General features: G+C 60.8%; 55 protein-coding genes and 1 pseudogene (1 of these 56 running past the window's edge). 26 read left to right on the top strand and 30 right to left on the bottom strand.

Annotated features, from left to right (window positions below; genetic code table 11):
• Positions 1-1,179 carry the 3' portion of an IS1634 family transposase gene (locus tag AC1DS6_RS30720; protein ID WP_477103832.1) on the top strand. The gene continues 510 nt to the left of window position 1, outside the view, so the window shows 1,179 of its 1,689 coding nt (coding positions 511-1,689); the start codon falls outside the window, past its left edge; its stop codon occupies positions 1,177-1,179.
• An 82-nt stretch (positions 1,180-1,261) separates the two neighbouring features.
• On the opposite strand, the gene AC1DS6_RS30715 is transcribed toward AC1DS6_RS30720, so the two are convergent.
• From AC1DS6_RS30715 to AC1DS6_RS30685, 7 genes and pseudogenes are all read right to left on the bottom strand, one after another.
• The gene (locus AC1DS6_RS30715) at positions 1,262-2,137 is read right to left on the bottom strand and encodes a hypothetical protein (RefSeq protein WP_477103831.1); all 876 of its coding nucleotides are present in this window, start codon (positions 2,135-2,137) and stop codon (positions 1,262-1,264) included.
• A 103-nt stretch (positions 2,138-2,240) separates the two neighbouring features.
• The gene (locus AC1DS6_RS30710; RefSeq protein WP_477103830.1) at positions 2,241-2,555 is read right to left on the bottom strand and encodes a hypothetical protein; all 315 of its coding nucleotides are present in this window, start codon (positions 2,553-2,555) and stop codon (positions 2,241-2,243) included.
• 247 nt (positions 2,556-2,802) lie between these two features.
• A pseudogene (locus AC1DS6_RS30705) lies at positions 2,803-2,973 on the bottom strand (integrase); the annotation flags it as partial.
• Between the two features lie 85 nt (positions 2,974-3,058).
• Positions 3,059-4,366, bottom strand: a complete 1,308-nt coding sequence (locus tag AC1DS6_RS30700; RefSeq protein WP_477103829.1) for an NAD(P)/FAD-dependent oxidoreductase — start codon at positions 4,364-4,366, stop codon at positions 3,059-3,061.
• Positions 4,363-4,995, bottom strand: coding sequence for an HAD family hydrolase (locus AC1DS6_RS30695; RefSeq protein WP_477103828.1), 633 nt, complete (start codon positions 4,993-4,995; stop codon positions 4,363-4,365). The genes AC1DS6_RS30700 and AC1DS6_RS30695 overlap by 4 nt, the downstream gene beginning before the upstream one ends.
• Before the next feature lie 454 nt (positions 4,996-5,449).
• The gene (locus tag AC1DS6_RS30690; RefSeq protein WP_477103827.1) at positions 5,450-6,733 is read right to left on the bottom strand and encodes an MFS transporter; all 1,284 of its coding nucleotides are present in this window, start codon (positions 6,731-6,733) and stop codon (positions 5,450-5,452) included.
• A 209-nt stretch (positions 6,734-6,942) separates the two neighbouring features.
• A complete protein-coding gene (locus tag AC1DS6_RS30685; RefSeq protein WP_477103826.1) occupies positions 6,943-7,983 on the bottom strand; it encodes an alpha/beta fold hydrolase in 1,041 nt (346 codons plus the stop codon).
• Between the two features lie 104 nt (positions 7,984-8,087).
• Here AC1DS6_RS30685 and AC1DS6_RS30680 point away from each other — a divergent pair, with 104 nt between their 5' ends.
• The 9 genes from AC1DS6_RS30680 to AC1DS6_RS30640 all read left to right on the top strand — a co-directional run bounded on the left by AC1DS6_RS30680 (position 8,088) and on the right by AC1DS6_RS30640 (position 18,971).
• A complete protein-coding gene (locus AC1DS6_RS30680; RefSeq protein WP_477103825.1) occupies positions 8,088-9,122 on the top strand; it encodes an AraC family transcriptional regulator in 1,035 nt (344 codons plus the stop codon).
• 407 nt (positions 9,123-9,529) lie between these two features.
• The gene (locus AC1DS6_RS30675; RefSeq protein WP_477103824.1) at positions 9,530-10,444 is read left to right on the top strand and encodes a TauD/TfdA dioxygenase family protein; all 915 of its coding nucleotides are present in this window, start codon (positions 9,530-9,532) and stop codon (positions 10,442-10,444) included.
• A 112-nt stretch (positions 10,445-10,556) separates the two neighbouring features.
• A complete protein-coding gene (locus AC1DS6_RS30670; protein ID WP_477103823.1) occupies positions 10,557-11,033 on the top strand; it encodes a 2,4'-dihydroxyacetophenone dioxygenase family protein in 477 nt (158 codons plus the stop codon).
• Positions 11,034-11,366: 333 nt separating this feature from the next.
• The gene (locus AC1DS6_RS30665) at positions 11,367-13,049 is read left to right on the top strand and encodes a 3-(methylthio)propionyl-CoA ligase (protein ID WP_477103822.1); all 1,683 of its coding nucleotides are present in this window, start codon (positions 11,367-11,369) and stop codon (positions 13,047-13,049) included.
• Between the two features lie 273 nt (positions 13,050-13,322).
• Positions 13,323-14,510 carry an MFS transporter gene (locus AC1DS6_RS30660; protein WP_477103821.1) on the top strand — a complete coding sequence of 396 codons (1,188 nt, stop codon included), beginning with the start codon at positions 13,323-13,325 and terminating at the stop codon, positions 14,508-14,510.
• Between the two features lie 797 nt (positions 14,511-15,307).
• Positions 15,308-15,679, top strand: coding sequence for a hypothetical protein (locus tag AC1DS6_RS30655; protein ID WP_477103820.1), 372 nt, complete (start codon positions 15,308-15,310; stop codon positions 15,677-15,679).
• Positions 15,680-15,743: 64 nt separating this feature from the next.
• The gene (locus AC1DS6_RS30650) at positions 15,744-16,466 is read left to right on the top strand and encodes a hypothetical protein (RefSeq protein WP_477103819.1); all 723 of its coding nucleotides are present in this window, start codon (positions 15,744-15,746) and stop codon (positions 16,464-16,466) included.
• 249 nt (positions 16,467-16,715) lie between these two features.
• A complete protein-coding gene (locus AC1DS6_RS30645) occupies positions 16,716-17,411 on the top strand; it encodes a hypothetical protein (protein ID WP_477103818.1) in 696 nt (231 codons plus the stop codon).
• 717 nt (positions 17,412-18,128) lie between these two features.
• Entirely contained in the window at positions 18,129-18,971 is an 843-nt protein-coding gene (locus AC1DS6_RS30640; protein WP_477103817.1) for a trypsin-like peptidase domain-containing protein, read from the top strand.
• Between the two features lie 246 nt (positions 18,972-19,217).
• Here the strand turns inward: AC1DS6_RS30640 and AC1DS6_RS30635 are convergent, their stop codons facing one another.
• The 5 genes from AC1DS6_RS30635 to AC1DS6_RS30615 all read right to left on the bottom strand — a co-directional run bounded on the left by AC1DS6_RS30635 (position 19,218) and on the right by AC1DS6_RS30615 (position 22,447).
• Entirely contained in the window at positions 19,218-19,928 is a 711-nt protein-coding gene (locus tag AC1DS6_RS30635) for a hypothetical protein (protein WP_477103816.1), read from the bottom strand.
• A gap of 108 nt (positions 19,929-20,036) precedes the next feature.
• The gene (locus AC1DS6_RS30630) at positions 20,037-21,086 is read right to left on the bottom strand and encodes a hypothetical protein (RefSeq protein ID WP_477103815.1); all 1,050 of its coding nucleotides are present in this window, start codon (positions 21,084-21,086) and stop codon (positions 20,037-20,039) included.
• Positions 21,087-21,441: 355 nt separating this feature from the next.
• Positions 21,442-21,945 carry an IS630 family transposase gene (locus AC1DS6_RS30625; RefSeq protein WP_267606345.1) on the bottom strand — a complete coding sequence of 168 codons (504 nt, stop codon included), beginning with the start codon at positions 21,943-21,945 and terminating at the stop codon, positions 21,442-21,444.
• Positions 21,946-21,955: 10 nt separating this feature from the next.
• Positions 21,956-22,228, bottom strand: coding sequence for a winged helix-turn-helix domain-containing protein (locus tag AC1DS6_RS30620; protein ID WP_477103814.1), 273 nt, complete (start codon positions 22,226-22,228; stop codon positions 21,956-21,958).
• A 54-nt stretch (positions 22,229-22,282) separates the two neighbouring features.
• Positions 22,283-22,447: a helix-turn-helix domain-containing protein gene (locus AC1DS6_RS30615; RefSeq protein WP_477103844.1), complete on the bottom strand. Its 165-nt coding sequence runs from the start codon at positions 22,445-22,447 to the stop codon at positions 22,283-22,285.
• 384 nt (positions 22,448-22,831) lie between these two features.
• On the opposite strand from AC1DS6_RS30615, the gene AC1DS6_RS30610 reads away from it, so the two are divergent.
• From AC1DS6_RS30610 to AC1DS6_RS30590, 5 genes are all read left to right on the top strand, one after another.
• Positions 22,832-23,779: an alpha/beta hydrolase gene (locus AC1DS6_RS30610; protein WP_267604133.1), complete on the top strand. Its 948-nt coding sequence runs from the start codon at positions 22,832-22,834 to the stop codon at positions 23,777-23,779.
• A 777-nt stretch (positions 23,780-24,556) separates the two neighbouring features.
• Positions 24,557-25,081, top strand: coding sequence for a hypothetical protein (locus AC1DS6_RS30605; protein WP_477103813.1), 525 nt, complete (start codon positions 24,557-24,559; stop codon positions 25,079-25,081).
• A 350-nt stretch (positions 25,082-25,431) separates the two neighbouring features.
• Positions 25,432-25,971, top strand: coding sequence for a hypothetical protein (locus AC1DS6_RS30600; protein ID WP_267600237.1), 540 nt, complete (start codon positions 25,432-25,434; stop codon positions 25,969-25,971).
• Positions 25,972-26,368: 397 nt separating this feature from the next.
• Positions 26,369-26,596 (top strand): hypothetical protein, encoded by a 228-nt coding sequence (locus AC1DS6_RS30595; protein WP_477103812.1) that lies wholly within the window; start codon positions 26,369-26,371, stop codon positions 26,594-26,596.
• Positions 26,597-26,685: 89 nt separating this feature from the next.
• A complete protein-coding gene (locus AC1DS6_RS30590; protein WP_477103811.1) occupies positions 26,686-27,627 on the top strand; it encodes a toll/interleukin-1 receptor domain-containing protein in 942 nt (313 codons plus the stop codon).
• Positions 27,628-27,890: 263 nt separating this feature from the next.
• Here the strand turns inward: AC1DS6_RS30590 and AC1DS6_RS30585 are convergent, their stop codons facing one another.
• Positions 27,891-28,793: a DNA-binding protein gene (locus AC1DS6_RS30585; protein ID WP_477103810.1), complete on the bottom strand. Its 903-nt coding sequence runs from the start codon at positions 28,791-28,793 to the stop codon at positions 27,891-27,893.
• Between the two features lie 499 nt (positions 28,794-29,292).
• Between AC1DS6_RS30585 and AC1DS6_RS30580 the strand changes: the two genes are divergently transcribed.
• The 5 genes from AC1DS6_RS30580 (at position 29,293) to AC1DS6_RS30560 (ending at position 32,903) form a co-directional block, all read left to right on the top strand.
• On the top strand, positions 29,293-30,123 hold the full coding sequence (locus tag AC1DS6_RS30580; RefSeq protein WP_477103809.1) for an endonuclease NucS domain-containing protein: 831 nt from the start codon (positions 29,293-29,295) through the stop codon (positions 30,121-30,123).
• A 13-nt stretch (positions 30,124-30,136) separates the two neighbouring features.
• Positions 30,137-30,838 carry a hypothetical protein gene (locus AC1DS6_RS30575; protein WP_477103808.1) on the top strand — a complete coding sequence of 234 codons (702 nt, stop codon included), beginning with the start codon at positions 30,137-30,139 and terminating at the stop codon, positions 30,836-30,838.
• Complete coding sequence (locus AC1DS6_RS30570) at positions 30,835-31,443, top strand: hypothetical protein (RefSeq protein ID WP_477103807.1); 609 nt, start codon at positions 30,835-30,837, stop codon at positions 31,441-31,443. The genes AC1DS6_RS30575 and AC1DS6_RS30570 overlap by 4 nt, the downstream gene beginning before the upstream one ends.
• Positions 31,444-31,616: 173 nt before the next feature.
• Positions 31,617-32,204, top strand: a complete 588-nt coding sequence (locus AC1DS6_RS30565) for a nuclease-related domain-containing protein (RefSeq protein WP_477103806.1) — start codon at positions 31,617-31,619, stop codon at positions 32,202-32,204.
• Between the two features lie 120 nt (positions 32,205-32,324).
• The gene (locus tag AC1DS6_RS30560; RefSeq protein WP_477103805.1) at positions 32,325-32,903 is read left to right on the top strand and encodes a hypothetical protein; all 579 of its coding nucleotides are present in this window, start codon (positions 32,325-32,327) and stop codon (positions 32,901-32,903) included.
• Positions 32,904-32,973: 70 nt separating this feature from the next.
• Here the strand turns inward: AC1DS6_RS30560 and AC1DS6_RS30555 are convergent, their stop codons facing one another.
• Positions 32,974-33,291, bottom strand: a complete 318-nt coding sequence (locus AC1DS6_RS30555; RefSeq protein ID WP_477103804.1) for an H-NS histone family protein — start codon at positions 33,289-33,291, stop codon at positions 32,974-32,976.
• Positions 33,292-33,859: 568 nt separating this feature from the next.
• Between AC1DS6_RS30555 and AC1DS6_RS30550 the strand changes: the two genes are divergently transcribed.
• Positions 33,860-34,954 carry a hypothetical protein gene (locus tag AC1DS6_RS30550; RefSeq protein ID WP_477103803.1) on the top strand — a complete coding sequence of 365 codons (1,095 nt, stop codon included), beginning with the start codon at positions 33,860-33,862 and terminating at the stop codon, positions 34,952-34,954.
• Positions 34,955-35,164: 210 nt separating this feature from the next.
• Here the strand turns inward: AC1DS6_RS30550 and AC1DS6_RS30545 are convergent, their stop codons facing one another.
• From AC1DS6_RS30545 to AC1DS6_RS30520, 6 genes are all read right to left on the bottom strand, one after another.
• Positions 35,165-35,641 carry a GNAT family N-acetyltransferase gene (locus tag AC1DS6_RS30545; protein ID WP_477103802.1) on the bottom strand — a complete coding sequence of 159 codons (477 nt, stop codon included), beginning with the start codon at positions 35,639-35,641 and terminating at the stop codon, positions 35,165-35,167.
• Positions 35,642-35,877: 236 nt separating this feature from the next.
• Positions 35,878-36,297 carry an eL43 family ribosomal protein gene (locus tag AC1DS6_RS30540; RefSeq protein WP_477103801.1) on the bottom strand — a complete coding sequence of 140 codons (420 nt, stop codon included), beginning with the start codon at positions 36,295-36,297 and terminating at the stop codon, positions 35,878-35,880.
• Between the two features lie 207 nt (positions 36,298-36,504).
• The gene (locus tag AC1DS6_RS30535) at positions 36,505-36,765 is read right to left on the bottom strand and encodes a hypothetical protein (protein ID WP_477103800.1); all 261 of its coding nucleotides are present in this window, start codon (positions 36,763-36,765) and stop codon (positions 36,505-36,507) included.
• Between the two features lie 66 nt (positions 36,766-36,831).
• On the bottom strand, positions 36,832-37,059 hold the full coding sequence (locus tag AC1DS6_RS30530; protein ID WP_477103799.1) for a hypothetical protein: 228 nt from the start codon (positions 37,057-37,059) through the stop codon (positions 36,832-36,834).
• 504 nt (positions 37,060-37,563) lie between these two features.
• Entirely contained in the window at positions 37,564-37,929 is a 366-nt protein-coding gene (locus AC1DS6_RS30525; RefSeq protein ID WP_477103798.1) for a hypothetical protein, read from the bottom strand.
• A gap of 155 nt (positions 37,930-38,084) precedes the next feature.
• Positions 38,085-38,312: a hypothetical protein gene (locus tag AC1DS6_RS30520; protein WP_477103797.1), complete on the bottom strand. Its 228-nt coding sequence runs from the start codon at positions 38,310-38,312 to the stop codon at positions 38,085-38,087.
• Between the two features lie 289 nt (positions 38,313-38,601).
• Here AC1DS6_RS30520 and AC1DS6_RS30515 point away from each other — a divergent pair, with 289 nt between their 5' ends.
• Together AC1DS6_RS30515 and AC1DS6_RS30510 are read left to right on the top strand one after the other, a co-directional pair.
• Positions 38,602-40,095 carry a hypothetical protein gene (locus AC1DS6_RS30515; RefSeq protein WP_477103796.1) on the top strand — a complete coding sequence of 498 codons (1,494 nt, stop codon included), beginning with the start codon at positions 38,602-38,604 and terminating at the stop codon, positions 40,093-40,095.
• Positions 40,092-41,162, top strand: a complete 1,071-nt coding sequence (locus AC1DS6_RS30510; protein WP_253933405.1) for an RHS repeat domain-containing protein — start codon at positions 40,092-40,094, stop codon at positions 41,160-41,162. Before AC1DS6_RS30515 ends, AC1DS6_RS30510 begins: the two co-directional genes overlap by 4 nt.
• Before the next feature lie 60 nt (positions 41,163-41,222).
• Here the strand turns inward: AC1DS6_RS30510 and AC1DS6_RS30505 are convergent, their stop codons facing one another.
• The 8 genes from AC1DS6_RS30505 to AC1DS6_RS30470 form a co-directional block, all read right to left on the bottom strand.
• A complete protein-coding gene (locus AC1DS6_RS30505) occupies positions 41,223-41,693 on the bottom strand; it encodes a hypothetical protein (RefSeq protein ID WP_253933075.1) in 471 nt (156 codons plus the stop codon).
• 232 nt (positions 41,694-41,925) lie between these two features.
• On the bottom strand, positions 41,926-42,597 hold the full coding sequence (locus tag AC1DS6_RS30500; protein WP_477103795.1) for an SOS response-associated peptidase: 672 nt from the start codon (positions 42,595-42,597) through the stop codon (positions 41,926-41,928).
• A 58-nt stretch (positions 42,598-42,655) separates the two neighbouring features.
• Positions 42,656-45,808: an error-prone DNA polymerase gene (locus AC1DS6_RS30495; RefSeq protein ID WP_477103794.1), complete on the bottom strand. Its 3,153-nt coding sequence runs from the start codon at positions 45,806-45,808 to the stop codon at positions 42,656-42,658.
• 10 nt (positions 45,809-45,818) lie between these two features.
• Positions 45,819-47,282 (bottom strand): Y-family DNA polymerase, encoded by a 1,464-nt coding sequence (locus AC1DS6_RS30490; RefSeq protein WP_477103793.1) that lies wholly within the window; start codon positions 47,280-47,282, stop codon positions 45,819-45,821.
• Positions 47,209-47,913, bottom strand: coding sequence for a translesion DNA synthesis-associated protein ImuA (gene imuA, locus AC1DS6_RS30485; protein ID WP_400101105.1), 705 nt, complete (start codon positions 47,911-47,913; stop codon positions 47,209-47,211). The genes AC1DS6_RS30490 and imuA overlap by 74 nt, the downstream gene beginning before the upstream one ends.
• A 120-nt stretch (positions 47,914-48,033) precedes the next feature.
• On the bottom strand, positions 48,034-48,279 hold the full coding sequence (locus AC1DS6_RS30480) for a hypothetical protein (protein WP_477103792.1): 246 nt from the start codon (positions 48,277-48,279) through the stop codon (positions 48,034-48,036).
• Between the two features lie 18 nt (positions 48,280-48,297).
• The gene (ligD, locus tag AC1DS6_RS30475) at positions 48,298-50,832 is read right to left on the bottom strand and encodes a DNA ligase D (RefSeq protein WP_477103791.1); all 2,535 of its coding nucleotides are present in this window, start codon (positions 50,830-50,832) and stop codon (positions 48,298-48,300) included.
• A gap of 32 nt (positions 50,833-50,864) precedes the next feature.
• Positions 50,865-51,089, bottom strand: a complete 225-nt coding sequence (locus tag AC1DS6_RS30470; protein ID WP_477103790.1) for a DUF2188 domain-containing protein — start codon at positions 51,087-51,089, stop codon at positions 50,865-50,867.
• Positions 51,090-51,329: 240 nt separating this feature from the next.
• On the opposite strand from AC1DS6_RS30470, the gene ku reads away from it, so the two are divergent.
• Complete coding sequence (gene ku / locus AC1DS6_RS30465) at positions 51,330-52,238, top strand: non-homologous end joining protein Ku (protein WP_400101099.1); 909 nt, start codon at positions 51,330-51,332, stop codon at positions 52,236-52,238.
• A gap of 7 nt (positions 52,239-52,245) precedes the next feature.
• Positions 52,246-53,055, top strand: a complete 810-nt coding sequence (locus tag AC1DS6_RS30460; protein WP_400101097.1) for a tetratricopeptide repeat protein — start codon at positions 52,246-52,248, stop codon at positions 53,053-53,055.
• A 288-nt stretch (positions 53,056-53,343) separates the two neighbouring features.
• On the opposite strand, the gene AC1DS6_RS30455 is transcribed toward AC1DS6_RS30460, so the two are convergent.
• Entirely contained in the window at positions 53,344-53,544 is a 201-nt protein-coding gene (locus tag AC1DS6_RS30455; RefSeq protein WP_477103789.1) for a DUF2188 domain-containing protein, read from the bottom strand.
• 306 nt (positions 53,545-53,850) lie between these two features.
• Positions 53,851-54,168 carry a hypothetical protein gene (locus AC1DS6_RS30450; RefSeq protein ID WP_477103788.1) on the bottom strand — a complete coding sequence of 106 codons (318 nt, stop codon included), beginning with the start codon at positions 54,166-54,168 and terminating at the stop codon, positions 53,851-53,853.
• Positions 54,169-54,835: 667 nt separating this feature from the next.
• On the opposite strand from AC1DS6_RS30450, the gene AC1DS6_RS30445 reads away from it, so the two are divergent.
• Entirely contained in the window at positions 54,836-55,153 is a 318-nt protein-coding gene (locus AC1DS6_RS30445) for a hypothetical protein (protein WP_477103787.1), read from the top strand.
• Positions 55,154-56,498 lie beyond the last annotated feature (1,345 nt).

Raw genomic sequence — 56,498 nt, 5'->3', positions numbered from 1 at the left:
GCGTTCGATACGACCAACTTCGATACCCACATCGACACGCAGACGCCCGGCGAACTGGCCCGGCGAGGTCACGCCAAGAGCAAGAGAAGCGACCTGCGTGTCGTCGGGCTTGGCGTCCTGGTCAGCGAGACGGGGCATGTGCCGTTGTTGTATCGGGCGTATCCCGGCAACGGCTCGGACCAGGCCGTGCTCGCGGCCTGCCTGGGTGGATTGGCGCAGTTGCACGAGGCACTCGACAGTGGTGAGGGCCGCGAGCGGCCGGCGCAGCGCACGGTGGTACGAGACGGCGGGTTCTGGAGCCCGCAACTGGAACTCGATCTCGATGCCGCCGGCTACCACAGCCTCATCTCGTTGCCACTGGGGCACAAGGCCGCAGAGGAGGCGCTGCAGATGGCGGCGCAGCGCGGCGCGATGAAGCCGCTGTCGGGAAAGCTCAGCGACGTGCGGGCGGCGCGAGTTCGGACCACGGTCGGCGAGTTGGACCGCACGCTCGTCGTGGTGGAGAGCCAGGAGTTGCTGGCGGGCCAGAAACGCGGGATCGCGGTGGCGCTGCGCAAAGCGAAGGTGGAACTGAACACGCTGGAGGGGTTGATCGAAAAGGGCCGCATCACGCGCAGCCGGCTGGAGCTGCGGGTCAAGAAGGCGCTCGCTCGGGAACACCTGTCGAGCTTCGTCGCGACCACCATCGCCGGCAGCGAAGCGGTACCGACCTTGCATTGGCACGTCGATGCCACGTTGCGCCGCGAACTGGAGAGAACGCGGCTGGGCAGGCGGGTGCTGTGTACGGATCGGCACAACTGGAGCACCGGGCGAATCGTTTCCGCCTTCCGAGGACAGTGGAACGTCGAGGAGCTGTTCCGCAGGGCGAAGAAAGGCGGCGTGGTTCCCTGGGGACCGTCACACCAGTGGGCCGATGGATCGTTGCGTCTGCATACCTTCGCGACGGTGCTTGGCCTGATGCTCGTGAGCTTGGCGCGGATGGCGCTGAGGACCGACGCATCGGCGCGCCGGATGATGGAAGGACTGGCCGAGATCAAGGTGACGCTGGTGAAGACGAAGACCGGGGCAGCGGGACGACGGCCAACGGCGATGCTGGCACCGGACCTCACGTCCGAGCAGCGCCGCGCCGTGAAGGTCTTCGAGTTGCAGAGGTGGGCACCACCATTATTTCATGTATGACATCCGAGCCCATTCAGTCATGATTCACGGGCCAAGAGCCGCCGATCCAGCCTTGCTTTGCGAAAGTAGGGCTAGCGCCTGGTCAAGGCAGCCTTGATTGCGTGTCCTCGACTGGCACAATGTCCGTTGTCTCGACGCGTTGGGTCCGGTCGCTCTGACGTACGTCTGTACGCAGAACAAAATCCTCGCTCGGACAATACCAATCAGTGATCTGGCTGATCGCTGACCTGGCCGTACCAACTTCACCCAGGAACTCCATGGACCCGAGCGACGTACGCTTCTCGTAGGTAATTGGAAAGCACGCCTTGGGACCAAATGCGGTTTCGATCAACTCGCTTCGTCCTACTCGGCGCGGGCCAATTGAGACCGTGGCCGCTGGCGCATGGAGTTCGGCAAACTCCACGCCTGAGTCGCGAGCGTAGATCTTGAGCGAAACGCTGGACCTGATTTCCGCGCCGTCGAGCAACAAGCCTTCATGGAACTGGACACCCGCATAGCTGACAATCCCACTCGCTATGGACTCTGAGGTTCCGTAGGCACGGGCATAGTACCCCGACGCGTTGATTTCCCCGCGCGTTTGAATCTGAACCGCCGGAGAGGCGCCAAGGGGGGAAACGGCTACCCAGTTTCGCTGGTCTGTAAGGATCGGCGGCTCCAGCATTGCGGCTAGCGCGGTCTTCGAATGAATTTCGATGAGCGCGGCGCATCCTGATGGATCGCTGGTCTGTGGATGCTGGACGGTGGTGATGGACATGGGCATCTCACCGTCTGCCTCCATCTGGACTCTTGCCCCGGCGCGAGACCACATCTTTCCGCGGCAGTTCTCCATGGCTTGCGCCGGGTCAACCTTGGCCGTAGATGAGACGGCCAATTTTTCGGGCGAAACACAGGCAGCCTGCGCAACAATGAAGCCAACTGCTACCAATGCCCGCATCTCGGCCTTCCGATCAGCATTCATGCGCGCACCCTTTCCTGCCTGGGGATGCAGTATCTAGCGCGGCAGCGCCCATCGCGCAGCGGAGGTCGGAGCGAGAGTCAATGCGCTGGCGCGTTAGTGGATTTCATTTGGATTTCGCTCCATCAGTGTAAGGGTCCGGCTTGCCGGTACGCGCACCATCGGTATAGGGGTCAGGTTTGCCTGACTTTGCTCCGCTGGTGTATGGATCAACCTTGGATCCTTCCTTATTCAGGTCTTCCTTAGTCGACTTCTTCGCGCCTTCGGTATACGGGTCAAACTTGCCGGATTTCGCCCCCTGCGTGTAGGGGTCCACATTTCGCGCACCATCTGTATAGGGATCCGGCTTCTTCGTTCCCTGCGCCATGGCGACGCCTGCCACCAAGGTAAGCACGGTAAAAGACAAGTAAGCGTGTTTCATAGTTGTACTCCCTTCTTGAAATTTTTCCCTGTCAGTAACCTACTGCAGGTAACTTATGATGGCACTGCGATGCGCCATGTCAAGGAATGACTGCTGCCAGACAGGATGGCTTTGTGTATCACGGCCATCACTTGGCATGAGCTGTTAGGTCAATCCCCTTGACTTCGATTTCCGCAGGGAATATGTGGTTTTTCGCTCGCTTCAGAAATTTTCACCAGACCCCTTTTTTGGACCTGCCCGGCGGCATGGCATGGAGGGCGCGATTAAGTTGCCGGATGCTGAGGGGCTCGATGGGATTGAGGCCCGGGAACAGCCAGCCTCGGTCGACCATCTTGCCCTTGGCGTGGGCGACGCGCCCCCAGACGCGCAGTCGTTCGAGCAGCGCCGGCGAGAGCGTGGTGTAGCGGTCCTTGCGGCCCGAGGCTCCCCGCATTCAGTACCGGTCAGAAGTGGAAGAAGCCGGCTTCTCGGGCCGGGCCGATTCGGCCCGGATGGCGCGACGCTCAATGCAGCCGCGTCCCGGCAGCCAGCAAGCGTTCCAGCCCCTGGGCCAGCGTCACGCCTAGCGCGCGTCCCCAGCCGTGGATGGCGAGCACGTGCCGACGGTAGAAGGCGTGGTGTAGCAGGGCGGCGAACCTGCCCTCGACATGCCAGCCACTGTCCTTGCCCGGTGCCGCCAGGTTGGCGATGGCGCTGCTTCCAGCCAAGGAGACCAGCGAGCCATAGTCGCGATAGCGGAACCCCGCCGTGTGCTTGCCGGCCAAGCGCCGTGGTAACGCCTGCGAAAGATACAGCGCTTGCTGATACGCAACCTGCGCACGCGTAGGGAGCTCGGCATCTAGCTCCTGGGGCCGGCAACTGGCGCAGTCGCCGATCGCGTAGACATGCTCGTCCTCGACGCTCTGCAGGTTGGGCAGCACGCGGATCTGCCCTTTGGCATTGACTGGCAGCCCAAAGCTGGCCAGCATGCTCGGCGCGGCTATGCCGGCCGCCCACACCACCACGTCCGCCTGCATCGGCGGCTGGCCGGCGATGGTCAGACCGCTTCCGCTCACGGAGGTCACGCGGGCGCTGCAATCGACGCGGATGTTCAGCCGCGCGAGCTGCTCGCCGACGCGATCCGCGATCCGGGTTCCCAGACCGGGGAGAACTGCGGAGGAGGCCTCGATCAGGCAAATGTCCACACCGGTCATCGGGTCAAGTCGATGGACGCCATAGCGATTAAGCACGTTGGAGGTGCGGCGCAACTGCGCAGCGAGCTGCACGCCGGTCGCGCCCGCTCCGACAATGGCTACGCGGACCGTTTCCGTGGGCGCGTGCGGCTGGGCATCGGTCTGCGCGGTCCTGCGGCGCAAGGCGGTGAACACACGGTCGCGCACCTGCTCCGCGCTGCTCACACTGTCCAGCGTCAGGGCGTGTTCACGCGCGCCGGGCACACCGAAATACTGCGTCACGCCGCCTACAGCCAGCACCAGCTTGTCGTAGCCGATGGACTGGATCTGTCCGTCCTCGCCATGGCCTGTGCCAATAGGTGCCACAGAGATGGTTCGGTTGATGCGATCCACCGCCTGCAGGTCGCCCTGCACGTAGCGGAACCCGTGGCGCTCGGCCTGCAGCGCGAAAGGCGTATGGTGCACCACGGGCTCGAGCCTGCCCGCGGCCACTTCATGCAGCAGAGGCTTCCACAGGTGCGTGGGGCTGCGGTCGACCAGCACGATCTCGGCGTGCCCTCGCTTGCCTAGCCGCCTGGCGAGACGGGTGGCTAGCTGCAGTCCGGCGGCGCCGCCGCCCACGATCACAATGGCTCTCATGCGAACCTCCGGGGTTGTTGTCTTGTTGCAGCGTGCGCATCGGGTTGCCGCTGGCCGGTCACGCTGCATTCCAGCGCGTGAAAGTCTGGCCAGACGGCATCAGGGGAGCCGCACAGCACGGTCGATCCGCCTGTCTGGCGCGGCGCATCGTCATAGGCTGGCCGAACAGCGGCGGTGTGCATGCCGACGGCTTGGGCGGCGCGCAGGCTGCTCTGCGTGGCCCCGACCAGCAAAGCGCGGTGCGCCGGCACATTGGCAGTGTGCAGGATCAGCCGGTAGAGCTCGATCTCGGTTTCCCGGGGTAACAGCGCATCCGCCGTGGCGATGACCGCAAAGCGATCCATCCAGTTAGGCCCGATGGCGCCATCGAGCAGGACGCGCAGCTTGCGCGAAGAGATAGGCGCGGCAAGCGCCAGCCGCACGCCATCCAGCTCCGCGCTTCGCATGAGCTGCAATGCCTGGCTGCGGATTTCCATTGACTGGCCGGCGCGCGCTTCGGTGCAGGCATCCTCATGCCAGCGGATTAGGGGGGCGCGATCTCGCGATGCTGCGCAAGCGCCGGCCTTGCGCGATTCGTCCGCGCGGATGAGTACGTCGTCCAGGGTGAGCACCAGCAATTCCAGCGACATTTTCGGTCTCCATTTGCACTGCATTTCAATACGCGGACGCGATTGCGTTGCCGGTCAGGGCACCATGAGGTAGCCGCTTCATATTGAAAACTCATTAATTTGTTGCCGTCGATGCTGGCGGCCTTCACGGTAGACCAACCCGGACGTCAAGATCAGGCTCCACGTGGGTAACAGCGAGGAGATCGTACAGATGCGGCATTTGATGTTTCCTGCTTGCCCGGTCATGAGGCGGGACGTCGCAGGAAATTGCTGCCGGAAAGTTCAGAGCGCGGGACTGGATGGACGTGTATTGAGGCTTGCAGATTTGTAGACGGCACTGAATAGCCACCGTCATTCCCGGGAAAGCGGAAATCCAGCTTCTTTGAACGTAACTGGATCACCACTTTTCATGGTGACGACTATTACCGTTGTCCTGAAACTGCCAAGCGTCAATAGGAATGTCCGCAGCCTTGTGTCATCGCTCTCCACGCAGATGACGCACGCCAATCAGCAAGACGACAGCGGACGCGACACTGGCGAGTGGCAATAGTTGCAAAGCGGACGCCAGACCCAGTCGGTCGGCCAATGCTCCCGTCACAAAGGAACCTGGCGCCAGCCCAAGAATGTTGTAGGCTAAGGCAAGCGTTGCCATGGCGGTACTGTGAATCGCCTTGGGCGTCAGATTCGCAACCATCGCGCCGGTCGGGCCAATAATGCCAGCGCTGAAGAACATCGCCGATGCGATGAGCGTAAGTTGAGCGGAACCGGCAGGCAACTGAAATGCCGCGAACAGCAATGCTCCGCAGGCCAGGTTATAGCTGATCGCCAAGAGGATTTTCCGTCGTGGCGAACCACGTCCCAGGCGATCGGACAGTGCGCCGCACAAGGGCATGCCACATGCGCCGCAAAGGACAAAGACCGCGGCGACGCCGCCCGCCCGGCTCAGTGGCATGTCATAGACGCGATTCAGGAAGCTCGGCAGCCAGGCAAGCAGGCCACCATTGATGAATAGCTGCAGCCCGCTGCCGATATAGACGCAGATCAACACCGGGGAGGAGAACAGGTCCCTCAGCACATGCCTGACGCGGACGGTGGCTAGCGATTCGGTTTGTCCACTGCCGGTTGATTGACCTTGCTCCCCTTCGATCCGCGACGACTTGGCCACGATCATATAGAGCAGGGTCAGCACGATGCCAAAGATCGCCATGCCAACGAACGCACTCCGCCAGCCGAACTGGCTTGCCAGTGAACCGCCGAGCCCGATCCCCATTACCGAGCCGACCATGCTGCCGGCCATAAATGCACCAGCTACCGTGGAGGTGTACCGGGGCGGAAACATGCTGATGAGGATGGCCACGCCAACGCTGGCGTAAGCGGCTTCGCCGACACCGACCAGAAAGCGCGCTGATAGCAACGTGTAATAGTTGGGCGACAAGCCGCAGAGCAAGGTCGCGATGCTCCAGATCGCCGCCATGGTGGTCACGCTGCGTACACGACCCCATCGGTCGGCCGCAAGCGAGAGTGGGAACGCCAGGATGCCAACAGCCAGCGAGACAATGCCGCTGAGCGCCCCGAGCTGAGTGTCGGACAGACCCCACTCCGCCTTTATTTGCGGAAAGACGGCGTTGAGCACCTGCCGCGACATATAGTCGGACAAAAGCAGTCCGAATGTCAGCGCAAAAATGACCCATGCATAGCCGCGAATGGATCGCGGCTGCGCACCGTCAGAGCATGCAGTTTCTTGAATAGTCAGTGCCACAGTTTTGTCTCCAATCTTTGCTGCTGCTAATATCATCAGTGCGCAGCTTTCTCTTTGCTTCTGGTGTCCGCGGCGGCGAACGCCTGGCTCTACCATAGCCGCTAGATTCACCCTACGCGGGCTCTCAGGGAAAGTGAAACTTGCCCTCTGCTCAAGCCGCCATGTCGCTGGACGTCCGGTCCGAACGTCGCAGCCGAACCACGTGGACGCTAACCCCCGAACTGCCCGAGAAATTCCAGCAGCAATTCGTTGACTTGATCAACGCGTTCTTCTGCCGCGGCATGGCCCACGCCGGGGAGCATCACCTTCTTCTGCAGTCCGGGTAGGTAGGCCTCGAGGCGATCGTAGAGACCGCGGATTTCGACCGGTTCGAGGGAAGGATCGGCAGCGCCACCGATGAACAGGCTAGGCTGGCGCACCACCGCGCCGTCCAGGAACGCCGTGATTTCCCAGTTCCGGTCGCGGCAGCGGTAGTAGTTCAGGGCACCGGTAAAGCCTGTGCGCGTGTATTCATCGACGTAGTAGTCGATTGCCCGTGCGCTCAACCACGACGGGAACTCCTTCGGCTCAGTGAAGGCGTTGAGAATGGGCTCACCGGGTTCGACGAACAGGCGCCAGCGTTCGGCGCCGACGGCGCTGCCGGAAACCGAGTAGAAGATGCTGCGCAAGGTCTTGCCCGGATCGCAGGCCAACTCGCGATCCGGCTTGCCGATCTGTTGGAAGTACAGGTGGTGATACACCCTGCCTTTTGCCATTTCCCGCAAGCCGACGGTCGGTCTGACCTTGCCGCGCGGTGGCACCGGCGTATTCAGCATCACGAGGCCGCGGAACAGGTCGGGCCGCAGCATGGCCGCCGCCTGAGCCACCCATGCGCCCAGGTCGTGTCCGATGATCACCGCGGACGTTTCACCCAGGGCCGCCATCAAGCCAACCATGTCGCCGACTGCCTGACTCATGTCGTAGGCTTCAATGGCATCTGGCCGATCGGTTTGCCCAAATCCCCGTTGATCGGGGACGACGACCCGAAAGCCGGCCGCGGCCAACGCCGGGATCTGACGCCGCCACATGTACCACAGGTAGGGAAAGCCATGCAGCAGAATGACGAGGGGGCCCCGCCCCTCGTCGATGTAATGCATGCGTATGCCGTTGACGTCGGCAAAGCAGTGGTTAAATGCTTCGGGGTCGTCGGCGTCCACTTGCCTGAATGCGGCCTCCGTCCGTCCGATGTGCGTTACAGCGCTTGCGTCCATTGTCTACCTCCATCTTTTCAAGATCTCGGCCTCTAAGGTAGTCCTGATAGGCTGATCTGCGCTAACCTTGTCAGGACATAACCTTGTGAAATTGGGACAGGTACATGAATACCCTGACGCGAAGTGCCAGCCTTACCGACTATGAGCACGTGGCGCGCTCCGTGGGGCTTGATCCCTTTCGTATGCTGCGCATGGCCAAGCTGCCGGCCAAGGTCCTCGACGATCCGAATGTGATGATTAGTGCCGATTCGGTGGGATGGCTGCTGGAGGAGTCGGCCCGGCTGTCTGGCCAGGAGGCCTTCGGACTGTTGCTCGCGGAAACGAGAAGCCTGGCCAACCTGGGCATGCTGGCGCTGGCGATCCGCGAAGAGCCAACGCTGCGCGCAGCCATGCAGTCTTGCGTCCGCTATATGCGACTGCACAACGCCGGCGTGCAATTGCGGCTTGACGACGCAGGCGACGTCGTTCGGCTGCATGTGGGCGTGAATATGCAGGGTCATGGTGCCTGGCGCCAGGCTATCGAAATGTCGACCGGTATTGCATTGCGGATGTTTCGCATGCTGACCCGCAATACCTTCCGGCCGGCAAGGATCAGTTTCACCCACGAGCGGCCCGCCAGCCTTGCAGTGCACCGGCGCGTGCTGGGCACGGCGATCGAGTTTTCCCAGGAATGCAATGCCATCGTCTGCTGCGGGCGCGATCTGGATCTGCCCATCCCTGCAGCAGACCCGACGCTGAATCGCGAGGTGAAGCGATGGCTGGACGTGCAGTTGGCCAGCCTGCGCGACGAGCCGGTGCAGCGGGCGCGCCAGATCGTCAGGATGCTGCTGCCAAGCGGACTGTGTTCCGTCGATCGGGTTGCCCAGCATCTTGGCATGCATCGACGCACCCTGAACCGGCATCTCGCAGCGGAGGGTGAAAGTGTCGCAACGATCATCAATGCGGTACGCGCTGAACTCGCCAAGGAGTATCTGGCCAACAGCAAGCGCAAGCTGTATGAAGTTGCCGAACTTCTCGGCTTTGCCTCTGCCAGTGATTTTTCGCGCTGGTTCCGCGGCCAGTTTGGCAAGACACCCTCGGAGTGGACCGCCCACTACCGGCCGAGCAAGGCGGCAGCCGGACCGCTCTCACATAAGTAAGCAGGCAGCTTCGGGGCCGGCTCGCGCGCCCCTGCGTCATCCGGCCGGCCGCACTGCCTGAACCAGCCGCGCCCTACACGTTCCTGGCGTTCCCCACCCGATGCCACGATCGCCGGCATTGTCGCCCTGACTGCACGAGAGCGTTGTCGCTACCCGCTTCCAGCTAAGCGGTTCGGCCTCGTGTCCCAATTTGCCTAGAAATTGTCCTGCAATGCCTATGGCGTTGCGGCCGTATTCTCTATTATGAATCCCGTGGCAGCGACGAAACGATGCCCCTGCCCTGTTGACAGGGGCCAGCTACATCTGCCGGACGCGCATACGCACGCCGCCGCACAAGCACAGACTGGAGACAACATTCAATGACAGCAAGCGCCGTAACTCAAGACACGACTTCAAACGCCAAGCCCATGGCACCGGCCATTATCCGGCCATCGGTGCGGCGGCATTCCATCAAGGTGGAGCTTTGCACGCCTGCCATCGGCGCCGATCTCAGCAATATCAGCCTGGCGGATGCCGCGCTGGATCCTGACGCCATTGCCGAAATCCGGGCGCTATGGCTCAAGCATAAAGTCCTGTTCTTTCGGGATCAGAACATCTCGCCGATGGAGCAACAGAACTTCGCCGCACAATTCGGCGAACTGGAAGCCCATCCCTTCGCTCCGAGCCATCCGGAGGCGGACAAGCTGCTGATGCTGTACCGCAATCTCGACCCGAGCAAGCCCAAGGGCTTCGTCGAAAAGGCCAGCCGCGAAAACGCCTGGCATGCCGATCTCACCTACAAGAAGGTGCCGGCCCGCGGCGCGGTGTTGCGCTGCGAACTTGGTCCGGACACCGGCGGCGACACCATGTGGTCCAACATGGCGATGGCCTATGCAAAACTGCCCGACACCATCAAGCAACGGATCGCTGGCCTGTACGCCAAGCACAGTGCCGAGCACAGCTTTGGCGCCCAGATGCCGATCGAAGAACGTCTCGCGATGGCCGCGAAGAGCCCCGCCGTCGAGCACCCGGTGGTGCTCACCCATCCTGAGACGGGCGAAAAGGTGTTGTTCGTCAACTCGTTGCTCACGACCCATTTCTCGAATTTCCTCAACTTCGAGGACATCCGCTACGGCCAGGACTTCATGCCGGAAGCTCATCATCTGATGAACTATCTGACCTCTCAGGCCGCGATTCCGGAATACCAGGTACGTCTGAAGTGGAGAACCAACACGGTTGCCATGTGGGACAACCTGCAGGTTCAGCACTACGCAGTGGCGGACTACGGCAATGCGCCAAGAAAGATGCTGCGCGCCACCCTCGCGGGCACCCCGCTGGCCTGAGCCGAGCGGTTCCCTCTGGTGAATTCAGGGCATCCGCCCATCAGAGACGGGCAGCCCTGTCAGTTCACCAAGTTTTGACCTCAAGACCATAAGCAAACCAATGGAGACAACTATGCTCTACGAACACGTCGACACCGCAGTCATCGATGGCGAATCGCTGCCGTGGGTACCTTTTACCCCGTATGCAGAAAACGTCCTGATGAAGTATTTCAAGCTTGACCCGATCCGGGGTGAAATCATCGTACTGATGAAGGCGCCGCTCGACATGCAATTGCCCAGGCACCACCACACCGGTACGGTCATGGTCTACACAATCGAAGGCAAGTGGAAATACAAGGAGCACGACTGGGTCGCCGGGCCCGGCAGCGTCGTGTACGAGACCGCCGCCTCCACCCACACGCCTGAAGTCGTCACGGAAGGCGGAGACGGATATATGGTCGTACTGGTGCAGATGACCGGCGATCTCGCGTTCCTCGACGAGAACAACAACATCGTCGCCCTCGAAAACTGGAAGACCGCGCTGCAGCGCTATCTTGCCTATTGCGAGCAGCATGACATCAAGCCGAAGGACCTCACGGCCTTCAACTGATCTGGATTTCACGGGGACGCCCGAAATCCCCTCGGGTCCCCGTGTCATTCCGTGCGTCGCCCGCAAGGCGCAACAGACGGTCCGGCGATAGACTCCGACACCACGCCGAGTCATCGCTGTACATAGGCGCCGATAGGATGGCTGCGTGCACCGAGCACGCAGCTCATTCCGCATCGCGATCTCTCCCGCCGCCAGAGCCGTCACCTGTCGCAAAGACCCAGGAGAGGGGAAACACGCACACGGTCTCGGTTCGCGCCTTGAAGCGGAACCCGACAGAGGGGTACGGCCATCTGCTCGCTCCCCGATCGCAGACATTACGAACGGAACGATGCCATGAATGGCTTGATGATGCAAAAGCAGTTGTTGATCTCCTCACTCATTGTGCATGCCGACCGCCATCACGGCGATACGGAGATCGTGTCCCGGCGGGTGGAGGGCGATATCCATCGCTACACCTTCCGTGACTGCCACCGTCGCGCGCGCCAGATGGCCAGCGCGCTGACCAGCCTCGGTGTCAAGCCCTCCGATCGGATCGGCACGCTGGCATGGAATGGCTATCGCCACCTGGAGTTGTACTACGGCGTCTCCGGCATGGGTGCCATTCTGCATACCATCAACCCTCGCCTGCATGAAGACCAGGTCGCCTACATCGCGAATCACGCCGAAGACCAGTACATCTTTTTCGACCTGACCTTCCTGCCGCTGATCAAGGCCGTCGCCGGCCGCTGCGAGACGGTCAAGGCGTTCGTCGCCATGACCGATCGCGCCCACATGCCGAAGGACGCCGGCATTGACAATCTGCTGTGCTATGAAGATTTGGTCCAGCAGGGCTCGTCCGACTACGCTTGGCCGATCCTCGACGAGGACGCCGCCAGTACGCTCTGCTACACCTCTGGCACGACGGGCAACCCGAAAGGGGCCCTGTACAGCCATCGCTCATCGCTGCTGCACACCTATGCGGCCGCGCTGCCTGATGCGCTGAACTGTTCGGCGCGCGACGTGATCCTGCCAGTTGTGCCGATGTTCCATGTCAATGCCTGGGGACTTCCGTACATCGCGTGCATGGTCGGCGCCAAACTTGTATTCCCCGGACCGGCCTTGGACGGCAAGTCGCTATATGAACTGCTCGAAGCCGAGCAGGTTACGCTCTCCGCCGGCGTTCCGACTGTCTGGCAAGGCCTGCTTGGCCATCTTGAGGAAACAGGCCAGCAATTCTCGAGCATGAGACGCACCATCATTGGTGGTGCGGCCTGTACTCCGGCCATGTTGCGCAAGTTCCAGGAAACCTACGGCGTAGCGGTATTGCACGCCTGGGGGATGACTGAACTGAGCCCGATCGGAACCGTCGGCAGCATGAAGGCCAAGCACTTTGAGATGTCCCAGGAGAAGCGTTATGCCGTGCAATCCAAGCAAGGCCGTGCAGTGTTTGGCGTCGACATGAAGATCGTTGGCGCTGACGGCATGGAGTTGCCCTGGGACGGCGCGACTTCCGGTGACTTGTGGGTGCGTGGGCCATGGGTGGTGCGCGACTACTTCAGGAACGAGGGGGACGGTCCGCTGCAGGTGGATCACGAAGGGCAGGCATGGTTCCCGACCGGCGATGTGGCGACCATCGATGCCGATGGCTTCATGCAAATCACCGATCGCAGCAAGGACGTCATCAAGTCTGGGGGCGAGTGGATTGGCTCCATCGACCTCGAGAACATAGCCATGGCTCACCCTGCGGTATCCATGGCAGCGTGCATCGCAGCGCGCCACCCGAAGTGGGATGAGCGGCCGTTGCTCATCGTGGTCAGGAAAACAGGAAGCGAGCTTTCCCGCGAGCAGTTGCTTGGCTTCTACGAAGGGAAGATCGCGAAGTGGTGGACGCCGGACGATGTGGTTTTCATCGACAAGATCCCGCTGGGTGCCACAGGGAAGATTCTGAAGAATCAGTTGCGAGAGCGCTTCCGCGACTTCCTTATGGAGCCGGCGGAATGCAGCAGGACAATCTCACCGGCTTCGGCATCTCATTGAATCATCCGATCGGCACCAGGGGCGCTAGATGCCGTCACGGCCGGGCATGAGCTGCATCAAGTCCAGGGTCGGTATGCACTTGTTACGATGGGGGCGGCCGGGGAATCGCGCCGTTTTCGAGCGAACCTGATTAGCCGAGGACAAGCCTGGCAGCCACCATCGGCACGGGGTCTGGTGAGCAATGCGGACAATGAGCAGTCAGGATCCCAAACATATTCATTACCCCCGTCACTTATGCAACACATAGCCGACACAAAGCCACCATTGAGCCCCATGCAAGCACTGCCCTTGCTGGGGCTTCTGGGTATTCTGGTGTCGCTTTGGTCTGACATCCTGTTTCCTACCCTTACGGCGATTCAGCAGGACCTGCGCATATCGGCTACCGCCGTGCAGCAAACGGTGTCGCTCTTTTTTGTCGCCAATGCTTTCATGTGCCTGTGGCATGGCGTCATTTCAGATGCCTACGGCAGGCGAAGGCCCCTGAGCTTCGTGCTGGTGGTGCTGCTGCTGTCTTCGATGCTGTGCTTAAAGGTAACGCGCATTGAGGAACTCTGGGTGCTGCGCACTGTGCAAGGCCTGGCAGCCGGCATCGGAACGATTCTGTGCCGCGCAATCATCCGCGATATGTATTCCGGCATTGCTGCTCAAAAAATGATCGCGCGGACCAGCATTGTCCAGTGCCTGGGCCCCACCCTAGTACCCATGCTGGGGGGATGGCTGACCTTCGTATGGGGCTGGCGCGCAGTCTTTGCCTTCCTTGCCCTGGTGGCCGCGCTGATGCTGGTGGTCTACCGTCGGCTGCTGCCGGAAACCCTGCCGCATAGCCGCCGTCAGCCGATGCGCGTCGCCACGCTGTGGCGCGGCTACCGCGTTGTGATGGGCTCGGCCTGGTTCATGCGCCTGACCGTGGCCCATGCGTGCAACTGGATGGCGATGTTCCTGTACGTCGCAGCCGCTCCACAGTATGTCGTCCATCTCCTGGGACGCCCTGCGACCGAGGTCTACGTTGTATATGTGCCGATGGTGCTGGGTCTGATTGCGGGCTTGGTCTGCCTGCCAATCCTGCTTCAGCGATGGGGCACGCAGCGCACGGTGCGCCTGGCCTACTTCGGCTTTCTGGGAGTCAATCTTCTTAATGTGGCCTTGGCCCTGTTTATCGCACCCGGGCTGGTTCACCTGGTGCCATTGGGCGCTTATGCCTTTATGGTTGCCTTGTCCATGCCGCTGCTCATCGGCCATGCGCTGCAGCCATTTCCTGAGAACGCGGGCCTGGCTGCATCTTGCCAGATGCTTTTGCAATACACAGGCATGGCCTTGATTGCCGGCGTGCTGGCCCCGCTGCTTTGGAACTCTTTCTGGCTCATGGCCCTGGGCTGTGCCGTGCTTACGCTGGTTAGTGCAGTGTTGCTGCTTTGGCAAGGCCAAGCCACTCGTCGGGCGAATCGAATATCCGTGGCCTGAGTCGGCGGCCAGCTTCTTCGCTTGAAGATGCGGCCTGCCTACGCCCGCGCTGTTGACGGTGGTTACGCTTGTTGAACAGCGTGTCGAACGCCTGCCCCGCTTCGCCCCCGCCCTGTTGCAACAAATTGGAGCGAAGTGTCATCTTAAAGTCCACGTTCGTTTCTGCAAAGCTGACGTCCGCTTCTCGGCCGAACTCGGCCATTCGGCCTCACATCGTCGAATGGCCGAGTCACGGGTCGGGAGCTGTCACCCGACATGGGCGCGACCTGGCCGGGAAGCAGCTGATCAGACGTGTCTATGCAAGTAGGGGCGCTCGGTGTCTGCCGTTGTGGCGCGAAATGCCCAAGAGGTTGTGTCAAACTCTTTTGTTGCAAGATCTCTGCCCGAATCGAGTTGAGTTGTGTTTGTGTCAAACTCTATTTCGCTGGAGTGCGATCACGTGCGTCGCTAGGTGTCTGATTTTATTGGGTGCATTGTGTCAAACTCTATTGTTCGTTCACAGGAGGCCACTCCGAAGGCAAAAGGTATATGCGTCAACCCCCTGTGTGCGAGCGAGATGATCGCTCGATGCGGCAGGGTGAAGGGTATGGCACTGGGCTCATAAGGGCCGCCCACCGTGTGATCCATGGTACGAATCCGAGACGCAGTGGCATCGCGATTGGAAGGACAAATTTCCCTCGGAGTGGCAGGAGGTTGTGCATCAGGACTCTGTCACGAGCGAGACGCATGTTGCAGACGTTAAGAACCCGTTCGGCTTGGTCATCGAGTTTCAACATTCCCCGATAGCACCAGAGGAGATGCGATCGCGTGAAGCGTTCTATAAAGAGGTGATTTGGGTCGTGGATGGCCTACGTGGAGACTTGGATCTTTCTTTTTTCCGTATGGGGCTGAGCGGGCCGATCCAGCAGTCTCCCTTGGCATACCAAGTCCAGTGGCTAGGACGCGGCCAGTTGTTAAGAAATTGGGCGGAAGCAAAAGCAAAGGTTTACCTTGATTTCGGTGAGAACGTACTGTGGAGATTGGTCCTATACGACGCGGAGCGAAAGATAGGCGTTGTAGGACCTGTACTGCGTGACGCCTTTATTCGCGATTGCCTAACGGGAAAAGCCATTCATGTAACGGAGAACGGTCCGCAGTTGCCGGCACCACTGATTCAAGTCAAGGGATAGGAAAAGCAGGCCGACGCCCGCGCACAGGTAAACAATTACCGCCACGAACGATAGGGGACTCGAAATGGCACATTCGGAACCGGCAACGCTGGAGGAAGCTCGCAATATCGCTGCTAGGTTGAAAGCAGCGCTTCCTGAGGCCGTGGATGCTGTCAGTCAGGGCATTGATCACAAGACCGTGTTCTACATGCTTGTTGCGCGGGAGTCTTTGCTGCATCGCGTATCCGGGCTTGCGGACGACGCACTATCTTTGATCGATGCCGGCCGACACCTCAGTGCTGCAATTCTCACGAGATCAATGCTCGAGTCGGCCGCGGTACTGGGGTTCTTGTTGCGTAGTTTGGAAGCGTTCGAACGATCGGGCGACGTGCCAGCCTTGTATAAACGGGTTGCGATGGTCGTGGTTGGGGCAGGCACCGGGACCGAAGGAAGCCCCGCTTCCGTCCACGTCTTGGACGCAATTAGAGAGGCAGATAAGCGGTTACCCGTTCCCGGTTTGTACCGCTTATACGAAAACTTGAGCGAATTCGCGCACCCGAACTGGAGCGGCTTGCTCGGCACCTTCGGTACCCATGAAGGCCCTTTGCATGCAATTTCAAGCACGGTCACGGTCGAGGAGGACGGCGTTTCGTATGAGGCGACGTACACCGTTAGTTCCAAAGTCGTTACGGTCAATTCATTCTATGGCTCCAGTTCGACTCAAGTCGGGGGATCTCCGGCCCACTCGGTCGCCCGCATGCTGTTCCGCGAAATCTTGAGGGGCGCAAAAGCACGAGGCGAGCTGTAAGGGAACGGAAAAGGCAATGTCGGACTCCCGCGCGTGCGCCGGCTGGCTGGCCACGGTTGGCCACCGTCATCCTGGCGTGCGCCGGGCTACCTGCCTGGCAGATGAGTGACTTTGAGAACGGGAAAGTGGGTGATGGAGCGGAATACATCCAGACATAAGCGAGCCGATTTCACGCCCGGAGTAAAGGACTCGCTCGCGAGCGCGGCTAATCACCACTGTGTACGGCCAGGCTGCAATCGGCTCACACACGTGTTCGACATCACCACGAGAAAATACGTTCATTTTGGCGCCGCAGCGCATGATGCGGCAGCTTCGGAGGGTGGTCCGCGCCCAGACCATACGATGACCCGGGCGCAACTTCGGGCCTACGATAATGGTGCGTGGCTTTGCATGGGCTGCGCAACGCTCGTGGACGTGCTGTCGGCGCGGTTCCCACCCGGCACGCTGAAGAAGTGGCAGTACGACGCCCATCAGCACTTGGTGAACGTGGCACTCCATCCGATGCCCGCTGCCAATATTCCGTGGCCCACGTCCGTGTCCAACACAAGAAGCTTCTGTGCGCGCCTCCGCAAGGTCGCGCCACAGATGGACTATAGGCGCGTAGTCGCCTTCCCGGACAGTGTGATGTCACTGCTCGAACAACTGGTGCGCGACTGTAACGGGCTGCAAGCGGGCGATCACCCGCTGAGCTCACTGTATGCGCATACAGTGAATGTTCAATTGCGGGTGACGGATGCGCTGCGAGAGATCGTAAAGTACATCCGGGCGGGCGGCGATGGCTGGCACCGTGCATGGCCGGATGGGTGGAATGCAGCCCCTGCGCCTTCGGTGACCTCCGGCGACGACCAAGTGTCGGCGTGGTGGAGCGACGTGCTGGAGGCGCGCTACGACCTGACCGAGTTCTACATGGGGCGGTATGATCACCGCCGACTGGACCTCTGGTAATACGCACGCGCACGACACGCGCGGCCTTGAAAGCCCATCAGCCAACAAGGGCGTGCCTCACGGCACTTGTGACCACGTGAGCAGAGACGGCGCGCATGAATGATTGGCTATAGGAAAAGCCATGAAGCCGACGGATGCGCGGCCCAGTGAGCGACGGCTAGCGGACAACAGCAGATGCATACTGGAAACGCCTCTCCGTGTCGGGCACTATCACAATGGTCGCATCGGCGACGGTCTCGTTTGCTAGTGCAACGAGCACACTAAACAGTCGGCGCACCGTGGTGATAATGTGGATCGGTTCAGTAGTTGACCGAGATGGGGTCGCGAACAGTCATCGGATCGAACGGCGGCAACCGGCCATGAAGGGACCTTCGGCTGATTCGTCAATGAGACATTCAGATGGCAGCTCCACCCAACAAGCGGTCAATCGATCGCTGGGAGTCGGTGTCGCCTCATCGCCTTAGCGGACGCGCTGAATTATCCTGGCGCTATCAGCGTAAGAGCGGATGACGCATGCGCAAGGTTACGCAAGCAGTTCTGGTATATTCTCGCGCAACCTAGGCTAATCAATAGCCTATGCAGGGTTCGGAGCCCCCTCTCTCCGCCAGAGAGCTTTATCTGACGGGCCTTTTGAGGTCCTTTTGCATTTGTTCCCAACTCCGAGCCATCAATAAAAAGTGCTGAGGGCGACCTTGGCCGTTGATTGGAGAAGCCTACATGTTGAGTCCGGCCACCAGGATTGCTCTCTCGACACTTCGACTGCTCTGCGGCGACCAAGGTGCATATTCAAGTGTTGGAACCGGATCGCTATTTGTGTTCCGTCAGGCACCCGACGCACCGGTGATCCCTGTCATTTTGACCAACAAGCATGTGGTTGGTGACTTCACTCGTCTTCAGACTACGATCTCGACGACGTCCAACCGAGAGACTTTGAGAGAGGATTGTTCGGGAGAGGACATCCAGCACCACGTCTACGAAATCATCGATCTACAACAACGAGTAATCCGCCATCCCGATCCGGCGATCGATCTTTGCGCGATATTGTGTGCGCCATTGATTGAACATGCCATTCAGCGTGGACACTTGCGCCACATGTTTCTCGACGAATCATGGCTGCCCGACGCCGAGACGCGAGAGATCATGCGGCCGGTTGAGAGGGTATTGATGGCAGGCTACCCACTCGGCTTATGGAACGAACGGCACAACTTGCCTATCGTCCGGGACGGACTTTCAGCGTCACATCCACTGGTGGATTGGAATGGGCTTCGGCAGTTTGTGATCGACGTTGCGTGCTTTCCGGGTTCAAGCGGATCGCCGGTATTCTTGTACGAAGATGGATGGTACCGGACAAAGCAAGGTAACGCTCCGGGTACGCGTGCAGAGCTGATCGGCTTCCTCTGGGGCGGCCCAACCGCTCCGGCAGAGGGACGTCTGGAGCCGCGTCCGATACCGACCTCAATGCAGGTCCCAGTGATCAATACGATGATGAACTTGGGATATGTTGTGCAAGCTGATGCGGTGCTCGACCTAAAAGCGTTGATGCCTTTTCCGTCAGCCTGAATTAACGGTTATCGCCAGATAGAGTGGCCACAACACGGCGCGCCCTCTGCAAGCAAAGCTATGGCGTCGGCCGGATTTCCCGTATAGATTCGAGCGCGACCTGAGCAGAAAAGATGGCCCGTGCACGGTGCATTTCGTTGTTGTACCAAAGTAGGCTGTCCATTTGCCGCTAAGCCCTTGTTTCTAAAGCACTGCTCAAAAGTGAGCAGAGCACCTTGCACGCAGTCCTCCCGTGCTTCAGACGCCCTACGCGCGCTCCAGAGCGTCCGCAAACTCGCCCCAGAACTCAATCGTCGCGCGGCCGTACGCCTGAATGTCCGCCATCGTTAGATATAGGTCTTCGCCCGACATAGGCCGATAGACGCTTGGGGTATAACGAAACGGCATCGCGGTGAGCTTCCCATTCGCATGATGCGGTTCGAAGAACTCAGGGCGTTGTGCCTTCAGGTTATCGGCGGAGTCGCCATCGGCATGCTTCACGGTGTTCGCTACTAACCGCAATTGGTCGATGCGCGACCACGTTGGCAATTGGGTAATGTCGAAGCCGTTGGCCGCGAGCCGCTTGCGCAGCACTGACAGCTTCAGGAAGTCATTGTTGTGCTCTTCCTTGGGGTGCAAAACTTCCTTGCGGTGGAACGCCAGCAGCTGCTGCTCCCACGTGTGATAGATCATTGGCGCAAACGAATTGACTAGCGACTGCCGGACGGCTTCCATCCCGGAATAATGCGCGTAGCCAGCTTCAAACGCAGATTCGGCCAGCATGGACTCGTCGACTACGTCAGGATCAAGCGGCATCGATACCAGCTCGTTGTACGTCTTCTCCTGAAGCGCGGTTGCTTCAGCTTCGATCCCATCAAACGTCGGAAGCAGACGTTGCTCGAGCACCTGCAGCGTGCGCTCGAGGTGCGACTTGAACATGCTCTGAAAATAGCGGCGCCAGAATGATGCGTTATGCATATTGACCAACTCCCTTTGTGCCTGCGCGTTTCGGATTTCGTATACGTACGTTGTGGTCCGCTCGCCGGGTTATGTCAACTCGCTACGTCGTCATGTTCCCGGGGGGAGTCATTGGAATTCGGCAGATCCAGGAGGGTCGGCTTGCTGAGCACCTGATTCGGGAAGCGTGAAGCGGCTGGCGTCGATGACCCGCGTGTACGAGATTGGGCACAGCGGGTCTGGCTTCTCGTTGAGTTGCAGAACCATCGGCGGGAAGGTCGGCAGGTTGGCATTGACGCACGCGACGAACATCGTCTCCGCGAAGTGCAAAAGGTGATTGACCATGCGCGGCATTTCGTCAGTGATCGAGCTTGGTCGTTCGCCTTCGAGATACCACACCGGAACATGGACTTCGTTCGTCGGTAGCATCTCGAAATTCTTGGTCACCAACGGCAGCCCTTTCGTCGTGCCGATGTGTTCCTGCCCGTTACGGAAATTCACGATGCGCGTGATGGCCGGAACCATTTTCCGGAACCATTGCACCATGTGATGCTCTTCGCCGAGCAGTGGTGCGATCTCTTTGTCGAGCAGGTAGTCCAAGTTGCTATGTATGCTGCCGAGCTTCCAGAAGTGCTGGGGGATCTGACAGATATCCGTGATGACGCGACGTGCGGGAATCAAGAACGCAGTGACCTTCGCGTCGAGATCTGCGACGATCGGGAAGTTCGCATACGTTCGGGCGTTTGCTGCCTGTTCCGTCTGGCCGAAACTCTCACACTGAGCGTGCACCGATTTGATAAGTTCGTCGGCCGCCTGTTCGCAGTGCAGGAGTGAAGTCTTGATCCGGTGCATGAGCTTGAGCGCCGCTTCTCTGCGTTCATCGTCCCGCAGTATCGTCCGGTGATGAAGCATGTCATGCGCCATGAGGACCGTGCGGGCAACGATGGGCGACGAGGATCCGACGTCCGCTATCTTCACGTTGACGAACATAGCGTTCGGGTTCGTCCGACTGGGGTCGATGGATTCAGGTGTCTGCATCCTGAATGTTTCCTCGGGCGAATAGATCTCCATATGGTCCCCAAGCGGCACGAGGCGTTGAATCGCGCCGTCTTTCGTCGCAGGTACGTTGAAGCTGCCCCCGCCGTCCCGTGGGTACATCGGCACTTTATTTTTCGTCATCGTGATCCCCATTTGTTCGCGCACCCGTCAGTGTACAAGGACCACGCCCCGCCCCCTTTCGGTCTCGCGCCGGGGGTGACCCCGCGCGCGTGAGGGTGTGTGCATCAGCGCGAAAACGTAGACGACACGCTGCCCCGCCCGTATCTCGCGAAAATGATTGATAACGAAACCGCTTTCGAGCGCATGTTGTCGTGTGGTTGCCGCCGTAAACCGAAACGGAATCAAAAAACGCCGAAAATCTCCGGCTTTCGCTGCTATACGCCACCAGCGTAAACGGCCGCTTGCACCGAATAGACGTCGGGCTGCATGCGAGTGACCGTTTTACCTTCGGAAACGGCCTTTTAAACACAACGTCTTAAATAATGCAGCATAGTCGTCGTAGTACCTCGTTTGGTCTCTTCCATTGCTGGAAGCAGGCGTCGACTGCCGAGAGAACTTCTACGAGGGTGGCGAAGTACCGGTTATGTAACCCCAGGCGCCGTGTCAGTTTCCATACGCGTTCGATAGGCGCCAGTTGCGGGCTGTATGGTGGCAGGAACAACAACGTCATGTGCCGCCTGTATTTGTGCAGTAACGGTTTGAGCAGAACGGCATGGTGGTACTTGGCGTTGTCCAGGACCACGACGATGCGCTTGCCGCGACGTCGATGGCGGAGTAGTTGGCGAAGAAAGGATGCAAACGTTTCTGCGTTGAAGACAGGGCATACCTGCCAGACGAAGCGACCCGTGCTCAGACTGACGGCGCCAAAACATGCCACCGACTTTCGCGTCGGCGCATGCATCAACACCGGATCGCGGATTTCCGGGGCCACCCACATGCGACAGCGCGATCCGTGTTGCTGGAAATGGCATTCGTCCAGGCTCCATAACTCAATGTCGTCGCGCTTTGCCAGTCGCCGCAGTTTTTTTTACCGCCGCAACGCGAATAGGATCAGACTGGGCGACCTGCGGGCGCGGCTTGCGCAGCCGGAAACCCATCTGGCGAAACAGCCTCTGGCACTGCCGCACGCCCAGCTTGATGCCATAGCGCTGACGCAAGTGCTCCGATAGAACGGGCCCATCCCACAGGCCCGCTTCAAATCCGAAGTCGCGTGGTGTCTTGCGCAGATCCGCCTCGATGCGACGCCATTGCGAGTCATTCAACGCACGCGGGCGACCGGGCCGTTCACCTTCCCGCAATCCGTCGAAACCGCCCCGCTAGAAACGTCGGACCCATCGCTGAACTGTCGTGGCCGCTTGACCGAACATCTGGCCCACTTCAGTGCACGAGTAACCGCTGCTGACCAGCAGCACTCCGTGCAGGCGGTGGTCATACCGCGACTCCTCGCTTCGCTCGATCTCCTGTCGAATCGCCAACTGCATGATATGTGCGTCTGCAATCTCGAGTCTGCGCATGACTGCCTCTCCATTAGAGTAACCACGCAATCATACATGCTGCAATACTTATGTCGTCATGTTTAGAAGGAGGCATGTTCAGCGGCCGAGTTGGGTCGGGAAGATCCGTCCGAGGTGCATACGGCGGAGGTCCGACGGAGGTCCGTTCCCGGCCAGAAGCGGTCCATCGGTCGTGGGCGTAGGACAGCGGACGTTAGGTGCTGCTCTCGTCTTGCAGTTGACTACCCGGTAATCTATAAATTGATGTTGATGCGTGGCGCAGCACAACGTGGCGGTCATGCATCAGACTTGGGACCTGTGCGGAGACAAGACCCCGATTGGTCACCGTGCGAGCTGCGTCGGGAGATTGTGATGAGCCGTCGAGAAATTTTCGGGCGCGCCCTGGCGATTCTGGCCTTGGGCGTCGCCAGTCACCTATCCCTGGCGCAGGTGCCGCCCGATCTTGACGAAAAGCTCAAGGCGCTGGAACGAGTCGTTGACCCGTCGAGCACCGCCGCCCTATATGTGCCGCTGTTGAAGGCACAGTCTTATTCGGGAGTGCGTGTCTCGCGGGATCTGAACTACGGGCCGGCAGACAGCCAGAGGCTGGACCTGTTCGTACCCGCGACTGCGCTCCAGTCGCCGCGTGCCGTGCTGATCTTCGTGCATGGCGGCGGCTTCGTGCGCGGTGACAAACATGCGTCCGACAGCCCCTTCTACGACAACGTGATGCTATGGGCCGCGAGCCGCGGACTGATCGGCGTCAATCTCAATCACCGGATGGCACCGCAGAACTCTTGGCCAGCGGGCACCGAAGATCTGGGTCTGGCAGTGCGCTGGGTTCAGGAGAACATCGCCGCGCAGGGCGGCGACCCGAAGCGGGTCTTTCTCGTGGGTCACTCGTCCGGCGCGGTGCTCGTGGCCTCCTATGTCGCCCACCCACAGTTCTATGGACCGGTTGGCGTAGGACTGGCTGGCGCGGCGTTTCTCTCGGCGACCATCTTCGACCCCGCTACCGCCGAGATTAGCCCGGCGCTCAAGGCATATTTCGGCGACGACGTCAGCCGGTACGCGGAACGCTCGTCAGTGCCCGGACTTCAGCAGACACCGTTGCCACTCATGGTGGCAACCGCGGAACTCGATCCCGTCGCCGTGGAGCTCCAGGCGCTGCAGCTCCAGGACGCGCTCTGCAAAGCCAACCGCTGTCCAGCATTCACACGCTTCCCGGGACAGAACCACTTCTCTGAGGTTTTTTCGATCAACAGCCCCGACGATACAGTGGGCACGGGAATACTTGCGTTCATTCGCGGCGTTCGATAGCGCATGCCCCGGATGGCGATGCAGCCCACTCAGTTGGCGAAGGAAGACCCTGATTGAATCCTGTCACGATTGGCTATTCGTGACCGGTGCGCAACGGGCAATGTCCAGGATGCGTTTGCCACGCCGCGTCGAACGTCAGCTTTCCGAGAGTCCATATGACCGCAATGGGTCGGGAGCGGCCCCCCGACATTGGCGCGACCTAGCTGTTAGGCGACATGTAAAACTGGTCCGGAGGCTGCTGAACAGACGTGTCTAGGCAAGTATGGGCACTCGATCTCTGCCGTCGCAGCGCTACATGCCCAACAGGTTGTGTCAAACTCTTTTGTCGCACGATTTCTGCCTGAACTCTTTTTCGCTAGAGTGCGATCACGTGCGTCGCTAAGTGTCTGATTTTATTGGGCGCATTGTGTCAAACTCTATTGATCCCGCATACCGGCTTACTTGGTTCGCCAGATCACGCAGTTCACTGCTCGCCACAGGTACTGCAGATAAAGGCCTGGCGCTGTTGGTCAAAGAGATGCCCGACAGATCCGCGCGCCGAAGCTCGGTCTCGCCGCAATGCGAGCAGCACTTCGGACCAGGATCCAGCGTTGCCTCGTTGCATTCCGGGTTGGCTGTGAACGAACAACAAGCTCGGCATCCTCTTCCAAGATGGAAGGGTCGTGACTTCCAGGCAATATGGGGTGATGGCCCTGATGCGATTCAGCCAACCCATTCTGTAATCCCTCGCATTTGAAACTTCTTGTGACGCTAATGCCACGCAGAAATCATATTAAGATGGCCGATCAGAATATCGAATCTTGTATCCAGAGCATCCTGAAGCTTCCGCGTGAAAGCGAGGCAAGTTTCATTGGCCTTATCGAGGCCGATCCCAGACCAGCCTTTGTTTCGCTGCGCTTGTTTTATGTCGCCTCGTATCTGACATGTATGAGTGCTGTATTCCGGGCTCCTCAGCATGAGTTTGCCGAAGCCGTCGCTGGCCTTCTAGACGGATTTCAAGAATCAGCTCGCCAACACGGCGAACTGGACAACGACGGCTATGCGCATGGTTTGCACCGTTGGGTGTGTGAGATCGCCCGAGACATCCACGAGGATCTGGTCAATCTACCCAACCCAGGCGTTGTCGATGTATCTGGAGGAACGGCACTAGCTGCAATCATGAGAGAGCTTCGAAATGCCTATCTTGCTGATGCAGGAGAAGGAGCACAAATTCCGCCACTCGAATCAATGATGATGATTGCGCGTCTCAAGCCGATTCCCTCGACCGTCCACGCTAGCATTAGCAGCCAGGCTACGGCATGATGGTCTGCCTAATGAGAATAGGGATTCTTCCAGAGGGGGAGGTGGGGACAAAATTCCTGCATCGCCACGTCAGGGGATCGTCCAGTCTCACTCATCGCCACTAACCGGCGCTGGCGCACAACGCTGATTAATCGGAAAAGCATTGGAGCCTGCTCAGAGAATCGGTGAACCTCTCGGCCGCCGTTGCGCGATCTGTGGACGGCCGCTGGACAACGCCGACGATCCACTAAGCGTTGACTGTGGTGGAGATTGCCTGGGGTGCATGGCCGATTGCGGGCCTGCATTCCGATGCAGCCGATACGCTGGAAGCATCGCTGGCCGACCTGAAGAACCACGAATAGGAAAAAGGAATGAGCACCTATGTTGAACGCGCACTCTTCATCGTTGCGCCCAGAAACTTCGGCAAGAGCACGACTTTGCGATCGATGTTTCGCGACCATCGGCTTGGCACCGCAGGCAAGATTCCAAAGGCTCCGAAGTTGCCGGACGAGTACAGATTGGGCAACGAGCGTCGGCTATACCTTCGACTGACTTCGCCTCACGAGGCGAACGAAAGCCTTAAGGAGTTCCTGACCAAGACTAAGGGAAAAATGGCTGGCGGACGCTGGTGTTTCGCCGGACCATTGCACCCTGACGCGTTCAGGAGGATGCCGGACACTGTGACCACCATCAAGGGATTCATTCGGGAGTTCGAACCTGAACGCGTTCGCGTGGCCGTTCTGCATCCGAATCACCAACAGGGCGACCTGAGCGACTTCCTACCGGGCCAGTCTCGCGAACTCCTGAGCGAGTTGCACTCAATTGACGAACGAGTCGAAGTCATGAGCATTGATGTTCGAGTGCTCGATAGGAATGGGCTCCTTCTGGCCGATTTTTTTGACTTCACATGATGTCCTGCCGCTGTCTCGGTCTGAAGATCGACCAGGCCGCGCCCTAACGGATCGGAAAAGGACCTCGACGCGGTCGCCAGCCCCGCTGGTGCGTATCGGGCTGGTGGTGGCGGACACCTTCACGATGGTGGGAAGCAAGCCGCGTCCGACCTACTACGTATCGCCCCTGCAGCGGCGGCTGATGCAGCTCGCAACGATAGAAGGGGCGCTGGGCGCTTAGGCTCATTCGTGATTGCCTGAAGCTCGGCAGTGAGGCGTTCCTCACGCTGCAGACGCAGACCGATGAGGCCCGCCCGACGATTTGACGCCGGACGCGTCGTGAGCGCCGAGGCCATTGCTTCCACCGTCTGGGTCGCCCGCCATGCGCTCACGCGCGCGATGCGCGACGCCGACCGGGATGATCTCGCCGACCATGTCGCCTTGGCCGTCGAAAGCCTCGACGTGGCTCGCGCTACTGCGGTGCGAGCCGCCGGCGTCGCCCGAGGCGTTCGACCATGCTGGACAGGTCGCGATCGCGCAGATCACGGCGCTGCAGTTTCATGCGCTGGACAGGGAGACCAGCGATGCGGTGCGGGACGTGCTGTGGATCCTGCAGCACGTCCATGCCGCCGGCGTGGCGCAGTAGGCGATACTGCGAAGCGCAGCAGGCGGGCGGTCCCGCGCGGCATAATGGCTCCTCATCGCGCCAGCGCACCGCACTCTGAGGAAGACACCGTGAGCATCGCCCAGTCCCACTACAACCTGCTGGTCAGCGCCCACGACGAGGCTTGGGAAGGCCTTTCGTGGAGCGTGGACAAGGACCGGCTCTTCGAATACACCAGCGACATCGTCCGCAATCGCTTCCTGCCGCTCAGCGATGACACGTTTCATGTCCTGCAGTCGCTGCCCACGGTCTTCGCATACGAGCGCATGTGCCGCAAGGCGGCACGCGTGGGTCGCATCACCGGGATCTCGCACCGTAACGATGGCTATGGCGTGGCCTTCGAGTTTGATCCGGACATCGCGCCCATCGCGCCCGAGCAGCTCGAAGCCCTGCAGCACCCGCTCGATATCGAACGCAGCTTCGAGCTGAACCGCACGCACTGGGCGGTCAAGAACGTCGCGCTGGCGAGCGTGCTCCAGCAAGCGGGATTGCTCTTGCCCTCGGCGACGCTCTTTGCACCCAAGGCACCGATCGTGTTTCTATCGTATTCCCACGACTCGGTCGCGCACAAGGCGTGGGTCGCCCAGCTCGGCATGGACTTGCGGGCCTACGGGATCGAGGTGTTGCTGGACCAGTGGGACACGCGGCCGGGGGATGATCTCGCGCTCTTCATGCGGCGCGGCGTCATGCAAAGCGATTACGTCGTGATGGTCTGCACCGAGCCCTATGTGAGCAAGATTCTCGGCAACATGGGCGGCGCAAGCTTCGAGCACATGCTGGTGATGGGGCAGCTCATGCAGGAATTGGGCACCAGCAAGTTCATTCCCATAATCCGCCAGACCGCCATGCCGCGCCAACTGATTCCGGCGTTGGCCACGCGCGCCTATGTCGACCTGTCCACCGATCTCCAGTACCGCGAACGCGTCGAGGAGCTGGCGCGCGGCATCCACAACCAGCGCCCGGCGCTGCCGCCGCTGGGCCGCCCGCCGGTGCCACCACCGCCTGTCCGGTAGGAGTACCCCCAAACCATAGGAAAAGCACATGACCTCACTGACGACCGCCGATGCTCTGCGACTCGCGATCAACGTGCTACGCGACGCAGCAGAGTCCCGCACCGTCGAGTGCCGAGCTGAACGAAGCGACTGCGGGGCTGCATGCCGATGCAGCCGATACGCTGGAAGCATCGCTTGTCGACCTGAAAGACCACGAATAGGAAAAGGCAGCGCTACCCGAGTCGTCGCGCACTATCCTTGGATAGGCGCTAAGCGTCGCTTCTCTACTTGCCAGCAGTCGGTACCTTGCGCGCTCGTGTACTGGTCCCTCCCGTCTTTTCGGCTTCCCCGCTCGGCTCGCCCAGGCCCTCGCCCCTCGCGTCATCCTGGACGCGCCGCTGCTTCAGCTCGGCCTGCGCAGCACTGGCCAAGCCCACCGATTCGACCAGGCGTTCGCGCGTGAGCTGATGTGCGGCGATCGCATCAGCGAGGTCCTTGCGGGTCTGCTGTTCTCGTTCTTCCGCACGTGCAAGGCGAGCTTCCGCTTGCTGCTGGGCGGCCTGTTCGCCGGCGCGCTGCGCTTCGGCAACGGCGGCCAACTTCTCTGCCTCAACTCTGGCTGCTCGGGCCTGCTCCAACTGCTCGCGTAGATCGGCAGCTTCACGCTCCAGGCGCGGCACCGCTTCCAACCGTAGCTCGGCTTGGGCGAGGATTCGCCGCACACTTGCCATCTCCTCACGGCCGCGCTCTGCTTCCTGCTGTAGGCGTGAGATTTCTTCCGCTTGCTCGCTAGCCTTCCCGACCAAGGTGTCACGCTCAGAAGCCAACTGAGCTAGCTGCTCCTGCAGCTTCGTCAGCTCCGCCTCCATCGCCTCGCCGCGCGCCGCGTACTCTGCCAGATCCCTCTGCGCAGCGGCCAATTCGGCGTTGGCCTCGGCACTGGCTTCCTCTGCCACTTTGGAGAGCTCGGCGCCCAGCGCGGCCAACAGGCGAGGATTCGGCTCGGGCAGCGCGCGTGCGGCCGGCTTTTGCCGGCCCTGCCAGGCGGTCCAATGCCGATGAATGGCATTGGGGCTGCCGCCCCCCAGGCGTTCGCGGACCGCACGGAGGGTCGGCTTCTGTTGCTCGGCCACCAGTTCCTCTGCGGCCGCTTTGACTTCTTCGTAGCTGATGCCAGGACGCGCCATGAGACATGCTCTCCGTTCGATATGATATGAGTTAATAATATCATATCAAAATGATATGATATCAGCTGTGCGTGAGTGAGATAGCGGCGCAAATGCCCTATTCCAGCGCGTGACTGCCGGGTGGTCCACAGCCAACGCCAGAGATCGGCGGCTACCCCATCGCCCGTTGGAATCGCCCGGGCGCGACCGCGCCGGGTCGCTTGATCTTCACCCAGTCGGGCGAGCGAACGCCGACTTGGTATGTACTGTCTGCGCGCTTCCCAACAATCCCTTTGAGACTGAGTGCAAAGGCTTGCTCGAAAAGCCAATGGCCGTCGAGCTCCTTCCGAGGCGGCCCGGGTGACGGCGGACAGGATGAGCACTCCCACTACGGCGCCCCTCGCCCTGGGCGGAGGAGCAACTACTTTCTGCTGGTGCACGTACGAAGCATCGTGGTATCAAGTCGACTAGCCGGGGCAGAGCCGTCTGGCGACCATACCAACTCGAACGCAAGGGATTCGTGAACACCGCTTCGACGAACCGCCCGCCGATCTGGCAACTCATCCGCGACACGATCGCCCCGCTCGGGCGCGAGGTGACGTACGCCGAGGTCAAGCAACTCCTGTGGGTCCAGTACCCGGACCTCAAATCCGAGACCATCAACTGCCAGCTCATCATTTGCTCGGTGAATGCGCCCTCCCGAGTGCACTACCCGGAGAACAAGAAGCCGCGCCTGGCCAACGGCCAATACGACTTCCTTTACAACATCGGGCGCGGCAAGGTCGTGTGGTACAACCCGGCGAAGCACGGAGCGTGGGAAATCGCCAAAGCGGCCGACGGTGCGCTCAGCGTGCACCGCTGCGACGACACGCTGGACAGCATTGCTGACGAGGAGCCGGAGGCCATGGACGCTGGTCCGGACCCCTACGGATCCGGCCTGTTCGCGATGGAAGCGCATCTGCGCGACTACCTGGCGAAGAATCCGCCGACCCTGCCGGGGCAGGCCGCTCCGCTTCGCCTGTTCGTGGACGACGAGGGCCGCGACGGCGTGGAGTACCAGACCGCGCTTGGCCCGTTGGACCTGCTGTTCGTCGACTCCGCGGGCGACCTTGTGGTGTTCGAGCTGAAACTCGACGGTGGGCCGGACAAGGCGCTGGGGCAGATCCTTCGCTACATGGGCTGGGTCGAGAAACACCGCGCCCAGGGAAAGAAGGTGTGGGGCGTGATTGTCGCCTCGTCGATTTCCGAAAAGCTGCTGTACGCGGCGACGCAGGTGTCGCACGTCCGGTTGCTGGAATATCAGCTCGCCGTGTCGCTGCACCCGGTCGCGTTGCAACTCCAGTCCGCATGATCGGGCGGCCCGCATGACCCTGAACTATCTGCTTTCGTACCTCTCCCTCGTCGACCTGAGCGATGCCCAAGTGTCGCGCTTGTCCCTGCTCGCGACCATCGTCGCCGCCGTCATCACGGCGATCATCGCCGTGCTCGCGCTGGCTCGCCCGCTGCTCTACCAGAAGAGCGCGGCCCTGCTCGAGCACGCCAAACTGTCGCTGGAACGGGCCTACGCCGCGTTGACGGTGGACGGCACCCAGCTTCGGCCCGTGCCGGCCGACCGCCTGAACTGGCTGACCGCGGCCCGCCACATCGAAACGTACAAGGCCCTCAAACGTCGGATCCGCGCCGGCGTGCATCGCGTCATTGCGGACGACCACGAGGAGCACTGGCGACACCAGTTCTACCTCGCGCTCAATATGCACAACGTCCACGACGCAGGCTACTATCGTGAGGTCCAGGCACCGCGGGAGCAGCGTCGAAGCGGGCTTTCCCCCGAGTCTGTGCTCATTGTTTATGGGTTCGCCAGTTGGCCCGAGGGGCGCCCCGATCCGACCGAGGAGGCCGACCTGGCCGAGATCTTCCGTACCACCGACCCTCGGCCGGGCAACATTGGCTTGACCACGTTCCTCAACGACTTCCCCCAGTTCCGCGACGTGCCGAGGCACCGCCCCGCACCGTCCACGCGCTGGTCCCGTCTGCGGGAACGAATTCGCCGCTGGAGGCGCCTGTGACAACGGTGGATACGCACCGCTGGGCGCACGGCTATCAGGATGTGCTCACGTTCAAGCACGGGATGCAGGTTCGTGCGTTCCTGCGCGACGTCGTGGAGCCGTCGCTCGCCGCGCTCGACACGGACATCGCAGCGTGGGCGGCCAGCAACGAAGGCGGCGCCCCGTTCGCCCACGCGGACGCGCAGGCCCTCCTGCAATCGACGGTCGAAGCGTTCTGTCTGGCCATCCAGTCGTTGTGGGAGCGCCAACTCCGCAGCTATTTGCGGGGCTGCGTTACATTCCCACCAGGCGATCTAGTTCTTCTCAACAGGATCGCCAAGGACGCATGGCCGCAGGTGCAGCGGCATTTCGAAAGCTTGCGGGGCATCCCCATGACCGCCTTCGACAGCTTTGCTGTCCTTGACCTGCTGCAGCTCATCGGTAACGCGTGCCGGCACGGCGACGGGCCGTCGTCGAAGACGCTCTTCCGGGAGCATCCCCTTCCCAATCCCGGGCCAAACCTTGCCGGCGGATCCGCCGCCACCCTCGTTCAGCAGCGTGGCCATCCCGCGCGAGTTGCTTCACCGCTTTGCGGACGCTGTGGCCTGGTTTTGGGAGGACATTGAGGTTATCTACTTGAACAGCATCCAGCCGACGAACGACGGCGTGCAACTGCGCCTGGCGGAGTTGTGTCGGGCGCGCGCGGCGCGGTCGCTCGACACCACCCCCGCTATGTCATTACGGAAAACGCGCGTGGTATGTCCGCGATGATGCTCTTACCTAGGGAGAAGGGTTGGCAATGAAGGAAGATATTCTTGAGCAGATGGTGGACGAGTACCTGCAGCACAAGGGCTATTTCACGCGGCATAACCTCAAGTTCCGCCCTGACAAGGGCCATGGCGACTACAAGTCAAGCGACGACTCAGTACACAGCGATATAGATGTGATTGGGATCCATCCGCTGAAAGACGGCCCAGACAAGGTGTGGGTGGTCAGTTGCAAAAGTTGGCAGGGCGGGTTTCGTCCAGAATGGTGGTGCGAAGCGATCAAACAGAACAAGAAGGTCTCGGGACGTGAAGCCTGGAGAGGCTTTCGAGAGCTTGTGAAACCGAAATGGGCGGAAGCCTTTAGAGCTGAAGTGCTTGCCGTGACCGGTGCAACGGCTTTCACCTATGTCACTGCCGTAACGCGACTGCATGGAGATCGAAGCAGCTGGGAATTGAATGCGACATTCCTTGAGAACCTCGCTGGAAATCCGATCCAGATCCTCACGTTCACGGAGATGCTGAAGGACTTGTATAGAACCATCAATACAACGCCGGCGACTTCTGAGGTCGGGCGCGTCCTGCAGTTGATCAAGGCATCAGGTTGGACGATCGGCGACTAGTGGCGTTCCGATCCGATCTTCCGCTGGCTTGCATCCGGGAGAGTCGACGTTGCACTGGGTTGCCGTCGATGACTCAGACGAGAATAATATGCGTGTTCGCCATCGACTTCAAAATTGACTATGCGTAGATCATTCCCTCTGTTAGCCGAAATCGGCTTCACGTGTCTTCTTGCGGGTTGCCTGATTCCGGAAAAATTCGTTGCCTCTGTCACAATGAAGGCAGATGGGGCGTACACGTACAAGTACGATGGTACGGCGACATTTTTGCCGGCGGCAATGCAGATCAAGGGGCAGGGCCCACTGTCCGAGAAGGATGAGCAGGGCCTCAAGCAAGAAGCGAACAAGATGGCCAAGGTCCCTGGCATCCAAAAGGCCAGCTATTTTGGCGCTGGTCGCTACGACCTGGCCATCGAGCGAGATCTGCGTGTGGGGGAATCCGCGCCTGTTCTGAAGGTTATCTCGGTCACGAGGGACAAGGAAGGCGTCTACACGATTGCGCCGGCGGTCCTACAGGAGAAGGATAAGGCTGGTCTTAGAGATCTCGGCATCAGGGTGGATGGCAAGTTCGAGGTTCGCTTGCCATCCAATGCCCAAGTTATCTCCCACAATGCCTCAGGCACGCCAGGACTGTTCAGCAAAGCCTACGTCTGGAATGTTGGCTCGATCGATGCCAATCCAAACATCAGATTCCGGCTCTAAGGGCAGCGCAGCCGTCGAGATGTAGAGGGGTGCGCCGTCGGCGGCAGTGTTTGCTTTCAGGCCTCAGGCCTCAGGCCTCAGGGATCAGAAACCTATCCCGATTCTTGCCGAGCCATACCGGGGCGCGGCCGCGGCCTGACCAGGTGGCACCTGTTTTGGGGTCCAGGTACTTCGGGGGCACTTCAGCTTTCGTGGCAGCAGCGGCTTTCTCGCTCAATGCCGGCCTACCGCGACGGCGCTTCGGTGCCAGATCGTCGGCAGTAAGTTCGTGCTCGGCCATAAGAGCACGGATCTTTTCGATCACGCCGGCGACTTCGGTCGCGCGGACTTCTACAATCTGAGCCTCGATTTTCTCTTTCTCGGCCAATAGTTGCTTGTATGTCGCCATGTTAGCTCTCCGCTGGAAAGGAATAAGCCTACAGTATTTCTTCCATTCGCGCGACGGGGCGGAGGCTATTATTAAATCTGCCTCAATGCAGTGATCTTGCACTTTGATGCAACCACCGCTTTCTCTTGCTGTAGTTCTCGCCAGCGCTTCTCGCACTCGCTCTGGTTGCTAAAGAAAAAATAGTCAACTCTCGCGAGTGAGTCAGGTTCAGTAGGCGCGACGATAAAATACCAGTCGCCGGAAGTGGCACCGTGAACGTCCGCCCGCTGGCCTGGTTGGCCATCGGTTGCGATGTAATGAACGGCGATCACCAACAAGATTGCAGTGAATGCAACTGCCCAACGGACTCGGTTCGCAAGGAGGGAAGCTTTTATCATCTGCAACTCGCGCAAATCATGGCCGGACGAATCGGGCCTCAGGATAACAGCGTCTCAATGCTGCTTGATCCCCCCCGACGGGCGACACCACATCGAACTGATACACTCGATTGGAAAGCTCGGGGATGGCAAGATTGCCTGCTGGCAGGACACCCGAGTAACTCCGAAGGTACCCTATGCAAGGTGATGCGTTGACCATCTCCCGACCACCGCTTTCACACGATGTAATCGAAACGGTTGTCGCCGCTGCGACGGACTCGCGTGGCCACAAGCAACTGATCGAAAAGCTTCGTCGCTCAACAGGTCTGGACCCTGTCTGGCTTGGCAATGTGCGAGACGGATTCTCGCTCGCGACGCCTCATTGTCTTGTCATCGCGCCAGATGGTACTTCCCTCGGCAAGTACCGTGATTGGTTGGAGGGAGAACTTGAGGAAGCCGGCGGCGATCCGGTGGCGGTCTGGCGTAAGCACAAGGACGGTGAGCTACGGTTTGCGGATGCGGAGATTCAGCGCATCTGCTTTGTTGCGCCTTACGGTACGGGGTCAGCGGAGTTCTACCAGATCATCGTTACCCGATATCAACATTGGATCGAGCGGGCACTATTTGGAGCGGATATATACGCCCAACCCAGGTCACTCGATAGCCTGTTGGAACAAACCAGCTGCAAGGGCGCGTCGCTGGATTCGCGTATTCCGTTCGGCGCCCCGTCCTACCATCTGGAGAGAATTGACGATCTCGCGGAGGTGTTGTGCCTTGAGAGCGAGTTGGACGACGCAGAAAAGGCTAAACAAGAACGCGTCATCATCCTGACACGTAATACTCGGACCGGTGAAGAACACTCAGCTCGGTACTTCGATAAGTACCCACAGTTGCGCGACCGCAAGCCGCGGCTGGCACGTTTTTTCGCTGACTGGGATCGATCGAGCGCGGGCCGGAACGGTGCCTCGCTCACTGACCACTGGGTTTTCGAGGTCAGCGACTATACGAACCCGCAGGACCAGTCTCGCCACCTTACAGTGATTCCGGCTTGGACCACGACGCGCAGGCTGCCAGAGGTCAAGGAGAAGCGCCGCGGATCCGTGTTAGCACTATGGGACGAGCTCCTCCGATTCGACGTGCGTGTTGGCCACGCATTTGCCTGGTTCTTCTTCGTGTTGCACGGCAATCGGCTTGGGTCTTGGGCGGGGGAGCAAATCCTGGCCGCGGCCGAGGCCGGCACCATCGTGTTGCCCGAGCACGACTACCGGGTCCTGAAGGATTGGAGCCGCGCGCCATACAGCTTCTGACAGCGGCGTCCCGATCTAGGCGCCTCGGCGCCTGCAGGAAGCCAGCAAGCGCTGGGATCCTTAAAAACACCATGCCATAATAGCAGTTATCCGCATGGAGCCGGGTGGCAAAAAAGGCCGCCCGGAGGCGGCCGTTGGGTTGCAGAATTTTGTTCTCGGCTCGTGGAATGCCGCCCAGCTGCTGCCGCGCCTGGCAGGCAGCCATCGGCTTTAGGGGTAGGTGATCTTCATCAAGTAGCGCAGCGCTGGCAGGCCCGACACTTCATCCGTGATTGCCTCAGTTGCTGCGGTCAAAGTCTCGCCAGCTACCTTCTGCGACGCTAGGTTGTCGGTGCCAACGATTGCTTCGATATAGAACGGCTTGGCTCCATTGCGCCCAAGACCGTGCTTCAGCTCTGCAATGGCGGCGCTCACGGTAGCCTTGGCGTTTCCCTGGGACCGATACACCTCTGGGACGGCGTAGCCGATCTGGAAGCACGGCGCTCCGTTGATGGGCTCAGTCAGTACGAACACTGCCAAGGCGCTTACCGTTTGCCCTTTGAGTCGTACATACGTGAGTCTGAGGGTTCCGTTCGGTTGATCCTGGTGGACGAACAAATCCTGGTCGAGGGCACCGCGCTGCACGTCAATGACGCCAAGAGAAAAATGCTCCTGGAATGATTTCAGGGAGTCGGTGGGATCTGTCATCGGCATAGTAGGCTCCAAGAATTGGCGTGACTGAAAGTCTACAGGGTGTCGATAGTCTGGCGATGGCGCCCGGACATCAGATAGTCGATACTTGTGGCGTGGCCATAGAGGTGCCCCTCATGCCGCCGCCGGCAAATCTCCACCCCTGTGAGGTTACCCCGCTTCCCGAGCATACGGCTAGTTGGCGAAGATCTCGTGGGAACAAAACATGCAAACCAACGGCGGTTGGTCATGATTCACACGCGGCCCAATCCTTCCTTGTTGGCAGCCTCCGAAGATTCCAACAAGCGTTTCTGCTCGGCCATGAGTGCGTCAAACCGCGGATTGCCCTCCTGGGCACTGCCGGCTATGGCCATATCGCTCGTTAGCTTGGCTATCTCTTCCAAACGCTGATTCCGAATGACATTAAGCCGCAAAACCTCTTGATGCATCTGTTCGGCTTGATGTTTGTGAGCCAGCTTCACGAGCCGCTCAATCTCCCCCGGGGAGCGGGCCTCCAACTCGAGATCACCTACCTTAAACCGCACTTTGCGACCATAGCGTGCGCCGATCCAGGCGGTCAGGGCTGTCACAACCGTGGCGGCATACGGTGCTAGGTCCTTGATGGCGAATTCGGCCAGCGGATAGCCCATGGCTGCGGCGGAATCGAATGCCATTCCCCTCTGGGAATAGGAAACTCCAGCAGACCTTAACGCCCCACTAAAAGTGTGCAACTCCGATTGAAACTCCGGCGAGTTCACCTCGGGGTCATCGGCCGCACGCCTCAATATGATCTCCACTCGCATCCCGCTGCTACTCATTACCTTTCTCCCAGTTGCCTTGGATGGGCATTTCTTGATCCCCTGCTCGGGGGGGCGTTTTCCTCATTCGGCGTTGCTTTGGTCACCCCGAGCGCTGCGCTGCAGGTCTGCGATGACGGCCCGGGTCTGCATGTCCGTGTCGATCGCCCGCTCGAATGGCATATCGCTGGGCAGCTCGATGCGCCAGCCGTCGGCATGCGGCTCCGCCAGCGACATTAGATGCCGGAAGCGGCGTGCGTCTTCACGGAAGCCGTCCAGCAAGGTCGCCAGCGTTTCCGCGCGTGCCTTCCAGTCTGTCTTGTCCCAGCTACGGTCCTCGTCCATCGTCGCCCTCTTGGCCGCTGTCTACCCCCGCCGAGGCGTTTCCCGTGGCGTCGATCGCCGGCGACATCACTTGCTCTTGTACAGCTGCACCCAGGCGATGATCTCGCCCAACTGGGCATTGTCCAGATGCTTGCAATTGGCGTAGACGGCGGCCGCCACGCGATTGCGATATTGCTCCGTGGTAGAGCCGACATCCTCATTGCCGTCCATGCCTGGTTGGCCGCCATCGGTCAGAACTCGGCGACCGTAGCGATCAACGAAGTGCGAAGGGCTGACAACAAGCTGCAGGTGCATGACGTTTCTCTTCGGTTGCCGGCCCGAGGTGGGCGTTATCCTCTGCTCCCCAGCTGGAGGCGTTTTCTCTTGGTGCCCTGGCGGGGGCGTTTTCTTGTTTTGGGAGCCGCAGCACGCCGACCAGTAATCGCCGTTATCGGCATGATGGCGAGACAAGAAAAGATCGCCCGGAGACGGCCCCTCTTATTCCAAGGATAGCTCCCTTCCCCCTTGGTGTCCTTTCCAGTCTATCGAGACGAACCGCGTCTTGTATCCGGACTTGAGCAGCTCTGTAGCAACGACATCGAAGGAGCAGCGCCCGTGCCGGGTCTGCACGCCACGCTGCGACCACCATTCCGCATGCTCGACGTCATCAGTCAGATTCTCGCCTCGCTTGACCTGGGGGCGTTGCTCATCGACGGAGGATCGGTCCCAATAGCCCCGGCGCAAATAGCGCCACCCTAGCTGGGTCTCAATCTGTAAGTAGAACCTCATGGACCATCCTTCCCTTGCCGGGGCGCTTTCTCAGCTTTGCGGCTCGGTTTCCGGGTCCGTGAAGCCCACGAGCCACTGAGTCCCATGGTCGAACAAAAAGGCCACCACGGTCCGATGCTTCTGGATGCCATTGGCGACCTTGCTCGCCGTGTGGTGTTGGGGATAGACCTTCGCAAGGCCGGGGGTAGCCGCGTACTGATACAGCAGGACGCCTGGCTGTGGCTCGGTGGCACGAGCTAGGAATTCGTCGCTGTCTGGGAGGTGCACAACATAGCCTATGAACTTGCACGTTTCCGGAAAGCCCATGTTGTCTCGGACGGATTCCGGTGTGGGAATCGATGCGGACGCACCGGCCACTCGTTGGTCACGACTACCACGTCGTTTGGCTTCACCCATCTGTTTTTGCTCCCTAATGCCCCCGACGGGGCGTTTCCATTCAATTCCAACTATCGACATGGAGGGCCGTGCCGAAAAAGCTGCTGGTGGGTGGCCACGTCATCAATTGGAGAGCCGTTCGGCCTATCGTCCAGCGGGGACACCACAGAAGTCGCCTAGTCCGGGCGGACCTGCTGGCAGTGCGCCCAAGCTCGTACGCTGGCGATCCCATGTGTTGAAGCCTCCGGCCGCATTGGCTCAACCATGGAATAAACCGTCACAACCTCGGCGCCGTCTCTTTGCCAATAGACCCCCTCGGTCACCAGGCCATTGGACATCCAGAAAAGATACTGCGCCCCCAGTTCGGGTGGCTTTCCTTCTTTAAAATGCAGTTGGTAGTCCATCTACTTGGTGCGGATACATGGGTGACAGGAACTTTTCCAGTCTTCCTCCGCGTTGTCAAGCTGGCTGGCCTTGTGTGGGTTCCCCAAAATAGTTGACAAGACAAGACGCTCTCTACAAATCAAAGTCCTATCCAACTTTTCTGAGAATTCGATGGCCACCGGTCTCAGAAAAGATGGAGAATCTCCTCCGCGCGGTGGTTCGGCCGCTACCCTGCATCTGCGGTATTGACTTCCCGAGCGAAGTTATGGAGCCTATCGGCAGAACAAAGAACGGGGATAGGGGGAAATAATGACCAGGAAACGCTGCTTCGCACTGGGGTGCGCCCTGTTACTGGCTGCGTTCATTAAGCCTGTGTTCGCGCAACAGCTTTCCGAGTCGGAGCAAGTGCTCGCGGGATTGAAACGCATTTCGAAAAGCGCGGACTACCCTGCCGAACTCACGATTCCCGATCCCTGGATCGCTGCCTGCCTTGAACTGACAACGCCCGATGCGATCCAGCAAAGCAGCGAAGCGGCATTGGCGGCCTATCAAGCGCTGTTGTCGAAGCGCGCCACCATGGACGCCGAGGGTTTCAAGCGTGAGGAAACGCGGCTGCGCAGAGCCGTCGACAGTGTAAGCACTGGTGGGCAGGGGCATGCCCGGACTTGGAAAGTCGGCGCGATGCAGGGCGGCAAACAGCAGTCGGTTCTCATTGAACGCAACGGGGTGAAGTGCGCGGGAGCTGTGTTGGGATCTGTCCACACGCATCCCGAAAAGATATCTATCGAGTCGCTGTCGGACAGGGACTTCACCAACCACATCGCGGAACACCGCTCCGTCAGCATCGTGCTCTACAGCGATCGGATGTGTGCGCTGGTCACCGCCCATGAGCCCGCTGATTCGCGACGGGCGACGGTCTTACCGAGATTCACGGCTACGTGGGTCGCCTATTCCCCCTGGCGCATCGAAGGTTTACACGATGCCGTGATTCGTCACGGGGCACATATGGCCGAAATGTTCGGTAGCGCCTACTACTGCGGCGCGCTGGGCAGCCGCCTGAACCGCATGACGCCGGCTGAGGTCGATCCTGAAAATCCAGTGCTGGTGCTCGCCGCGAAAGCATGGGTCGTCAGCATGAAGAACCGCGCCCCCGGGAAGTGGTCAGCGATCGACTTCCCCTACACCCCTGAAATCGATCCCGGGTTCAAGGCCTATCTCGAGAGAAATTTTGGATCGACGAAGGCCAGATGGGCGTTGGAAGGAACACGCCAGAACCTTTTCGAACAGATCATCCTGGAAATGTACCCCGACGGTGGCTACGCGACAGGGGGAACCTATATTGCAATTCCGGACCAACGGGATGAGTCCAACCTGCCCTATTCGATCTATTTCAAATGCAATCCGTTGGGTGCCGCCCCCCATGCGGGGAAGCTGAATTGCGGTGCCACCTATGGCCTGCGCGGCGAAAAGCTCCGCATGGCCGAGGTGGACTACTCGGAGGCCAATGGCATTGGCACCGCACTCGATCTTGATGGCCGTACACCCGGCAAATACTGGTCGATCGAGGTGAACACCAAGACGGCCGTCACTACCCAGGGCGAGGTCATTGTGCATGACGGCACCAATGCGTTCTTCGAAATCACCGGCAAAGGCTCGATGCAAACGCCGGAAGTGCTCTACGAAGGGCAAATGGTGCATGGAAAGCCCGACGGCAGCGGGAAAGTGCGTCTCGTCGGAGACGATCGCTGGTACTCCGCCACCGCCAAGGATGGCGTTATCACAAAAGGAAACCCGTTGAAATGAAACGCCTGATCCATGCGCTCGTCGCGCTGTCGCTGTGCTCGCCGCTGTGGGCGCGCGCGGAAGTCGACCTGACAAAGCTGACCTACTGGCACGAATGGGTCATGACGCGCACCGACTGGGGCGATCTCGTGCAAACGTATCAGGGAAACAGCTCTTACGATGGCATGTTCGGACTCGGCTGGTGCGCGGCCATGCACGTGTCCGATCCAAAGCTCCGTCTCAGCGGGTTCCACGTCGACCTGGAGCAGTGGCTGTCGCTGCGCGGCCAGGCGATCGTCAACAACCGATGCGGCACGGCCAGCCAGAAAGGCCGTGAAATCATGTTTCTGCCCACATATGCCACGAAGAAGATGCTCAGGGATATGTCCGTGGCGGACTACGTCAAGCAGATGAAGGACGACGAGACGCTTGAATTCATCCAGGTGGGCGTCAAAGCGGAAAGCGCGTCGCTGAAGCTCAGCCGCACCGGAATGCGCATCTTTCCTGTTGGTCGGCCGGAGATGGGTTTCAGTACGGATGGTGTATTGCAGGTTATCGCCGCCACGACCATCGTCCGGGATGCGCGCGGCCGTATCTCTGGGCTCCGGGAAGGCAATACCGATACCATCCGCTTCGCCTACGGCGAAGACAACCACGTCAAGTCGTTCCGTACCGACCAAGACTATCAGGGAACCTTCAAGTACGACGCGAACGGCCGTCAGGTCGAACACGAGAATGCCTGGAAGAAGACCTACCTGTTTGACTTCGACCCGGCCGGACGGCTCCAAAGCGTCCACTGGCCCGACGGCACTCAGGTAACCATGTTCTATCTCGGCAACACCAGCAAGATCGCCAGCTTCCTCGAACGTGACGGCAGCATGGAGACGTACCGGATCATTGAGGGCGACACGTCAACCGAGCGTCGAGTCCTGGCCGCGCGCATGAAGGACGGCGTCAAGATCCATGAATTCGACGCGCAGTACTGGTTCACGGAGAACGGCGACTTGAAACAGGCCCGCGTTCGTCAGCGGACCAAGGACTCGGAGTGGACGGCGCTTGATGAGACCTATTCCCTCCAGACCAATTGACCATCCCACCTCCACCGCCACCTCCACCGCCACCGCCACCGCCAGCGACGCCTACGCCGATCAGTACACTATGCGGCGCGCCGAGCGAGATAGCCGCGCTCGACCAGTACTTGCGGTTAACTCGTTTGCAAAGCCTTCCCGAATCGTCGTCGACTTGACGGCGACGACTGTCTTGTAGCGCCCCGAGGTCGGCTGTCGAGCATAACGGCATCGGCCGCGTGTTCGCCCGATTGATTCGTCGGTGTCGTAGTCGCAGTCGTCACAGTGATAGTCGGCCACGGCATCCGGCGCACAGGCCAACTTTGCACCGCAGCCGGCGCAAGGTTGCCAGACGATCCACTCACCAAAGCGCGCTTTACAGTCGCAGTCTTCCAGCGGGCGCGCGCTCGCGAGCGCAACGATGTCGGTGTCCTTCCATCCGCATTCCGCTTGCATGAAATCCCGCACGGCCTGGGCATCCGGGAAGAACGTGCCATTGAATGCTCCTTGCCCCTGGGGGCGTCTCCGGAAGACCCCTCGACCAGCACGCATGGGGTCTCTCGCCCTGTTTTGATGTCGAACGCTTAATCTCCGGCTGCGAAAGGGAGTATTAGCCGATATGCCGCGGCAGCAAGCCCGCGGCGGACCATCGCCGCTGTACAAAGGTGCGCGCGAAAGTAACTGCGTAGCTGCGTGTGGGATAACAGCGGCGTTCGCCAACCGTCTCCAAGCGGGCATTGGTTGTGCTTACCCGAAGGGCGTACTCGCAGCGTCTGACCCAGGGTCACAGGCCCCTTGTTGCCGTCGGGGCCATTCGGAGTGATCTCGGCGCTGGTTCTGCCTGCATTTGATCGGCAGGGAACTCGCGCAGAAAGCTGCGCGCGACTTCTGGATCCCGGCAGGTCAGCCAGTCGTCCCATTCCGCCCGCGGTACGATCACGATCATCCGTTTTTCCTTGCCCGGGGCGTGGAAGCGGTTCATCAACGGATGCGTGTCCGAGTTGATGGTCAGCATGGTGAAGCTGAACACCTCGCCGCCGGCCTCGCCCGGCCAAGCGCGCCACAAGCCGGCGATGGCGAACTCGGGCTCGTCCTTGAGCCAGATCCGCCAGCGCACGGACTTCGTTTGCCCTGCCTCATAGAACGGCTCGTGGAAACTCGCGGCCGGCACTAGGCAGAGCTGACCCTTCTTCCAAGGGCCGGAGAACGACCGCTTTTCGCCGACCGTCTCCGATCGCGCGTTGGTGGTGTCAAACTTGGCCACGCCCAGTGGGATGCGGGTCTTGGGCACCATGCCGAATGTGCCCATCAGCGCCTGGCGCGTGCCGTCGCCGCCTACGATGATCGGCGCGGCATAGTCTGGCCAGGTCTCCGGCGGGTAGTCGAGGGGTGGTGGCTCGACACCATAGACGTCGCGCAGCAGCTGGGATTGCACCGGAAGGTAGTTGTTACACATTGCCAGCTCTCCAGGAATCCTCGAAATCGTATCAGGAAGCGCGCCTTATCTAGCCCCGTCAGCAAAAATCACGGCCGCTGGTCGGCAGCCGCCCCAATAGCGGCGTGAGGTCTACCATCCGCTGCGCGACAAGGTGCCGAACCTCGCCTTCGCATTGCCATTGCCCGAGGACACCGATCAGGCGTGCCCCAAGGACTTCCTTGCGGTACCGCTCCAATACCGATGGCCACACGATGACGTTCACCGTACCGGTCTCGTCCTCGATGGTCATGAACAGGACCCCGTTCGCGGTCCCTGGCCGCTGCCGCACCGTGACGATGCCGGCGCCACGCGCGAGCTGGCGGTTCTGGTAGCCGAAGAGGGTCGATGCGGGCTCGAAGCGATGCGCGGCAAGTTGTGCGCGGAGCAAGGCGAGTGGGTGCCGGTTCAGTGTCAGCCCCATGGACCGGTAGTCCCCCACGATCTCCTCGCCCTCGCTTGGCGGCGCAAGGGTTGGCAGTTCCTCCGTCAGGTCCGCAGGACGCAACAAGTCCTTGTCGGGCACGGCAACGGAGGCCTGCCACAGGGCCTGGCGCCGGTCTCCGGTGAGGGCGCGCAGGGTGTTCCCCGCGGCGAGCACCTGGATGTCGTGCCGGTCCAATGACGCGCGGCGGGCCAGATCCGTGGTGCTGGTGAATGCGCGCACCGAGCGCGCGTCTTCGATGCGCAGAGCGGCTTCTTGCCGCATGCCACGCAGCAGGGACAGGCCAAGGCGGACCGCCGGCGGCCTGCGCTCGCGCGGCTCCAGCGTCGAATCCCAGCCACTGACGGTGATGTCTGCTGGCAGGACCTCGACGCCATGCCGCTTGGCATCCTGCACGAGCTGGGAGGGGCTGTAGAAGCCCATGGGCTGGCTGTTGAGCATGGCACAGAGAAAAGCCGCTGGCTCGTGGCGCTTGAGCCAGGCACTGGCGTAGACCAGTAGTGCAAAGCTGGCCGAGTGGCTTTCCGGGAAGCCATATTCGCCGAACCCCTGGATCTGTCGGAAGATGCTCTCGGCAAATTCGCGCTCGTAGCCACGCTCGAGCATGCCGGAGATGATGCGGTCGTAATAGCGTTCCAGTCCGCCCTTGCGCTTCCAGGCGGCCATGGCCCGACGCAGTTGGTCTGCCTCGCCGGCGGAGAAGCCGGCCGCGAGCATGGCCACCTGCATCACCTGTTCCTGGAAGATCGGCACGCCGAGCGTGCGCGACAGCGCCTTTTCCATATCCGGGCTGGGATAGGTCACCGGTTCCTTGCCTTGCCGGCGGCGCAAGTAGGGGTGCACCATGCCGCCCTGCACCGGGCCCGGCCGCACGATGGCGACCTCGACGACCAGGTCGTAGAAGGTGCGTGGCTGCAGCCGGGGCAGCATGGACATTTGCGCACGAGATTCGACCTGGAACACCCCAACGCTGTCGGCGTGGCACAGCATCTCGTAGGTGGCAGGATCCTCGGCGGGGATGTCCTGCAGTTCGAATACCTCACCGCGCTGCTCCGAGACGAGGTCTAGCGCGCGGTGGATGGCGGACAGCATGCCCAGCGCCAGCACATCGACCTTGAGCAGGCCTACGGCATCCAGATCATCCTTGTCCCACTGGATCACACTGCGATCCGGCATCGCCGCGTTCTCGATCGGCACGAGGCGCGAGAGTTTTCCCCGGGCTAGCACAAAACCGCCGGAATGCTGCGACAGATGCCGCGGAAAGCCCAGCAGCTGCGTCGCCATGTTGGCCCACCGCTGGGTCAGCTCGCTCTCGATATCGACGCCGCTTCCCGCAAAGCGCTTGAGCAGGTCCGCTTTGCCGTCAAACCAGTGATGGGCCTTCGCAACCAGGTCGACGATGGCGGGATCGACGCCCAAGGCCTTGCCGGACTCGCGCAGGGCGCTGCGCGGGCGGTAGGTTGCCACGGCCGCGGCGAGGGCCGCCCGCGTGCGGCCGTACTTGCGGTACAGATACTGGATGACTTCCTCGCGCCGCTGGTGCTCGAAGTCGACATCGATATCGGGGGGCTCGGCGCGCTCTTTCGAGATGAAGCGCTCGAACAGCAGGTTGCCGCGCGCCGGATCCACCTCGGTGACGCCGAGGCAGTAGCAAACGGCAGAGTTGGCGGCGGACCCTCGGCCCTGGCACAAGATGCGGTTTGAGCGGGCGAAGTTGACTATGTCGTATACGGTGAGGAAGTACCGTTCGTACTGCAGGTCGCGGATCAGCGCCAGTTCGTGCTCGATCTGCGCTTGCACGGCATGCGGGATCCCCTGCGGAAATCGTCGGTGCGCGCCGATGTAGGTCTCGCTGCGCAGGTAGTCTGCCGGGGAGATGCCATCCGGCACCACTTCTTCGGGGTATTCGTAGCGCAACTCATCCAACGAAAATTGGCAGAGATTGGCGATGTGCAGCGATTCGGTCAGCAGCCGGTGCGGGTAGACATTGGCCAAGCGTAGGCGCGAGCGCAGGTGCTGTTCTGCGTTGGGGGTCAGCTGGTACCCGCAATCGGGCACGGCCTTGCCCAGGCGGATGGCGCTCAGCACGTCATGGAGCGGCTTGCGTGAGCGTACGTGCATCTGCACGTGTCCGGTGGCTACAACGCGCAGGTGATTGGCCGCGGCCGCTTCCATGACGCCCGCCCGATGGATGTCGTCCATGGCGCGGTACAACAGGGTCAGGCTCATCCACGCGCGACCCGGGAAGGTGGCCGTGATCCATGCGGCTTGGGTGTCCAGCCGCTCCGCCGGCGTGCAGTACTCCGGCGTGAAGATGATCGTGCAGTCGGGCAGGCCTCGCAGGTGCGCGTAGTCACCTTCCGGGGCATCCAGATCCCGGCGGGTAAGCAGGTAGGCGCCCTTTGCCGTACGGATACGGGCCAGCGTGATCAGCTCGCAGAGGTTGCCGTAGCCCTCGCGATTGCGGGCGAGGGCGACAAAGGAGACACAGGGGCTGCCGTCCGCATTGACCAGGCGAAACGATGCGCCGACTAGCAGCTTGAGCCCGTGCTTCTTGGCTTCCGCATGTGCCCGGACGATGCCGGCCAACGAACATTCGTCGGTGATGGCGAGCGCGCTGTAGCCCAGTTGCACGGCGCGCTCGACCAGCTCTTCCGCACGGGAGGCGCCTTCCAGGAAAGAGAAATTCGAGAGGCAGTGAAGCTCGGCATAGTCGGGCAAGCCGCCGCCGGTGCGCAGGGATTCCATGCCGCCACCTTCACCCGAACAGCCCGTGCAGGTACCACGTGGCCTCATCGCCGTCCCGGCTGCCCATGCGTTCCTGATAGACCCAGTAATGGGCGTGATCGCGGCCCTCGGCCACGTAATAGTCGCGCGTCACGAGCTCGCCGCTCCACCAGCCGGCCTCGATACGCTCCGGGGGAGAGACCATGCGCAGGGGCGAGCCATAGAACGGGCGGTGGTCGCGGATCAGCAAGGCAATCGGCTTGTCCAGCAGCCAGGTCGGGCGGGGCAGGGCGGGCGCCGCCGCGCTAGGCCGGGGTTTCCCGACGGCCGGCACCCAGGTGTTGGCTACCTCCGGCCGGTAGTCCGCACGCAACTCCGGCCGCAGGATGTTGTAGGCGCCAAGCCGTGCCGCGAGCAGCTCCATCACCCGGGCGTGGTCCTCGGGCGTGCCGCCGGGCTCAGGAAACAGCGATTCGCTCGGCGGCGCCTTGGCCTGCACGTCGGTGACGGACAGGCGCACCGCGATCATGGGGGCATCGACCTGCAGCTGCGCCAGCCGCTCTCGCAGCAAGCGCATCAGGTGATCCTCGCTCCAGCTGGGCTCTGCCAGCGCGATCTCGATGACGGTTGGCGCCAGCGCCTCGCGGCCGCGCTCGTGTTTGAGTTCCACCAGGACTTTGGTGACCGCCAAGTGGTGCGCGGCCAGCCAGCCCAGCATCTGCACGATGAGCCCGCGGCTGTAGAGCAGGGTGGCCTCCGCATGCTCGATGCGATCGGGGAGGTCGACCTGCGCGGAGAAGGTTGGCGGGGCCTGTAGCCATTCGAAGATCTCTGGCGCCTGGCCCAGGGCGCGATCCATCGTCTCGTTCAGTTCGCGGCCGCACCGACGCTGCAGCCCGGCCCGTGGCAGCCGGCGAATATCGCCAAGGCAACGACACCCCAGTCCATCCAGCCATTCCAGGAATGGCCGTGCGGCGGGCAGGGTGCCGACGGCGAGGGCGCCCAGCCGGCGTTCCAATGCCTCGATCTTGAGTGTGCTTCCACCGCCGGCGTGGGCCAACAGCCAAGCGCCTTGGGCCGTCGGCGCACAGCCGCAGGCCGCGCTGAACCCCAGCGCAGCGACCGAGGCGCGCATGCGGTGGCGCAACTGGCGGATGCCGCCGAACAGCCGCAGGCTGGCCGACACGTCGACCAGCACGGACGCTTCCTCGGCATGCACCACGTTGGGCGCGAACTGCAGGAGCGCCATGGCCACACGCTGCAGAGCGTCGGCTTCCTTCTCCGGGGCCCGATCGTATAGCAGGGTCTGCGGCGCGATGGTCAGCACACCGCCGCGGCGCATCTGCGGGCGGACGCCAGCCTCCGCCGCCAGGCGTGAGCCGAGGTGGACGCGTTCCTTGTCCAACACCGCCACAGCCAACTCAGTGGACCAATTCGGCCGGAAGACTTCGAGTGGCAGGGACGAGAGGTGCAGGCAGATCCAGAGGCGCAACATGACGGTGAAGCAGGATCGGCGACGGTTCCAGCAGGACGCGCACGGGCAGGTCCTGCTGCGGGCCGCGCCGCTTGATGAAGGAGAGATCGACGCCGCCGGCGGCGGGCGCAACCCCGATGCGCAGGGGCGCTGGCGACGCGTCGCGTGCACAGGCCAGGGGCCGCATGAGGAAAAACAGCGCCTCGCCACTCTGCGCGGCCAGGTGCAGGCGGCGCAGCGCGTCATTGCGGATATGGGTCTGCCAAAGCAGAACCGCGCCGCAAGTGCCGGCGCGCAGCAACTGCTCGGTGGCCCAAAGGGCATCGGCCGTACGCTGGCTGCGAATCCACAGCAGACGTTCGGGCGGCACGCCCCAACTGGCCAATGCGAGCGCCTGGGGCGTTTGCGGCGGTTGAATCAGGGCGATAGGCCGCTTACAGACCTCCGCCAGTGCGGGGCGCAGCAGGCGAAGCTCTCCCACACCCGGCTGGCGCACCAGAAGTTCGACCAGCGACGCCGTTGGCCAACCGCCACCCGGCAACTCGGCCGTCAGCACCGGATAGCCGGTGGCGACGGTGCGACCGTTCGCCCGGGCCAACTGGGCGGCTAACCAAAGGGCAGGATGGATGGATTCTGGATTGGGCGTCGGCATGGCGATTGGTTGAGTCCATGCAACCCAGTTTACTGTATATATATACAGTGGTCACGGATTTCTTCTCCCGAGCTTGAAAGTGCCTTAAGGGCCGCGTATTGAGCGGGCACCGTCGAGGTTTTACTCGGGGGCGTCTCCGAAGACCCGGATGGCTAGGTCGTGCTCGAATTTGGTTGACCAAGAATCACGAGACCCTGCCGCGTACTGCATCAATACGCCTGTCTCTGGCCTCAGCACGCTGACCAGGCGTTCCTGTTCCCCGGTCATGTCGCAGACGCTAAAGTCGGCGGCGATGAACCCGTGCCGACGACAGGCGTTGGTAAAGGCTTCGCGCTCCGCGGCAGGAAACGCATCTAGGGTTGCCATGGCAAATCCTCCAATCGACTAGCCAGCTAGCTTGCGGATGGCCGCACCAATTTGTTGCACCTTTCTAGTATCGGCGTACTCCGCCCACGGATCGACGTAGCCGGCGGCTTCCACGCGCTGCAGGGCGGTCTGGATCGTCCAATGATCGCCCGCTGTCAGTGCCTCCAGTTCCTCCCAGGATGCCGGCATCGAAACCCCGAGACCCGGCCGTGCGCGTGCAGAGAATGCGGACACCGTCGTCGCCCCTTGGCCGTTGCGCAGGTAGTCGATGTAGATCTTCCCAATCCGATTGCGCGGCCCGCTCTTAGAAACGAAGCGCTGCGGAATGGTCTGGGCGATATGAAGAACGACATCTTGTGAGAACTTCTTCACCGTGATCCACGGAAGTTTGGGCGCCATGGGCACAACGACATGCAGGCCTTTGCCACCACTGGTCTTGAGAAAGCTCACCAGGCCAAGCTCATCCAGCATAGACTTCGTCAGCATGGCGGCGTCAAGCATGTGCCGCCATGGCACGCCATCACCGGGGTCCAGGTCGAAGATGACGCGATCCGGCTTGTCGATGGCACGCTTGGTCGCATTCCATGTATGGAACTCGATCACGTTCAGTTGCGCTGCGGCGACAATGGCCGTCTGGCTGGCGATCTCCAGGAGTGGCGGATGCCCAGCCCATAGGCTGGCATTGAGGACGTTGATCCCCGGGATCTTGATAGTCTCGGCGTGCTTCTGAAAGAACAGCTGGCCGTCGATGCCCGTTGGCCCGCGTACCAAGGCCACAGGGCGCCCGCGGAGGTGAGGCAGCAGGTGCGGCGCGATGGCTTCGTAGAAACCGACCAGGTCACCTTTCGTCATTCCGGTCGACGGGTCAATCACACGTTCCGCGTTGGATACCTTGACCGAGCGCGCTGGCCGAGGCCGGGGCTGTTCCACATCGACCGGCTGCTCTCTTGTCACGTTGCCGGCTGTCTTGTCGGCGCGCAAGGCATGAAAGACAGGATGCCGGATTCGGCCTTCTTTGGTCCACTCGGCAAACGAGATCTCGGCCACCAGCTTCGGCTTGACCCATCGGGCGGCTAAGCGCGGTGGTGGCTTTCCAAAGGGGCAGACTGGCCCTTCCAGTTCGGTCAGCATGGCGAGCAACTTGGTCAACATGGGCGAATCCAGACCGCTGCCAACGCTGCCCGCGTAGTGCAGTTTCCCGGTTTGATCGTGCACGCCAAGCAGTAGCGCGCCGAGGCCTAGTCGGCTTCCCTTCGGGGCCGTGAATCCGCAGATGACGAATTCTTGCCGCTGTTTGCATTTGAGCTTGATCCAGCTGGGCGCCCGGGCGGAGACATACGGCGCGTCGACGCGCTTGCCAATCAGGCCCTCCAAGCCCATCTGGCACGCCGCGGCAAGAAGGTCGTCAGGCGTGCCCTCAAAGTCCGCGCTGTACCTGACTCGCGTCGCAGCTGGCACGGCTATCACCTCCTTGAGCAGCGCCCTGCGCTCGGCCAACGGGACCTGTCGTAGGTCGTGGCCGTGGAAGAAGGGGAGGTCAAAGACGAAGTACTGGATGTCCTCCACCTTCGATCTATCAAACGCATTCTGCAGCGCCTGGAAGTCCGTGGTGCCCTTGTCGCTGAGTATCACGATCTCCCCATCCAGCCAGGCGGAACCGAGGCCAAGAGCGCGAATCTCCGCCGCAAGCGATTTGAGGCGCGATGTCCAGTCATGGCCGTTTCTTGTGAAGAGACGGACATCGTCGCCGTCGACCCTTGCCAACAACCGATTGCCGTCGAACTTGATCTCAAAGGCCCATTGTTCGGCGTTGCGCGGCACCGCAGAAGCGAGCGTCGCCAGTTGCGGGGCCAACGCAAGCGGAAGGGGGGCGGGGCGTGCTGCAGCGGGTACGAGTCGGCCCTGCCCCGGGCGCGAGCGACGCTGCTTTGGCACGGCAGTCTTCGCGTTACCGCCGGCAGCCGATTTGCTGTTGCCCTGGGCCAGCACGCTGTCCGGCAGGGCCTCGGTGATGTCGTACTCGGCGGCAGAGCGCGCAAACGCATCCCGCTCCTTGATCAAGAGCCACGGTTCCTGACGCTCGTCGCCGTGGCCGTGCATTCTGACCAAGGTCCAATGACCATGTAGCTTCTCACCTTGCAGCTCGAACTTCAGCTTGCCGCTCTGGTAGCCGGCCACCGGATCGCCGACCGGCATCCACGTCCCTCGATCCCAAACGATGACTGTGCCGGCCCCGTACTCCTTGGGTGGGATCACGCCTTCGAAGCTCGCATAATCCAGCGGGTGATCCTCGACATGCACGGCCATCCGCTTCTCTGCGGGATCCAGGCTGGGTCCCTTGGGGACCGCCCAACTCTTGAGGGTACCCTCAAGCTCGAGACGAAAATCGTAGTGGAGCCGGCGAGCCGCATGCTTCTGCACGACAAAGCTCAGTGCGCCGCTGGCGGCGCTCGCGGCGGACACCTGGCCGCTCGGCTCCGTCGTCGCGGCGAAGTCCCGCTTCTGACGGTATCGCTCCAGGCTCCGCGCGTTGGTAGAGGCCGACTTAGCCATGGACTGAGTTCACAAACCGGGCGGCGCGGGTTTTACCCTTTCACCTCGCGGGGATCGTGCCCGTAACTGTTGCGCATGCGGATCTGCCCGTCTCGCCCATGGACCAGCAACTCGACGCTGTCCTGCTTTGCCTCCGTCGTGCCGGCCGCGATGGCGTCCTCTAGGTCGTCATGCGCAGAAGAGGGCTCGTGGGCGCCCTCGCGTACGACATGCCATTTATCGCCGTGTGGAACGACATGCACATTCTTGTTCGCCATGACTGTCTCCGTTTCGTCGTCCTCTGTGATCGCAGTATTTCCCCGTCCTAAGCGAACGGCAATAAGCCGCTGTCCGACACTGGGTATCGCACTGGTCGCCATGTAAGTCCGACAAAAATTACACGCACATGTTCTGCCACGAAGTGCTCGCCTATCCGCAAAGTGACAGTGGAACGCCGCAGGTTCGTCGGGCACGATCTAAGCTAGATCGGTGTACTCCCGACCCGTACGGTGATCGCCATGGCTGCCCGTTCCATTGCTTCCCTCTCTCTCAGCTTCGGCCTCGTGTCGATCCCCGTGAAGATTTTCAGTGCCACGGAAAGCAACTCGGGGGTCGGCTTCAATCTGCTGCACAAGGGATGCGGTTCCAGGCTCAAGCAGCAGTATGTGTGCATCCGCGAAGATGTGGTGGTTGAGCGGTCCGAGATGGTCAAAGGCTATGAGTTCGAAGCTGACCACTACGCTGTGTTTGAGCCGGATGAACTGAAGGCGTTGGAAGACGAGGCGAAGCACACGATCGATATCGTCTCATTCATGCCGGCCGGAGCCGTCGACCCCATCTATTTCGACAAGGCCTACTACTTGGGCCCGGACAAGCGCGGTGGTAAGCCATACAACTTGTTGGCCGAAGCCATGCGAAAGACGGGGACCTGTGCGCTCGCGCAGTGGGTCTGGAAAGGCAAGCAGTACATGGTGCAGGTGCGGGCGGTCGACGAGGGCCTGGTGCTCCAGCAACTCCTCTATGCTGACGAGGTCAGATCGATGCTGGATCTGCACGTGGAGAAAGCTGAGGTCCAGCCAGCCGAGCTGGCCTTGGCGGAACAGCTGATCGAACAGAACTCGGTGGAAGGGTATGACCCGACGGCCTACAAGGATGAGGAGAAAGACCGCATCTTGGCGGCGATCGACAAGAAGATCGCCGGCAAGAAGATCGCCGTGAGCGAGGAGCGAAGCGAACCGCGGCAGGGCGCGGAAGTGATAGACCTGATGGAGGCCCTGCGCGCAAGCATGGCCCAGCGCAAACAGGGCGGAACGAAGGCACCGGCCTCAGCGGCTGCAGCGGAGGGCAAGAGAAAGAAGACCGGGAAGCGTGCCACTGCGGCGCCAGCGCCCGCTCCCGCCAAGCGAGCTTCAGCGGCGAAAAAGTGACGGGCCGATGCCGACGTACACCCTGAAGGACGCCGAGACGATGCTGGGCATCCCGCGTTCGGTGGCCACCAGGCTGGTCACCGAGGGGATCATCACGCCCACACGCGGGCCGCGCCGGAAGCTTCTCTTCACGTTTCAGGACATGGTGCTTCTCCGGACTGCCAATTCGCTGCATGGCGCCAAGATCCCAACGCGGCTGATTGTCCGCGCGCTGGCGAGGGTGAAGGCTTCTCGCGGCACTGGCCAGCCGCTGACCGGTGTGCGGATTCGTGCGATGGGCAACGAAGTGGCGACAAAGGACGAGGGTAGGGGATGGCAGGCTGTGTCGGGCCAGATGCTGATGGACTTTGAGCCAGGTGAACCGGGCGCGGCGGTCGTGGAGTCTCTGCACGATGCACGGGCGCCGGAGGCCGACGCGCAGGATTGGTTTCTCATCGGTGCCGAGCTGGAAACGGAGAAGCCGATCGACGCCGAGGCAGCATACCGGCGGGCCTTGGCGGAGGATCCAACATTTCTGGATCCCTATCTCAACCTGGGCTGCATGCTGTGCGACGCGCGCCGGTTTGGCGAGGCGACCGAACTGTACCGCTCTGGCATCTCACAGCTGCCGAGCGAACCGTTGCTCCATTTCAACCTGGCCGTGGCGCTTGAGGACCAGGAACGCCCCGGGGAGGCACTCACCAGCTATGAGCGCTGCATCCAATTGGCGCCGGATTTTGCCGACGCGCACTTCAACGCCGCTCGTATCTACGAGACGCTCGGCAATGGTATGCGGGCGATCCGACATTTCAATGAGTATCGGAAGCTGCAGCGTTAGCGCGGCCTTCATGCCACTACCCCGGCGCGCCTCAATCGAGGCAAAGACCTGCGTGGTCGAGGAGTCGCTCACCTACACCGTTCAGCGCCTCAAGAGCGCGCGGGGGAGCGGTGTGAGCAGGCCGCTAAGCGCTGCGGCCTGCCGTAGTAGCAGTCGACAGACCGATTTTGGCCCGACAGATGCGCGAGACCATGGATCGGGCCAACGCAAGATTGATCGCTGCTGGGCCCTCCAGGAGTCGCGACAATGCGATCACGATGAAAGTTCGTTGCGTCTCGATCTTGATGATCAGTTGGCAGTATTAAAGCGGATTTGACCATCGCTACCGTGCACCAGCAATTCCACTTTCTCGCGCTGAGCGAGCGCGCTCCCTGCTTTGATCGCGTCTTCCTGGGTTTCATAGTGGAATAGTGCACGTAACGCCCCTTCCCGCTTGACGTCCCAGCCTGTGCCATGAGGTATGACATGGAAATTGCCCTTGTGTGTCATGGCGATCTCCTAGAAAACAACTTCGGTCACGCCGCTAACGGGAGCGGCTGCCGAATATACCGCAGCAGGCCGCTCGGCTCCTCGATGATCAGGTCTACTCCATGGCGGGCCGCTATGGCGCTTCCGACACTCAAGGCTTCGCCTACTTCTTCAAATTCCAGGATCGCAATGGCCGCACCACATGTTTTCAAGACCCAACCTGCACGCACTGCACAGACCATAATGTCTCTTCGCATCTCAGCTTCCACTTGACGGACATGCCTGAAGCGTAGGGAAGGCTTGTAAAAAATGCCATCGGGCACTGTCCTACTTAGTCGACGGTGAAGGCAATTCGCGCAGCCGTTCAAGCGCTTCAAGCGCAGTATTGCAGTCGTCTTCGCCGCGCAGTCGCTGGGTGTCGATGTAAATCAGTATCGATCTCACCACAATGTTCTTGTCCTCACATCGGGACGATGCCCCTGAGACGCACTCGATCTCAAGCTCCGATCGCAAGCTCTCGCGGACGAGGTCAATAAACAACGTGCAGGCGGAGGGGTACAAACTGCTCTCGGATGACGCAGCAGGAAGGCCGGCTGCAACAGCCACCGGCCACAGGATGCAGAGCTGAAACGTCAAGGTGATCAATCGCATTTTCTGCGACGGGGCTGTTGTGGAGGTGCAGATATCGCAAGACGTCCGCCTGCAACTGTGGCGGTGATCCCGGCTATCACCCCCATGGGACCCTCGGACAGATGTGGATCGCGTCCGGGCACATGATAGGAATGCATGTCTCTCACCCAAGGGTGTCATCGCTGATAGCTGTCCCTGCTGCTTAGTCAAAGAATATATACGCGGGAGGTAAGGCGGAGGGACTCGGCGACGCAGCCTGTGTTCAGGACGAGGTCGGCGGACATCAGTGTGCAACCTCGCACGGCGACAGGAACGGGTTCTCGGCCTTCGGCCATTTTTGCGATGGGATATCCAGCGTGAGCTATTCCGCTACCAATCTCCCAGAAGTCTGGACTGTCCAGTGCACAACAACCTTGTCGAAGGCTTCGCGAGCAAGCCCTTTGCCGACCCTGGAACACCGTCTCGACGAGGCCCGTCGCCTTGAGTCCGATGTGGAGTACTAGCCCGTGGCTGGTGGCTTTCGGTCCCCGTCGGCCTACGTAACGTTACCGATGGCGACTAGAATGGCAGTCTGAGAACCCGGAGAGCGCAGTACACCTTTGCTTTGTCGCCGTCGTCACTCGACAAGGGTGGGACGGATATTCCAATGCCCCGCCGAGGCGCTTATAGGACTGACAGGCCCATGCTTACCGCCGTGACGGGATCCATACTGCTTGAGGCGAGTTATATCGATGGCCATCACGAGGAGGCACGTTTCCCGTGTGAGGTGATTGAGATGACCCTCAACTTTTCCTGCCCTACTTTAATGGTGCGCGGCGTGGCCGTCCAACATCTGGTTGCTCTGAGATGGACGCCAGATCGAATCTCGTTCGTCGTTCCCGAAGTGGCGCAACTTTGGACATTTAAGCTCAGGGAACGACCCATCGCTATCGGCCCGCGCATGGCGCGTTTCGAACTAGCCAGCGCATTACCATTCACAAATTCCCCCGGCGATATTTGATGTATGACGTTGACGAAAGTCAGGGCATAGCTATCGAACGATCTGGCCGAGTTCTGAAGTTCGCCTTGTCTTCAACGCCGTAAACGTTTGCATTCTCGGCTAGGCTCGAGAGCGCTTGGTATGAACGCTGCCACAGCGAGTTGTGGCAGCCGTACAACGTTAGGGGCGGGCTTTCCTATTTGCCTATCAGTGCAGTACTGTGGAAGCTCTTGGGCATCAGGGAATACCATGCACAACAACAAGATGATCGAGACAGGGACACGGGTAGGGCGACTAGTAACGCTGGGTCCCCAATACAAGGTGGGGGATGCCTATTTCTGCGATTGCCGATGCGATTGTGGCGCGCTGAAGACGATCCGGACCAACAACCTCAGGAGTGGCGCAACCAAGTCATGCGGCCGCCTGCTGAAGGAGCTGAGAGAGGGGGCGATGCGATCAAGCGGCAACCCGGTGCATGCTCGCTGGGCGCAAGACAATAGAGCGCCCTAGGCTGCCGATCTCCTACGTCGCCCCCATCGTCCTGAGGCAAGCGTCGTGCGCAATGCGCGGGACCCAAGATCAAGAACCGTTCAGTATCGGCGCTGGATGCCCGTGTGCCTTTGCGATCCTCGGCCTCGTGGCTGAAGTGGTTTCGTCTGATCCGGCCGTCACGACCGTGAACGACGTGTTCGACCCCGCTCTGCTTCGCCCTTTCTGCGACAGCCTATCGGCCCGCAACCATGCCGACCACGTGGATGCAGGCGTTTCGAAAGCAAGAGGTGCTGGATTTTCCGATTTTCTGATGTGCTGCCGGGCGCAGAGACGCCAACGCGGCTTATGGGTCTAAAATACTCAGGTTCTGCGTCTATCTACTGTGAGAAACCGAAATTCGCCGGACTGCGATTCGCGAAGAATCAATAGCTTAACCGCTAATTCCGTTGCGACTCGGCTGTCTTAGTACCGGAATTAGCTGGACTGCCGTGACGACAAGCGCGAAATAGCTGGACCGCCGTGCGGGCGCATTTTTGCGCACAGTTCGCAGATTTCCACCCCAACCGCCGAGTGCGAACCCGTTGCGGTGCTCCTCACCGGTTGTTAAAGGCTCTTGCCGCCCCGCTGACATTGGCGTTTGCCTCAACGCATGACCGAAGTTGGCCCGGGAAGGACCTCCGCCGTTAGCTTCTCGGTCAACTCTTCGACCTTTTTCAGCCAGTTGAGGGCATCTCCTTATACAAAAGTCCAGCGTCCTGACCGGGCGCAGTGCGACCAGAATTTGATGGGACTTGGGCGGGAGGGGTTGTAAACTCGTGCGGATTCGCGTTTACTCCTGGCTTTTTTGAGCGCGAATGAACAACGAGTCGGGGGC

This window comes from Cupriavidus sp. 05L310 (assembly GCF_056398185.1).
The sequence above is the reverse complement of the archived record's forward strand: the minus strand, read 5'-3'. Positions and strand labels throughout refer to the sequence as shown.

Coding starts and splice junctions, on each gene's coding strand:
- AC1DS6_RS30715 (WP_477103831.1), bottom strand. CDS start 2,137: ATGAATGCTGATCGGAAGGCCGAGATGCGGGCATTGGTAGCAGTTGGC.
- AC1DS6_RS30710 (WP_477103830.1), bottom strand. CDS start 2,555: ATGAAACACGCTTACTTGTCTTTTACCGTGCTTACCTTGGTGGCAGGC.
- AC1DS6_RS30700 (WP_477103829.1), bottom strand. CDS start 4,366: ATGAGAGCCATTGTGATCGTGGGCGGCGGCGCCGCCGGACTGCAGCTA.
- AC1DS6_RS30695 (WP_477103828.1), bottom strand. CDS start 4,995: ATGTCGCTGGAATTGCTGGTGCTCACCCTGGACGACGTACTCATCCGC.
- AC1DS6_RS30685 (WP_477103826.1), bottom strand. CDS start 7,983: ATGGACGCAAGCGCTGTAACGCACATCGGACGGACGGAGGCCGCATTC.
- AC1DS6_RS30680 (WP_477103825.1), top strand. CDS start 8,088: ATGAATACCCTGACGCGAAGTGCCAGCCTTACCGACTATGAGCACGTG.
- AC1DS6_RS30675 (WP_477103824.1), top strand. CDS start 9,530: ATGGCACCGGCCATTATCCGGCCATCGGTGCGGCGGCATTCCATCAAG.
- AC1DS6_RS30670 (WP_477103823.1), top strand. CDS start 10,557: ATGCTCTACGAACACGTCGACACCGCAGTCATCGATGGCGAATCGCTG.
- AC1DS6_RS30665 (WP_477103822.1), top strand. CDS start 11,367: ATGAATGGCTTGATGATGCAAAAGCAGTTGTTGATCTCCTCACTCATT.
- AC1DS6_RS30660 (WP_477103821.1), top strand. CDS start 13,323: ATGCAAGCACTGCCCTTGCTGGGGCTTCTGGGTATTCTGGTGTCGCTT.
- AC1DS6_RS30655 (WP_477103820.1), top strand. CDS start 15,308: ATGCGATCGCGTGAAGCGTTCTATAAAGAGGTGATTTGGGTCGTGGAT.
- AC1DS6_RS30650 (WP_477103819.1), top strand. CDS start 15,744: ATGGCACATTCGGAACCGGCAACGCTGGAGGAAGCTCGCAATATCGCT.
- AC1DS6_RS30640 (WP_477103817.1), top strand. CDS start 18,129: ATGTTGAGTCCGGCCACCAGGATTGCTCTCTCGACACTTCGACTGCTC.
- AC1DS6_RS30635 (WP_477103816.1), bottom strand. CDS start 19,928: ATGCATAACGCATCATTCTGGCGCCGCTATTTTCAGAGCATGTTCAAG.
- AC1DS6_RS30630 (WP_477103815.1), bottom strand. CDS start 21,086: ATGACGAAAAATAAAGTGCCGATGTACCCACGGGACGGCGGGGGCAGC.
- AC1DS6_RS30615 (WP_477103844.1), bottom strand. CDS start 22,447: ATGCAGTTGGCGATTCGACAGGAGATCGAGCGAAGCGAGGAGTCGCGG.
- AC1DS6_RS30610 (WP_267604133.1), top strand. CDS start 22,832: ATGAGCCGTCGAGAAATTTTCGGGCGCGCCCTGGCGATTCTGGCCTTG.
- AC1DS6_RS30605 (WP_477103813.1), top strand. CDS start 24,557: ATGGCCGATCAGAATATCGAATCTTGTATCCAGAGCATCCTGAAGCTT.
- AC1DS6_RS30600 (WP_267600237.1), top strand. CDS start 25,432: ATGAGCACCTATGTTGAACGCGCACTCTTCATCGTTGCGCCCAGAAAC.
- AC1DS6_RS30595 (WP_477103812.1), top strand. CDS start 26,369: ATGATCTCGCCGACCATGTCGCCTTGGCCGTCGAAAGCCTCGACGTGG.
- AC1DS6_RS30585 (WP_477103810.1), bottom strand. CDS start 28,793: ATGGCGCGTCCTGGCATCAGCTACGAAGAAGTCAAAGCGGCCGCAGAG.
- AC1DS6_RS30575 (WP_477103808.1), top strand. CDS start 30,137: ATGACCCTGAACTATCTGCTTTCGTACCTCTCCCTCGTCGACCTGAGC.
- AC1DS6_RS30565 (WP_477103806.1), top strand. CDS start 31,617: ATGAAGGAAGATATTCTTGAGCAGATGGTGGACGAGTACCTGCAGCAC.
- AC1DS6_RS30560 (WP_477103805.1), top strand. CDS start 32,325: ATGCGTAGATCATTCCCTCTGTTAGCCGAAATCGGCTTCACGTGTCTT.
- AC1DS6_RS30555 (WP_477103804.1), bottom strand. CDS start 33,291: ATGGCGACATACAAGCAACTATTGGCCGAGAAAGAGAAAATCGAGGCT.
- AC1DS6_RS30545 (WP_477103802.1), bottom strand. CDS start 35,641: ATGACAGATCCCACCGACTCCCTGAAATCATTCCAGGAGCATTTTTCT.
- AC1DS6_RS30540 (WP_477103801.1), bottom strand. CDS start 36,297: ATGGCATTCGATTCCGCCGCAGCCATGGGCTATCCGCTGGCCGAATTC.
- AC1DS6_RS30535 (WP_477103800.1), bottom strand. CDS start 36,765: ATGGACGAGGACCGTAGCTGGGACAAGACAGACTGGAAGGCACGCGCG.
- AC1DS6_RS30530 (WP_477103799.1), bottom strand. CDS start 37,059: ATGCACCTGCAGCTTGTTGTCAGCCCTTCGCACTTCGTTGATCGCTAC.
- AC1DS6_RS30525 (WP_477103798.1), bottom strand. CDS start 37,929: ATGGGTGAAGCCAAACGACGTGGTAGTCGTGACCAACGAGTGGCCGGT.
- AC1DS6_RS30520 (WP_477103797.1), bottom strand. CDS start 38,312: ATGGACTACCAACTGCATTTTAAAGAAGGAAAGCCACCCGAACTGGGG.
- AC1DS6_RS30515 (WP_477103796.1), top strand. CDS start 38,602: ATGACCAGGAAACGCTGCTTCGCACTGGGGTGCGCCCTGTTACTGGCT.
- AC1DS6_RS30510 (WP_253933405.1), top strand. CDS start 40,092: ATGAAACGCCTGATCCATGCGCTCGTCGCGCTGTCGCTGTGCTCGCCG.
- AC1DS6_RS30505 (WP_253933075.1), bottom strand. CDS start 41,693: ATGCGTGCTGGTCGAGGGGTCTTCCGGAGACGCCCCCAGGGGCAAGGA.
- AC1DS6_RS30500 (WP_477103795.1), bottom strand. CDS start 42,597: ATGTGTAACAACTACCTTCCGGTGCAATCCCAGCTGCTGCGCGACGTC.
- AC1DS6_RS30495 (WP_477103794.1), bottom strand. CDS start 45,808: ATGGAATCCCTGCGCACCGGCGGCGGCTTGCCCGACTATGCCGAGCTT.
- AC1DS6_RS30490 (WP_477103793.1), bottom strand. CDS start 47,282: ATGTTGCGCCTCTGGATCTGCCTGCACCTCTCGTCCCTGCCACTCGAA.
- imuA (WP_400101105.1), bottom strand. CDS start 47,913: ATGCCGACGCCCAATCCAGAATCCATCCATCCTGCCCTTTGGTTAGCC.
- AC1DS6_RS30480 (WP_477103792.1), bottom strand. CDS start 48,279: ATGGCAACCCTAGATGCGTTTCCTGCCGCGGAGCGCGAAGCCTTTACC.
- ligD (WP_477103791.1), bottom strand. CDS start 50,832: ATGGCTAAGTCGGCCTCTACCAACGCGCGGAGCCTGGAGCGATACCGT.
- AC1DS6_RS30470 (WP_477103790.1), bottom strand. CDS start 51,089: ATGGCGAACAAGAATGTGCATGTCGTTCCACACGGCGATAAATGGCAT.
- ku (WP_400101099.1), top strand. CDS start 51,330: ATGGCTGCCCGTTCCATTGCTTCCCTCTCTCTCAGCTTCGGCCTCGTG.
- AC1DS6_RS30460 (WP_400101097.1), top strand. CDS start 52,246: ATGCCGACGTACACCCTGAAGGACGCCGAGACGATGCTGGGCATCCCG.
- AC1DS6_RS30455 (WP_477103789.1), bottom strand. CDS start 53,544: ATGACACACAAGGGCAATTTCCATGTCATACCTCATGGCACAGGCTGG.
- AC1DS6_RS30445 (WP_477103787.1), top strand. CDS start 54,836: ATGCTTACCGCCGTGACGGGATCCATACTGCTTGAGGCGAGTTATATC.